Below are 57671 nucleotides of genomic sequence, written 5' to 3' on the forward strand. Positions count from 1 at the left end.
CTTGTCAACGCGGAGATTGGATAAATTGGATACTCTTCCTTAAGTTTTGTACGAAAAACAGCTAAATTTTCCTCTGCTTCAGGCATGTCCATTTTATTGGCCACAATAATTTGCGGGCGCTCAAGCAAGCGAAGATTATATCTTTCTAATTCTTGATTAATGGTCTGGAAATCCTCAAATGGATCTCTTCCTTCCATACCAGACATATCGATCACATGAACGATTACTCTCGTCCTCTCAATATGTCGAAGAAATTGATGGCCAAGCCCTACCCCTTGATGAGCCCCTTCTATCAACCCTGGCAAATCAGCCATAACAAAACTACGACCATCTTCAGTCTCTACAACACCTAGATTCGGAACGATGGTTGTGAAATGGTATTCTGCTATTTTAGGTTTAGCTGCTGAAACAACAGAAAGCAAGGTGGATTTCCCAACACTTGGAAAACCAACAAGTCCTACATCAGCAAGAATTTTCAGTTCAAGAACAACATCTCTTTCCTGTCCTGGTTCTCCATTTTCTGCCATTTCTGGAGCTGGGTTCGCCGGTGTAGCAAAGCGGACATTTCCTCTACCTCCACGTCCTCCTCTAGCCACTACAGCTTGCTGGTCATGTTCGACAAGGTCGGCAATCACTTCTTCCGTGATAAGATCCTTTACAACTGTTCCTGGTGGTACTTTGACAACTAAATCTTCGGCACCCTTTCCATGCTTACTTTTAGACATCCCGTGCTCACCTCGGGGTGCCTTGAAATGTCGTTGATAACGGAAATCCATGAGCGTACGTAATCCTTCATCTACCTGGAAGACAACATCTGCACCTTTTCCGCCATCTCCACCAGCTGGCCCGCCCATTGCTACATATTTTTCTCTGCGGAAGGCAACCATCCCATTGCCGCCATCTCCACCCTTCACATAAACCTTCACCTGATCGACAAACACAATGATCACTCCATTCCACTAAAAATAACGTTACAAATAAAATTCGTTTCACTTACTTCTTTAAGGTTAATGTGAATCTGTTTATCTTCATAATGTAATAACCATTTCTCTAAACTATTTAAATCCTTTAGCTTTCCTTCAAAATCAAAATGCAAGGAAAGGCTCTTTTCCAACGGTTCAATCGAAACATATAATTGATTCGAATATAATGGATGAAGAGCATCTGAGACTACTTGAAAAAAACTTTTCATCCAATCCGTCAATGTTACATCATTGATGGATCGGGCAGATAAATCATTGATGAACTCATATTCTATCTGGAATGTATGGCCTTCCCAGCCCCAATTATGAAGTAGTAACAATGTCGCAAATTCTGGCAAGCCTAATTTTGTTAATTTCGTTTCCTGTTGAGATTCTAAAACGATTTCTTCAATCACTCGTTCAGCTTCTTCTGTTTTTCCTAATGCAAGATAGCCTTTAATCAATTGAATCCGATTTAACCAATCATGGCGAGCGTGTTGTAATAAAGTAAGTGTTCCTTCTTTATCTTTCATCATTATATCCTTCCCAACATTCTTCAATCGTTTCTATTGTATAATAAAAAGAAGCGAATGAGTAGAAATAAAAAAGGCTCTAGCCATAGTTGGTTAGAGCCTTTCTGTGATTTGTCTTATGCTACTGGGTATACGCTGACTTTTTTCTTGTTGCGACCAACACGTTCAAAGCGAACCACACCATCTGTTTTGGCAAATAGTGTATCATCACTTCCACGGCCAACATTTTCCCCTGGATGAATTTTTGTTCCACGTTGACGGTATAAAATCGAGCCACCTGATACAAGTTGACCATCTGCTCGTTTCGCACCCAATCGTTTTGATTCTGAATCACGACCGTTTTTAGTAGAACCTACTCCTTTTTTCGAAGCAAAAAACTGAAGATCCAATCTTAGCATTTGATTCACCTCCATTTTAGAACGTTTCTTTTAAATCAATTTGATCTTTACAAATTCAGGATATTCTCTTTCAATTGTTTGTAAGGAAACAATCATTCCTTCTAATAATAATTGAACCTGCTTGTTCCCTTCTCCCCCCAAAGGCTGAGGAAGGGAACAGTTTAGGAAACCATCTTCTTCTATCGTGATCTCCGGTTCAATTGGAGTCAGGGCAATGACTGCATTTAAACTGCCAAAAGCGACAGCTGAAACACCTGCACAAACAATATCTTTCCCTTTATCGGCAAATTGAGCATGACCTTGCATTGTAAAGCCACTAATGTCACCATCAGCTGTATGGCTAATTCTAATTTGAATCATAGGAACATCTTCTCTTAAGCATTGATTTTTTCAATGACAAGTTTTGTGTAAGGCTGACGATGCCCTTGTTTTTTATGATAATTTTTCTTCGGCTTATACTTGAAAACAACAATTTTCTTTTGACGACCTTGTTTTTCAACTTTAGCTGTAACAGTAGCTCCCTCTACAAATGGGCTTCCTACTTTTACATCTTCGCCACCAACGAAAAGAATTTTGTCAAAAGTAAAGGAATCACCTTCAGTCGCATCTACCTTTTCAACGTAGATTACTTGTCCTTCTTCTACCTTTACTTGTTTTCCACCAGTTTCAATAATTGCGTACATAATCGCACCTCCTTATTAGACTAAGACTCGCCATTTGCAGGTGCTCTATTTTTAAAAAAATAGAAACTTTCATACCTGGTATGTGCGGTTGTAGCTCAGGCGCTACAAACTAACATAAAAATTTTAGCATATACAATGTTCAACTGTCAATAGCGGTTTAAGTATAAAAGATATACATGACAAAAATCCGTTAACTTGCATACATGAGATCGATTAAGCGTGCTCGTACTTTTTTCTCCGAAAAGTACGCATGGAGGAGTTCATTTTCATCCAATTGACATTCACGATCCGTTTTTCCATCAATATCAATTAAATGTTTATAGCCTCGTTTAAACTTGCTTAATATATCAAAAACATAATCCTCGCTATCAGCCTGTATTGTTTGTAATCGTGAAATGCTTTGTTGCTCTCCAAAATGGCGTTCCAACAAGAATCTCATTAAGAGATATTTTTGCTGTTTCCAATCTGTCCATAAACAAACATTTAAATACATTAAAATCACCCAAATGTTGATATGAAGAGGTGCTACCAAAAGAACAAGTAAATGGAACATCAATAAAATAACAAATGAAATAACTACAGACATTCGTACGGAATCAAGATAAGATTTATAAGTTGAGAGATATAAATGAACTAATTTCCCACCATCAAGTGGGCGTATTGGCAGAAGATTAAAGATCATAATCATCCAATTATAGTGGCTAATTTGCTGGGCATATTCTGCTGATATTAGTCCGCCCATATGAAGAAGAGGAATGATTCCAGCTATCCATAGGTGTTGAAGGGGCCCTCCGATAATCACACAAAACTCTTCAACGAGCCTTCGATTTCCATGCTCATCAACATCACAAAAACCCCCAAAGGGGAGGAGCATGACCTTTTTTATCTTCCAATTAAAAAATTGAGCAACAACAGCATGACCCATTTCATGAATAAAGACGATCAAGAAAAGGGCGAGTAACTCCCAAAAGTATCCAGTGAGCACACTTAGCCCAGCTATTCCCCACATTAATGGATGAATTCTTATTTTTGTAAAAAGGCGCCCATACTTATTCAAATTTCATCACCTGGATAGGATCGATAAATGTATCATGCTGTTTAATCGCAAAATAAAACTGCCCAGTTTCTCCATCTTCCCCTGAAGAAACAGTGCCAATCAGTTGTTCTGCCGTCACTTTTTCCATTGATTTGACAGAGATATGATCCAGCATACCATACCATGATTCAGAATAATCAGGATGCTGAATAATAACGGTATTGCCGATTCCCTCCTTCTTTCCGGCGAACGTGACCGTCCCTGATGACATTGCCTCCACCTTCGCTTCAGTTCCTGTCTCCATAATGATTCCCTGATGCTCCTCGGAGAAAGGTTCTAATATTTTTCCTGTTACAGGCATAGCTAGGTTTTCCTTCGGTTCCTCCTTGTTAGAATCTGATTGTGCAGGAAAAAGGGCCAATGGTTGTCCAAATTTTTCTTCATACCAATCTGCCACAACTGCGAATTGAAATTCACGTTCAAATGTTTTTTTTATCTCAGCCCTTGCCGCTTCCATCTTTGAAGAGGGTGATTGAAAAATAATCGCAACAAGCAGGACAAGAATGGCTGAAATAAAGATTTTCATAAAAAAGACTTCCTTTTTAAAAAGTGGATGCACCGATTCGTTAGGGTCTGATTCGAAAACAGAATTTTCCCCATCATCCTGTTGAAAAAATGTCTCTTCTAATTTCCGATCATGAGTAATGCCATATTGTTTCCTTCTTTTATTCATTTCTCTCCGAATTTGTTCCAATTTATGGCGGTCCATTCTCCCCCATCCCCCTTAGCCATTTTTACTACCATATGACTTGTCCAGAGCAAATATGCGATAAGTTGGGAAAAGTGCAAGCGCTTGATATAGGAAGAAGGGTTAAGTTAGCGGCGTCTGTCGCTTCGTTTGCACTGGTCTCCCCACGTCGCAACACTGATGAACTCCCATCCTGCGAGCCTCGAGCAGATGGCGCCTGGAGCTAGACACCAACCGTAAGGTAAACAGGTATCCACAAGCGACAATTTTATAGTTTCCTTCACAATACAAAAAACTTCCACACCAAAAGATGTGAAAGTTTCGTTGATAGATTTAGGATGAGCTACTAAATAACCTCTTCAATTTTACAAAAAAGCCTGTTTTTTCATCATCAAGTGATTGTAAGGGGACAGACTCTCCTAAAATTCGTCTGGCTATATTCCTATATGCAATGGAGGCTTTACTATTAGGGTTAAGCGCAATCGGCTCTCCTTGATTCGATGATTTTATCACTGCTGCATCATCTTGAACAATTCCCAGTAGATCAATTGATAAATGCTGGGCGATCTCATCAACATCTAGAACATCGCCATCCTTCATCATTTGACTACGGATTCGATTTATAATTAATTTTGGCGGTTCTAATGTGTCTTCCTTTTCTAATAAGCCGATAATCCGATCTGCATCACGGACAGCCGAAATTTCAGGTGTAGTGACTACAATTGCGCGGTCTGCACCAGCGACTGCATTTTTGTATCCTTGCTCAATTCCGGCTGGACAATCAATTAAAATATAATCATAATCTTGTTTCATATTGGAAATGAGCTGTTTCATTTGTTCAGGCGATACAGCAGTCTTATCACTTGTTTGTGCAGCTGGTAATAGATATAAACGATCATCAAATCTCTTATCCTTCACTAAGGCTTGATGCGGTTTACATTTTTCTTCCACAACATCAACAAGATCGTAAATAATGCGACTTTCCAATCCTAATACAACATCTAGGTTACGCAAGCCTATATCCGTATCAATTAAACATACCTTTTTCCCTTGCAGGGCAAGGGCTGTTCCAAGATTTGCGGAGGTAGTTGTTTTCCCAACTCCTCCTTTACCTGATGTAATCACAATCGCCTCACCCATTTTAACGTCCCCCTTTGAATCTTGTAATATTTGGTCTAATATGTTTCAAATTTTGCAATCTATCAATCATAATTTGCTGTGATTCATCTATGTAGGCACATTCCATTTGATGATGTCCTTCCTGATCATGATCATCAGGGGGACGTGTGATACAGTCAGCAATCCGTAATTGTGAAGGTGTCATAAAAGAAGCGACAATGACTGCTTCCTTTTTACCTGCGAAACCAGCGTGGGCAATTCCTTTGAGAGCGCCCATGATAAAAATATTCCCACCAGCTCGAACGGTCCCACCAGGGTTCACATCTCCTACAAGTAATAAATCACCTGCCACTTCCAAAACCTGTCCTGATCTGACAATTGTCGTAACAGAGGTAATCAGTTGTTCATCTATAATTCGCTGCGATTCTTCCTTTGTTAAAACATTACTCACAATGTCTTCCACTACAAGGTTTTTTTGATCGCGTATTCGTTCCTTCAATTCCTGCTGTTGCTCTTCCGTTAACAATCGATTTCCAGCGAGAATGCGTACAGAAATAAGCGGACTATCATTCTCTCGCCCCTGTAAATTCACTAACTTCTCGTCCAGCTCTTGTAATAATGCTTCATAAGAACAAGTATCATTTAATTGTAATGAAAGACCATCTTTCGTTCCTTTTATCATGACATTTTGTCTATTTTTCATATATAGCGGGCAAAGGAGACGTTCAATCGTTGACTGTGCCCTCTTATCTCCTTTCAACTACTAACTTCCATCGTCGGTTCATTTCCTATATTTTAACGCAAAGAACCAAAATCGTCATCTCTTGCTCATTCGACAAATCTTGAAAAAATCCTCTTTTTTAAGAAAAGCACAAGGCGTGCGGCTGCCTTGGACAAGCAAATGTTCCTGAACCTAGGAAGGGGCTTTTTCCCTTCATAGGCAGGGTTATTTAGCGGAACATCGGCTAAGGACGCCCCTTCCTGTGGCACGCCGATGGACTCGCATCCTGCGAGCCCCTAGGGGTTAGGCGCTGGCCGCCTTAACTCACCACGTCCTGTAGCACTCGCGGCACTAGTACATCCTGTACGTCGAAGCTAGACCTAACCTAGCCACCTTTAAACTTCTCTTATGAGAAAAGCGCAAGATTCTTATTCATGCAGTTCAATCTTTTTACGTTGCGTCAATAATTTTTTAAATGGAAAATAAATAATCAAGAAAAAGATCTGATTGACGATCAGTGTAGGCCATAGTCTTCGATTTAGAAATTCCTGAATCCCCATATTATGCTGGAGTACAAATACATTCAAACCATATACAACAAATTCAACTATTCCCACAGATAAAAGAGCAATAAAAAAGGTGGTAAAAATGTTCACTTGGACCACTTTAGCCATCTTAGAAGCTAAATAGACAACAATTGGGAGTAGAAATAAATAAACACCAATAATTTCCGTATAATACACATCGAATAAAAGACCAAAAATCGCTGCATAAATCAGGGTTCGGTTTCGCAGATAGAAAATCCCCATAACAATCAAGAGGACTAACAAAAAATGAGGGACCAATAAAATATCGTTTTTAATTGTTCCAGGTGGAGTTAGCTCAACAAAAACACTTTCACAATAAAAACATAAAGTTAAAAGAAGAGGAAGAATCAATCGTTGCATCATTCTTCCCCCTCATCTAAATCAGTTTGCTTCCCCATTGTGCGTGCGACAACCATCACATGTTCGAAATCATAAAATTGAGCTGATGGCTCAATATAAGCAATTTGGGTTAGACCAAAACGATCCATTTCTACTGATTTTACTTTTCCAATATCAAGTGTTTTGGGAAAGACCCCGCCAAGCCCAGAAGTAACTACATTTTGTCCTTCTTTTAATTTTTTATCAACTGGGATGTCCTTCATTAATAATAGCTTTTTGTCGGCATCATACCCATTGATCAACCCGAAGATCTCTTCTTTTCCTTGTATTTGAGCTGATACTCTATTTTGTGTGTTTTCTGATGTCAATAACTCAACTGTCGCCGTCATTTTAGAGACACTTATCACTTTTCCAACTAACCCTTTTGCAGTGATCACAGCCATCTCTGTATCCACACCGCTATTCGTTCCTCGATTAATAATAAATTTTTCGTCCCATCTTTCAGGGTTTCGGCTAATAACGGTTGATTGAATTGTTTCATATTCACGTAGATCATCTGTTTTCTCAAGGACATTCCTTAATTCCTTATTATCCTTTTTTAAATCAGCAATTTCCTTTTCTAACTTCGCTAAACCCTCTAATCGTGACTTTAGTTTCTTATTTTCAGTATATGTATTTTTTAAATCTTCTACATTCTCAAATAAATTGGCAATACCATGAGCAGGTCTAGCAACAATTGATTGACCAAAACCAACCACATCTTTAAAAAACTGCTCAGGTTTTGAAATATTATCCTTATCCCTCAAAGAAAAACCGATAAGCGAAACCAGGATAATAAGACTAACTAATAATATGATTAGACGTTTATTTAGAAAAAAATGGGGCATCCCATACACCTCTAACTTTCAAAGCGGAAATAACGTAGCTATAGTAAAAGAAGTTCAAAAAGTAAGACAGGCTCAAAAACGCAACGTTTTGTCCCTTCGCATGCACGTCGCAACGCCGTTCTAACTCATGTCCTTGTGGCCTAAAAGTAGAAGCGCCAGTAGCAAGAACCGGCGCATCTTCCTTATCGAGAATCCTTGGCTTTATTCTTAAATAGGTCAATATGCTCTAAAGCCTTTCCTGTTCCAATCGCAACACAATCAAGTGGCTCATCAGCAATTAACACAGGCATTTCCGTTTCTTTACTCATTACCTTGTCCAGGTTATGTAATAAAGCTCCTCCGCCTGTTAAAACAATTCCTCTATCCATAATATCTGCAGCTAATTCTGGCGGCGTTTTTTCCAATGTGTTCTTCACCGCATCCACAATAGCCGTTACTGTATCACTAAGCGCACCAGAAATCTCTTCAGCTGAAATCTCAATTGTCTTCGGTAAACCTGTAAGTAAATCACGACCTCTAATCTCCATTGGTGCAAGTCCTTCTACTTCTCCGGCTGAACCAATTTCTACTTTGATTGCTTCTGATGTACGATCCCCAATTAATAAATTATATTTTTTACGAATATAGGCGATAATCGATTCATCGAAATTGTCTCCAGCGGTACGTATCGACATGCTTGTAACAATTCCACCAAGAGAGATCACAGCGACCTCGGTTGTACCACCGCCAATATCGACAACCATACTTCCTGTTGGTTCCCACACTGGTAAATCAGCACCAATTGCTGCAGCAAAAGGCTCCTCGATTGGATAAGCATCACGTGCTCCTGCTTCTCTTGTTGCATCAAGAACGGCTCTTTGTTCTACAGCCGTAATACCAGATGGAACACAAACCATTACATACGGCTTTCCGCCCATTCCCTTCCCCTTAAGAGCTTGATTAATATAATACTTCATCATAGATGCAGTCGTTTCATAATCAGCAATGACGCCATCTTTCATTGGACGTAAGGCAATAATATTTCCCGGTGTACGACCAATCATATTTCTTGCATCATTTCCCACTGCAACAATTTTCCTTGTGTCCGTTTGTAATGCAACGACAGATGGCTCTCGTAATACAATTCCTTTGTCTTTTGCAAACACTAGGGTGTTAGCCGTTCCTAAATCGATCCCTAGATCTTTCGTACCTAATCCAAACATTGTATGTATCTCCCTTTCCCATGCCATATGCCTCGTACGACATCTTCCTACAATTCATTTGGCAAAATTCACGATTTTTCGTATTTTATACAGACTTGATCTACTTGTCTTACATAATTATTCAAAACGCCAGTATTATTATATCTTAACCTTTTTCAAAATAACAGTCTCACATATATCCTTTTTCTTTCATGCTGACATATTTTTTATCTCCGATTATCACATGATCCAATACTTCAATCCCTAGCATTTTCCCACATTCCGCTAAGCGTCTGGTTACTTCAATGTCTTCACGTGAAGGTGTTGGATCGCCTGATGGATGATTATGAAAGCAGATAACCGTGGCTGCCGCCCGTCGGAACGCTTCCTTAAACACTTCCCTAGGGTGAACGATAGACGCATTCAAACTCCCAATAAAAATTGTCTGTCGGTGCACCACTTGGTTTTTCGTATTCAAATATAGGACGACAAAATGTTCCTGCGTGAGAAAACGCATGTCATTCATTACATAATTGGCACCATCCTCAGGGCTCTTGATTACATAGCGATCATCATATGTTAAGTTGCTAATTCTTCGCCCTAGTTCAACAGCAGCCACTAGTTGAACAGCCTTCGCTTGTCCAATTCCCTTAATACTTACTAGTTCTTCAAAAGCTGCCTCCTTTAGCCACATGAGGCCATCGAATTTTGTTAAAAGACGATTAGCAAGTTGAAGGACCGATTCTGATTTTGTCCCTGTTCTTAAAAGAATTGCGATAATTTCTTGAGTAGATAAGCTTTGTGGACCTGCCTTAATCATACGCTCACGCGGACGGTCTGCGATAGGAAAATCTCTAATCATTAACGCCTTTTTCGTATCCAATATGCTCCTCCTTATTATTATAGATGTTTATGAATAAGGAACAAGTCTCTTTTCCATTAAAAGACGAAATAATCGGGAGATCGGTAGACCTACAACAGAATAATAATCCCCTTCAATCGATTTGACGAACAAGGAACCTAAACCCTGAATCCCATAAGCTCCTGCCTTATCAAATGGTTCACCACTATCTAAATATTTTTCAATCTCTTGATCAGTTAATGGCCAAAAATCAACAGCTGTTTTTTCATAAAAACGTTCTATCTGCTGTTCATTGATCAACGTAACACCTGTGTAAACAAAATGCCTCTTCCCCGAAAGGTTCCATAGCATTTGTTTCGCTTCTTTTCTATCAGTGGGTTTACCGAGGATTTTCTCGTTTGCAACAACAATCGTGTCTGCAGCAATAATAGTAGAAGAAGGAAATTGTTGAGCGGCTACATTCGCTTTGCGAGAGGATAATATCATGACCATCTCTTCTGGCGGGTAATTTCGACTAATAGATTCATCGACATTTGGTGAAAAAGTTGTAAATGGAATGTTTATTTTTTGAAGAAGTTCTTTTCTGCGGGGTGAAGTTGAAGCTAAGATGAGGTTCCTCATGTGGTTGTCCTACCTTTCTCAAGAATGGGAGATACATAGCCTTATCTTACCAAGAAAACAAGAAAGAAACAAGCAGGTAGAGACGCTAATTATATGAATATAAAACGACAATCAACGAGAGACTGCAATGTTGAGCTTAATAAAGCAGCCATTCACTAAGAGTGGCTGCTTAATTGGTAATAGATCGTAATGTAATTTAGTAAAGATTGTTGAACTTTTATTGCTTCCTCTTTGTTTTCTGAGGAGTTTTCGAGACCTTTTAAAGCAGCTTGTAATTGCTCTTGCAAATTTACCGCTTCCTTATTTTGGTATACTCCATCCTTATAGGAGTCTATCAGTTGTAAACCATTCTGCGAGACCTTCTCGTTTACATCCCCTCCCACTTCTCCTTTTACCGCTTCTCCAGCAACAGTTTTAAAGTAATTTACCTCTTTTAATAGCTGTTCTGCTTGTTCTTTGGTTGCTAGCTTGATCGAGCTTTCCTTTAGTGACAGCTCTTTGGCCAAAACATCTAAACCGCTTTCTTTTACATTTTTTTCCCACGATTCTACTTCTTGAAGTTCTCCTGCCACTCCTATAAATACATTATATTTTCCATCCATCTCTAAAATCGTTGTGGCATAGTTTTGATTGGTTAATTCCTTCGCTGCAGATTCAGCATTTTCCTTTGATGAATAAACACCCGCTTGTAAAACAGGGACCGCCATTGCTGGCAGTGTTGCTTCGTAACCCGCACCAGTTTTTTTCTCTTCTCCTGGCTTATCTTCTGCAGCAACTTGATTCTGTGCAGTTGTGGTTGCTTGTATATCTTCTCTTTTCATGATCTGCAAGAAGAAAGTCCCAAGCAATAATCCTACCGTGATAGCTAGTACAAAAGATATGATTGTCCTTTTAATCCCTAATGTAAATGGACCATTGCCGAATCTATGAATATTGGGACGTTTTTTCGATTCGGTATGATGATTCACTTTAAATTCTGGAATCTCTGGCTCCTCTTCATTTGGTAGAATCCATTCGAATTCCTCTTCATCGAGCATTTCTTCTGATGAGGCTGCGGATGTTTCTTCAGAAGCTGCTTGCCAATCATGCACAACCGTTTTTTCCTCAAAAGGGCGTTCTTTTCCATTTAATTTGATTTTAATTGTTGATTGTTGTCCATCTTCTTTTGCCATTCCTATTACCTCCCGCCCAGTTATTTTCCTCATGCTATCATACAACCAAAAAAAAAAGACGAAACTTTTGTCGTCTAGGAAAAAAAGGTTTTCGTCATTTTTTTTAATAGAGTTATTGAACATACTCTATTGGAATAGAGATTGATACCATGTTAGGATAGGCTGATGGTAAAAGTAGGTAATGAGGGTTCCCATTGCAATAAACGGACCAAAAGGAATGGGTTTTTTTCTTTCAAAAAACCCGCAAGCCATACCAATGATCCCAATTATCGCGCCAAGAATATTCGCAAAAAAGAAGGAAATAAGCATAAATTTCGTTCCAAGCGCAAGTCCTAGGACTGTATATAACTTAATATCGCCTCCCCCCATTCCCCCTTTTGATAGAATCGCAATAAGCATTAGTAGAATAAATGCGGCGGCTGCGCCTAGTAACGAATCCCACCACGGTTGCAGAGGTTGAATCATTCGTTCGACGATAAATAAGATGGCAAAAAAAGCGAGGATTTTATCGGGGATAAGCATGAACTTTATATCTGTAATAAAAATAATGACAAATAATGTAATTAGGGTCCATGCAATCACTAATTCAAATGTCCAACCAATCCTTGAATAGGCATAGACAAATAAAAGAGCTGTGGCTAATTCCATAATCGGGTAAAAAGGAGAAATCGGCTGCTTACATTGTTTGCACTTTCCCCGCTGAAGCAGAAATGACAGGACAGGAATTAACTCAAAAACTGTTAGTGTTTTTCCACATCCAGGGCAGGCTGACGGAGGCTTCACAATCGATTGTTTGGCAGGGACTCTCAATCCTACCACATTCAAAAATGATCCCAAGATAAGAGCATAAACAAAAATAATAATTTTCATTTTTCACCGCCTTTATCCCGCATTAACGGGCAGTAATCCCCCCACCTCAGCACTATAGAGAATACGGAGAAGCGTAGGTGGGGAGACACTACCCGTATCTGACTCCAGCGCCTAGCAAATTCGCGGTTTCTGCTTGCGATAAGTCAACCCTTTTGGCTCATCGTGTTTCCTTTAACTTGTCAGAAACATATAAATTTGTACGTCGCTAGACAGGCGCTTTCGCCTTTTGAGTAAAAGCCCGATTCGTTCAGGCAAACAAGATGCTGTTCACAAAGGCGTTACCACGTAGTGGACGTACAAGTGCAGGCGAAACTATCACTAGGGCGGCGCGGATTTAGCCTGTGATCCTCCGAATCAGTGAGGAATGAGGAAACAAGGTAAGTTTGCGACGACAATTACACTTCTGCATTAGCACATCCTCTACATCGAAAAATCCCCATTGATTGAAGTTTCACTTTATTTCTCTTTTGGAAGATCAATGGATGAACCAGTTTCCATTCTTAACTGAATCATTTCTTTCAAAAAAGGTTTTATTTCTGAGATAAAATATAGAGAACCAGTAATCGCTAAGATATCCGTCTCCTTTGCTGATAAAACCAATGTTCGGATCAGATTTTTCCAATCTTTATTACAGTGAGCTTTTGCATTACTTGATTTAGCTTGTAATTCTTCTACCGATGCCGCTCTTGGAAAATCAAACTCAGTTAAATAAAGATCAACATTCATCGAGTTAATGACTGTAAACATATCTGTTAAATCTTTATCTTTTAATGCCGTAAATACCAGCTTTATTTTTTCTTTTGGAAAATGCGTCTCCACTGCTAATTTGAAGGCTTGTACGCCCTGTACATTATGTGGGCCATCAATGAAGATCAGAGGACTGTCATTTAAGCGTTCCAGCCTTCCCGGCCAAAAGGCCTTTTGTAATCCAACTCGGAACTCAACATCTCGTATATTCAGCTGCCCTATAGATTGCAAATAGGTTAATGCTGCTAAAGCCGCTGCTGCGTTTTCTGTTTGATGCCGACCCAACAATGATACTTGTAAGTGATCATATGAGGCCCATTTCGATTGATAGCTAAATTGTTCTCCATGCTCAATGGGATGATATTCCTTTATAAGGAAATCCTTGCCTATTTGATAAAATGGAGCTTTTTGCTGTATAGCTTCTTGCTTTAACACAGATAAAACACGCTTATCTTGTGCCGTAGTAAATATAGGTATGTTTGATTTTATAATACCAGCCTTTTGGTAAGCAATTTCTTCAATTGTATTGCCCAAGATTTGCATATGGTCCATGCCAACATTTGTAATGACGGAAGCAACAGGGCGAATGACATTGGTGGAATCATATCTTCCCCCTAACCCTACTTCAAATAAAGCAACATCCACTCTTTGGATTTCACTAAAATAATAAAACGCCATCGTTGTGATCACTTCAAATTCTGTCGCAGGCCCTAGTTCCGTTTGTTCTATTTCCTCTGCAATTGGCTTGACTACATTCACTAATGCAGTGATTTCATTGTTATCAATTGGTTTTCCATTGATACTAATCCGCTCATTAAATTGTTCAATAAAAGGTGAGGTAAATGTCCCCACTGAGTATCCAGCTTCATTTAGGATCGAACGCATATAAGTAACAGTAGATCCCTTCCCGTTCGTCCCTCCTACATGGATCACACGAAGATTCTTCTCAGGATTTTCAAGACGGCTTAACATCCATTCCATACGTTTTATTCCTGGTTTTATCCCTAGTCGAAGCCGTGAATGGATCCAATTAAGTGCTTCTGTATATGTATGTATCAACTTCACACCTTCTGTTCTGTATAAAGAGGCTGAGACAAAAGTTTTTTACTCAAGACAAAACCGAACTGCCTATACCCCGCTTCGGAAATATACTTCGCTAAGGCAATACATTGTTCGTCTTTGGAGCTTAGCATTTCAGTTATGTCCCATCCTCTTATTTATTTACTTGCCAGAATTAACAAACTTTAGCCTATGAATAAAATCTAATTCTAAGTTTCATCGTCTAGTTCTAACGCCTAGCTCCGAGTATACCCGCATCCAATGGTAAGGCTACTAGTGTAGACGAAGCGACAGGACGCCGCTTTTGAGTCTGCCGCCAGGATGGCACCTTTTAGCCGTTCATCCTTATTAAAAGTTTGTACGTCGCTATACGGGCGCTTGCGCTTTTGTCCATCCAGCTCCAGGCGCCATCGGCTCGAGGTCAAATAACCTGAGCCAATGAAAGGGAAAAACGCCTTTCTTTGTCTCAGAACATTTGCTTGTCGCCGATAGGCAGGCACCTTCCGCTTTTGGTCTTACATTGCTTTTAATTCTGCGATTCTTTTTTCTACTGTTTGTTTTTTCTCTAGGTAATCTTTTTCTTTTGCTCTTTCTTCGTTGACTACTGCTTCTGGAGCTTTTGCAACAAATCTTTCATTCGCTAGTTTTTTTTGTACCCGTTCTACTTCTTTGTTCCATTTATCCCATTCTTTTTGCAAACGAGCAAGCTCTTCTTCGATGTTGATGAGACCTGCTAATGGTAAAAATAATTCTACTCCTGTCACCACAGCTGACATTGCCTTTTCTGGCATCTCTATAGTTGTGCCTATTTCCAGATTTTGTGGATTACAGAACTTTTCAATGTATTGTTTATTCGCTTCTAAAGCTTTTAAAACCTTCTCATCTTTTGCTTTTAACATAAGATTGATTTCTTTACTCATCGGTGTATTGACTTCTGCTCTGATATTACGAACCGAACGAATAATGTCCATCAGTAATTTCATTTCACTTGCTGCTTCTTGATCCATATATCGCTTATCAGCTTTAGGCCATTCACTGACTGTGATCGACATGCCACTATGAGGGAGATGTTGCCATATTTCCTCTGTAATAAAAGGCATAATTGGATGAAGAAGGCGTAGTGTCTGATCCAAAACATATGCTAGAACTGAGCGGGTCATTCTTTTCGCCGCTTCATCTTCACCGTATAAAGGAAGTTTTGCCATCTCAATATACCAGTCACAGAAATCATCCCAAATGAAGTTGTATAAGGCTCTACCAACTTCCCCAAATTCATACTTTTCAGCTAGTTTCGTAACTGCTTCAATGGTGTCGTTTAACCGCGTCAATATCCATTTATCCGCTACAGACTGCTCACCATTTAAATCAATTTCTTCATACGTCATTCCATCCATATTCATCAAGGCGAATCTGGAGGCATTCCAAATTTTATTGGCAAAATTCCAGATTGATTCAATTTTTTCCATGCTGAAACGTAAGTCTTGACCTGGTGAGCTGCCTGTTGCTAAAAAATAGCGAAGTGTGTCAGCACCATATTTGTCAATGATATCCATTGGATCGATCCCATTTCCAAGCGATTTACTCATCTTACGTCCGTCTTCAGCACGAATTAATCCATGAATTAAAACATCTTTAAAAGGACGTTGATCTGTAAATTTCTTCGCCTGGAAAATCATTCGCGATACCCAGAAGGAAATAATATCGTATCCTGTTACTAAACAATCAGTTGGATAATAATGTTTGAAGTCTTCCGCCTCTGTATCAGGCCAACCCATTGTGGAAAAAGGCCAGAGAGCGGAGCTAAACCATGTATCTAATACATCTTGTTCTTGTTCCCAGTTTTCTCCATCTGCCGGTGCTTCATGTCCTACATAAATTTCCCCTGTTTCTTTTTGATACCAGGCCGGTATTCTATGTCCCCACCACAGCTGACGAGAAATACACCAATCATGAATATTCTCCATCCAGTGCATATAGGTTTTTTCAAAACGCTCAGGAACAAAATGAACTTTTTCTTCACTTTGTTGAAGTTCGATCGCCTTTTCAGCTAATGGTTGCATTTTAACAAACCATTGTGTGGATAAATATGGCTCTACAACGGCACCACTGCGTTCTGAATGACCAACAGAATGAAGATGGTCTTCAATCTCAAATAGTACTCCAGCTGCTTGTAAATCTTTTACGATTTGTTTACGGCATTCAAAACGATCCATGCCTTGATATTTGCCAGCATTCTCATTCATTGTCCCATCTTCATTCATGACGAGTACACGCTCTAAATTATGGCGATTTCCAACTTCAAAGTCATTCGGATCATGAGCTGGTGTAATTTTAACAGCACCTGAACCAAACTCCATATCAACATAATGGTCAGCTACGATGGGAATTTCCCGCTCTACAATCGGAAGCTTCACTGTCTTTCCAATTAAATGCTGATAGCGCTCATCGCTTGGGTGGACCGCTACAGCTGTATCTCCAAGCATCGTTTCAGGTCTCGTTGTGGCAATCTCAATAAATCCTGAACCATCTGTAAGTGGATAGTTCATATGGTAAAAGGCTCCTTGAACATCTTTATGAATGACTTCAATATCAGATAAGGCTGTTTTTGTTGCTGGGTCCCAATTAATAATATATTCTCCTCGGTAAATGAGACCTTCTTTGTACAGCGTGACAAATACTTCATGAACTGCTTTAGATAGCCCCTCATCTAAAGTAAATCGCTCTTTCGAATAATCAAGGCCAAGCCCTAGTTTCGCCCATTGCTTGCGGATAAAATCGGCATATTCTTCTTTCCACTTCCAAGTTTCTGCTAAAAACTTCTCTCTTCCAAGATCATATCGGCTTTTTCCCTCTTCACGCAGCTTTTCCTCTACTTTCGCTTGTGTAGCAATCCCAGCATGATCCATTCCAGGTAACCATAGAACATCATACCCCTGCATTCTTTTCATCCGTGTTAAAATATCTTGTAAAGTTGTATCCCAAGCATGCCCCAAATGAAGTTTTCCCGTAACATTCGGGGGAGGGATTACGATCGTGTAAGATTCCTTATTTACATCATTTAGTGCTTCAAAAAACTTCCCTTCCACCCACCAGTCGTATCGTCCTTGTTCAATTTTCTGTGGTTCATATTTTGTCGACATCGTTATATTTTCCATTTGAATTCTCCTTTTCACAATTCACTAAGGCTGCTGACATCCTTTTTAAATACAAAAAGCCCCCTTCGTCAAAAGGACGAAGAGAGCAGATTCGCGGTACCACCTTTTTGCTTAAGCCCATTCTACACTATAAAGGCCTAGCACTTCATAAATTAACGACAATTTTGCCGGCCTTCACTATTAGGGAGATCCAAAAAGTCGGATACGAAATTTTTGTGGTTTGCTTTTCCTTAACTCGAGACAGCACACCGTAATTTCTTTGTTTTGTATCCTTTTATTTGAACAAGCACTAACTATCCAATTCATGAAAGCTGCTCAAGGGCGACCTTCCTTTAGGGCTACTTAGAAAATCTCACACCACTGATTTTCCTCTCTGTAAGTAACGATCCAAAGTACTCTTCCCTATCAAAGCATTTATACAATTTGATTTACTCTATAGTAGCGAATAAAGGGGGATGATGTCAATCATTTTTCATGTTCATTTGCATTTTAGGCTATTTCTAAAAAAATTACTCCTACATAGTTAATTTTAATTTACAGACGTTGATGGCAATTGCTGTGACCGCCGACATTAGTACTAAAATAGCATTCTTTTCATGCTTTTTGCCCATCCTCTTTCTACTTCTATTATTTATTCTCCCTAAGAAACGTTCCTACCCTCTTCATATACTCATTTTTGGGATACCCATTGTAAAGACCCATAGCCAATCGGACTGGATCACCAAAAAAGAATCGTTCATAATGAGTTTGTCTTGTTCCAAATGCACTCATGCATAAATCCCAGACTAGCCGAAATAACCTGACACGATCTTCAGCAGAAGAATTGGAGCCTTGTAAATAAGTATCAATATACTTACGAATAGGGGATTCAAAACTTTTTTCAGTTGGAAGTAAAATAAGTCCGCTTCCACCTAATAATTGCAGAATTTCAACCAAACGAGGATATATCCTTGGGTAATAGTGAATGGCAACTTGTAATGGTTTTGCATCTGGAATCATCGTTCCCCATTTATCCAATTCCGCGTTCACTTGTGAAGACAAATGAAGTCCTTTCATAATTTCAAGTGCTGCGATAATCTCACTCATTTTATCTTGTATATGCTGGTATTCTCCAATATTAATGGCTTCTACTACGGATTCTGCTAATCCTAATATAAATTCTGTTTTTACAATCATTCTCACAACTGCCTGAAACAGTAGCATCGTATTGAAATTAGCCTCTGAAAAAAATTGATGCGCAATATTTATATCCTTGTATAAAAAGACTTTTTCCCAAGGAACTAGAACATGATCAAATACGACGATCGAATCCATCTCTTCAAATAGTGATCCAAGAGGATAATTGAAAGAGGAGCCTTCATCGTTCACAAATGATTCTCGGCAGATGAACTTTAAACCTTGTGCATTTGAAGGGACTGTAAACCCATAGATATAAGCATCTTCAATAAAATTACCCCCAGCTGGTAAAACCAAGATTTCATCGGTTATCCCTCCTTGTGTTGCTAACAATCTAGCGCCTTGAATTATAATTCCTTCGCTGTTCTCACCAATGACCTTTGCCGCAATATTTGCTTCTGAATCTGAATCCTCTAAATAACTAATAGACCGGTTCACTTGAGGATTGATAAAGGTATGTGTAAAAGTAAGATCCTGATCCATCGCAGCTTCATAATTTTGGAGAATATGTTCACCCAATTTTTTATCCTTTGCACCAAAAAGCTGGTGGGCAGCAGCCAATACCATCATTCCGGTATTTACGTAATCAGGAGATCGGCCTAATAAGCCAAAATTCTTCTGAGCCCACAGCTCTGTTGCTCTTTGACGAAATAATAAATCATCCTTCGTTTTCGGTTGATGGTAGGAAAAACTTACCCTTTCTTCTGTTTTCGGAGAAATGAACGTAAACACATCTCTTAAAGCAGGATCATTTTGCATATCAAATAACTGGGCTTTGCTTTTCATGACTCCTCGAAAGGCAGGATGCTCTGACACCTTTCCCACTATTTTATTACCATCAACCCAGATATCACTTTTTAAATGATCGATTCTGTTGATAAAATCTTTACCAGAAATCGTCATAACAATCGCTCCTTCTTTAATCATCTGAAATGATTATGCAAGCTACTTAATTAAGAAATGTGAGGACAGATTGTTTGGTGGACTATTATGGAAGATTAGGCACAGAATAAAACACCTCTACATAAATTAAGGTAAAGTCATTAGATAGAAGGTGAGGATATGAAGAGAAAATTTAATACGTATGCTTTTCAAAATTCGATGAGAAATCTGAAGGCAATCTGTCGCCAACTCGTTATACCCATTTGTATTTTCCAAGGTATTCGCACACTTATTTTCCCGACTATTTTAGATGTTTTTCTGTTAATTATCTTAATTACAGCAGCATTTAGCTTACATTTTGAATGGATCTAAAAGCCCCTTCCACTCTTTACTCGGAAGGGGGCGCTGTATTCTGTTCTTTCTTTCGTTGCTCTCGCTCTTCCAATTTCATCACAACATACTCTGTATTTTTCATTCGCCAATACTGTCTCTGTAATTGTTGAACAAGCTTCATTTCATTCTTTTCTTTTTCACTAGCAAAGTATTGCTCAATGGTGGCGAAGACAGAGCTTGGATAAGCCAAATAGCTTAAAAACAAAAGCATTTCATCCGCAGTAAAGGGAAAATAACGGAAATAAGCATCTAACCATTCCATTCCGTGGTCAAATGCCTTAGGGCGCGTTTGGAAGGCGCGATCCAAGAAAGGCAATAAATCATGGATAGGGGAAGCAACTCCCGTTCGTTCAAAATTAGTAAAATATCCAATCCCATTATGGTCATAAAGAAAATGTTCATTCGATAATTTCCCGTGAATGACGACACTTCTAGCTGTGGTGTCTTCAGAAGTCGATTCATGCCACTCTTTTAACTTGTTAATGGCGTAACGTTGGCCCCCTGCAATTTCACTGTAGATCGTACAAAATAGAACTTGAAACGGTGACATATACATTTGCCTTTCACTTTGTTGGATAAATTTTTCTAATACATCTTGTTCTAGCTCCCATCGAGTACCCATCCGTTCAAAATGCTCTTCTCGCTCTTCTGCCCGAACAGGGACTTCGCGTACGGTTATCGAATGAAGCCGTGCTAATTCACGGAAAAGATCAAGATGCTTTTGTACATGTCCTTCTCTCTCTTTATTGTCCAACCATGGCATTAAGTAATAAAGGGAATTTCCTTGCAAAATAGCATAGCGACCATCTAAAGTTGGATAAATAGGGACAATACGATTATATCCTTGTTGGTATAATTGTTGAATATAGGATAAGAAATCTAATCCGTGTTTGGCAACCATTCGTTTTAAAGCAAATTCTCCTTTATCTGTATATACTTTAAAAACCTTTCCCTGCTTTTCCGCAAATCGTAATGTTAACCCATACAACTCTACTAAACTCTCTATTTTTTTTGATGGTTTATTATCCATAGCATCACCCATTTTACTCTCATTCCCTAAGCCTAACCTTAATTATTTCTCCACAATAGTTAGCAATCAGAAAAAGGGAGGACGACAGCTGTCATCCTCTACTTTCTTTTCAATGGATGAATTTTTGTGGGAATATACAATACCTGTCCCTCATGTACTTCATCACTTTCATTTAATTGATTTGCTCTTAATAATTGTTGCGTGGTGCAATTATATTGTTCTGCCAAATTTTCAATAGAATCACCTTGCTGGACTAAACGAACTCTCATTTTGCTAACAGATTCTTCCTCTTTTCTAGCAAAAAAATCAGCAAATGAAATCGATTGGTACTTATCTTTCTTTTTCTTTTTCTTGCTGCTCATCTCTTCCTTGGACTCCATGAGGCCACTTGATTCAACCGCTTGGGAAGATGATTCTTCAAAATAAATGGACGATGATTCTGGCTCCCGCTGCTCTTCCTCCTGAACGTTACTTTCCTCTTTAAACGCGTCCAATGTTAGCTTTGGTACTTGGCGAAACAAAGTTGAAAGTGTTTTTTCTACCTCTTGTAATTCATCCTCTTGTTCCGTCTGTTGCTCTTCAGGAGTGTCTACATCTGTTCTTGCATCCAAATCAGTTAAGCCACTTGGTGCTAAATTCCCCTCGTCCTCCTCCTCTGCTTTTATTTCTATCACCTGATTTGGATCACTCGCTTCTGGCGTTTTTTCATGCAGATTTGGAAGCTGATGCTGGAAGGGAGACAGATTCTCTTCTTTCTCATCATTATTTTCTTCGAGCTCAGGTAAAATTCTTGCTTCCACCTCAAACGATTCATATAACTCATTTTCATTTTCTGAGGAAGTTTTTAGTTCCTCAGTATCTTCTGTCTCTTGGAAGACCTCAATCGCAACTTCTTCTCTTTCTTCTTCCCTTTCTGCATCCTGATCATCATCTTCCTCAGGTAAAGTTTCGTCCGCTACCACCTGATTTAACTCTTGTCTGTCTTCTTCCTCCAATAACGGTTCAGTCGATTCGATCGATTCACTTGCTTCCTGTAATGAAGCAGCATCTAAGATCACTTCTTCCTTATCCTCATATAAGCCGTTAATATAAATATCTGCAAGTACTTGGAGGCGATTCTTTTCTGGTAAAGCATAATCGAATGAGTAAATCTCAATCTCCAATTCTCCAATATCGGCAATCCTTCTTTTCGGGATTGTGATATCAATAGGAAAGCGGTGAGAAAATTCACCAATTTCATTATTTCTGATTTCTACATTTTGTATATAATGCCTATTACTCTCTGGATCTTCCATCACCGTATCATTTCCAGGAGAATGATTATACTCTCCACTTAGTTCAAGGGTTCCTTTTAATACAACAAATTCTTCTTCATCCAGTATGTTAATAGTAGGATCCAATGAAATGGATAAAAGATCCTCAACTTCATGTCCTTTTTCAAACCAAACCGTTTCCTCCAATGGAAATTTAAGCGATGTTTGTTGGCGATCAGGCAAATTCATTCCTCCTTTCGTTCCAATGAAAATATTACTCCCTATACTCTATGACCGTTATTGGTTATTTATGAAAAAAGAAAAAGAATGGCGTTGAGTGCCATTCTTTTTCTTTAAAATGCGTGTTCAAAAAGGAAGAAGAAATTCGAAGTATCATTTTTACCAACCTTTTTGAACATCTTCTTTAATTTTTTAATTTTGCAAATGTCCGTTCCGCCGCATGTATTGTCATTTCAATATCCTCGTCAGAGTGAGCTGTAGAAAGAAAAATACCCTCGAATTGAGATGGTGGCAAAAAGACACCTTGATTAGCCATTTCTTTATAATAGGCTGCAAATAATTGCAGATCAGACGTCTTTGCCTTATCAAAATTATATACATCTTCATTCGTGAAAAAGAGACCAATCATCGAGCCAGCTCGGTTAATCGTATGGGGAATATGATGCTTTTCTGCGGCTGTTTTTAATCCCGCTTCTAACATATCCCCTTTTCGGACAAACTCCTGGTAGGATTCAGGTGTTAATTGAATGAGTGTTTCATAGCCGGCAGTCATGGCAATTGGATTTCCAGACAAAGTCCCAGCTTGGTAAATTGGTCCACTTGGAGCGACTTTTTCCATAATCTCAGCTTTACCACCAAAAGCTCCTACAGGCAGTCCCCCGCCTATTACCTTACCTAAACAAGTTAAATCAGGAAGAATACCGAAATACCCTTGAGCACAGTTATAACCTACTCGGAACCCAGTCATCACTTCATCAAAAATGAGAAGCGAACCATATTCATCCGTCAGCTCACGAAGTCCTTGTAAAAACCCAGGCTTAGGAGGGACTACTCCCATATTTCCGGCTACAGGTTCTACAATCACACCTGCTATATCTTCTCCAAATTGCTCAAATGCCGCTTGAACTCCTTCAAGATCATTATAAGCAACTGTTATTGTATTTTTAGCGATCCCTTCTGGAACGCCGGGACTATCAGGTAATCCAAGCGTAGCCACCCCTGAACCTGCTTTAATTAAGAGGGAATCACCATGACCATGGTAACATCCTTCAAACTTTAATATTTTATTACGACCAGTATATCCCCTTGCTACTCGTAATGCACTCATCGTCGCTTCTGTTCCCGATGAGACCATTCTGACCATTTCAATGGAAGGAACTCTTTCAATAACAAGCTCTGCTAACTTATTTTCCAAAATGGTTGGTGCACCAAAGCTCGTACCATTTTCTGCTGTTTTTTTCAAAGCCTCTATAACCCGCTCATTTGCATGACCAAGGATGAGTGGCCCCCATGAGAGCACATAATCAATATATTCATTGCCATCAATATCATGGATATGGGAGCCATTTCCTTTTTCCATAAAAATCGGGTCCATATCAACCGATTTAAATGCGCGGACTGGACTATTCACACCACCAGGCATCATATGTATGGCTTTTTCATATGCATTGCGAGAATTTTCATAAGAACGCATATCTTTTATAACCTCCAATTATGATTTATTTTTCCATTCTACTTAGTGTTAGACTTCGTCGCGTTGTCTAGCTACAGCGCCTAGCGATTGCAAATTTACATCTTCTTCCTACGATAAGTCAACTCGATTCACCTTTCAGGCTCATCGTGTTTCCTTTATCTCAGGCCAACAGAATGTTGGTCAGAACGGCGTTGCGCCAAGACGGCGCGTTCTTAGCCGTTCAACCTTATAATCCAAATTTGTACATCGCTGAACAAGGCGTTTTCGCATTTCATAACCAGCTGGCTACATCTTTAGCAAAGTATGTAATAATTAAATCAGCGCCAGCTCTTTTCATACTTGTTAATGATTCGAGCACGATTGCTTTCTCATCAATCCAGCCATTTGCAGCTGCAGCTTTCACCATAGAATACTCCCCACTGACATTATAGGCAACAATCGGCAAGTTACATTCATTTTTTACATCGCGAATGATATCCATATAGGAAAGTGCCGGCTTTACAATAAGAAAATCGGCTCCTTCTGCGATATCCGACTCTGCTTCCCTTAATGCTTCCAAACGGTTAGCAGGGTCCATTTGATAGGTTTTTCGATCCCCAAACTGTGGCGTACTGTTGGCCGCCTCTCGGAATGGACCATAGAAGGCAGAAGAGTATTTCACAGCATAGGACATAATTGGAATTTCTTTAAAACCAGCCTCATCCAACCCATGGCGTATGGAGCTTACAAAACCATCCATCATATTAGATGGAGCAATAATATCTGCGCCTGCTTGTGCTTGACTCACAGCAGTCTTGACTAAAAGCTCTAAGCTTTCATCATTAAGGACTTCTCCATCTTTTACTACTCCGCAATGCCCATGGTCTGTATACTCACAAAGACAAGTATCTGCAACAACGAGTAGTTCTGGATAATGCTTCTTCACTTCACGTGTTGCTTCTTGAACAATCCCATGATCATGGTAAGCCCCAGTCCCACATGCATCTTTCTCTACAGGAACGCCAAACAAGATGACCGCTTTAATCCCAAGCTGTACAATCTCGTCGAGCTCCTGCTTCATTAGATCAAGTGAGATTTGATAGATTCCTGGCATAGAGGAAATTTCCTGTTTCTGCTGCTCTCCTTCGACAATAAACAAAGGGTAGATAAAATCCTCTGATCTTAAATGGGTTTCACGAACTAACGCTCTCATATTTGCAGAGCTCCGCAAACGTCGATGTCGATCAAAATTCATGTATATCTTTCCTTTCCCGTTCTTGATAATAATTGTATATCTCTTGAAACAAATCATCCATCGTAAACTTTTCCGGACAAATTTGCACGCCGTACCCCTCATTTTCTATCACTTGTTTTGTCACTGTCCCAATGGTCGCAATAATCAATCGATTTATGTGTCGCGTGATTGGCTGTTTCACGATTTTCATAAAATGATTAAACGTGGAAGGACTAGTAAAAGTGACAACATCCAGAGTATCTTCTTTAATTAAATTCAGTAATTGGTCATTCTGCACAGTGGGATAAAATGTTTCATATATAATCCATTCATCTGCTAGAATCCCGCGACTTCGAAAACCTTCCGCAATCGTTCGCCTCGCCAAATTCCCCTTAGGAATAAGCACTTTTTTCGCTGAATATCCAGTTTGAAAGAACTCATGAACGAAATCCTCTGCCGTAAATATATGTGGCATAAAGCATGAATTGATATGATAGCGATCCAAAGCCTCTTTTGTCTTTTCTCCAACAACAGCAAACTGAATCGATTGACTTAGAACGGTAACGTCATCCACATGCTTTTTGACCTGCTCGAAAAAATAATGAACACCATTTTTACTAGTAAAAATAATCCAGTCATATTCTCTCAAATGGTGAAGATAATAAGATTGATTAGGATCTGTAAACCTACGAAAATCAATAAGGGGAATCATATGAGGAATTCCCCCAGCTGAAGCGACATCCAAACAAAACTGCTCTCCTTGCTCTCCACCCCTAGTAATTAAAACATGCTGTCCTTTTAAGGGCTTGTGCCTATGATTCATTGGCCAAATCTTCCCTTACTTGGTCAATTAGCTTCTTGGCTCCTTGATCACTTAACAGGGAAGCTGCCTTTTCTCCGAGCAATCTCGGCTCCATGCCTTTAAGTGTTTCTTTATAAATCTTTTTCCCATCTGGCGAAGCAACTAATGCCGTTAATTGAACTTGTTTTTCATCCACTAACTTCGCTAAACCTGCAATTGGCACTTGACAACTTCCCTCCATTTTATCGAGAAACGCTCTCTCCGCTTCCACAGTTTGGGCAGTTGTTTCACAAGTTAGCTCACTAAGAAGGCTAAGTAAATCTTCATCATTTTCGCGACACTCTATGCCTAATGCTCCTTGACCAATCGCAGGCAAACAGATTTCCGGTTCAAGATATTCTGTAATAATATCTTCATCCCATTCCATCCGTTTTAATCCAGCTGCAGCCAGGATAATCGCATCATAATCACCCGTTTTTAATTTCGATAAACGGGTTTCAATATTCCCCCGTATCCACTTAATTTCAAGATCAGGACGAATCGCCAAAATCTGCGCACTTCTTCTTAAACTACTAGTACCAATGATCGCGCCTGCCGGTAAATCCTGTAGTCGAATATGTTGATTGGAAATGAAGACATCCCTACAATCCTCTCGTTCGGGAACACTACCAATGATCAACCCATCGGGAAGAACGGCTGGCACATCCTTCATGCTATGAACAGCCATATCAATCTCTCCATTTAGGAGCGCTTGCTCGATTTCCTTGACGAACAGACCTTTCCCCCCCACCTTTGAAAGGGTAACATCTAAGATCCGATCTCCTTTTGTCGTTATTTCTTTAATTTCAAATTCAAAAGGAGCTCCTATCTTTTCTAATTGCTTTCGCACCCAATTGGTTTGCTTCAGGGCAAGATTACTTTTTCTCGACCCAATCACAATTTTTCTCACCAATATTTCCTCCTTTAAAAACAAATCTATTTTTTAATGATACCAAATATGAAAAGTAGAGATACGGCTAGCTAAGAAGAAATTAATTAAAAGAATTAAAAAGGCTGCACAATTCCATATGGCCAAGCGTTTCCCACTGATTTCTTTTTTTAATCGTAAAAACAGCCAAATTCCATAGATTACGATTACTAAAAAAGACCCAATAATCTTAGGATCGTACCAGTGAAACATTGGAAGCTTTATTAATGCCCATTGGAGGCCTAGGATCAAGCTTAATAATAGGATAGGAACTGCAATAACATTTAAAACATAAGACATCCGCTCTAATCTCTTTAAATCTCCTAAACGCCAAAGGGTTTTGAACCATTTTTTCTCTTTTAATAGTTTGTATTGCAATAAATATAATAGCGAAAACACAAAAGATAATGTAAAAGCTCCATAAGAAAAAATAGCCATGGTTATATGAATAAATAATAACTCTGAAATAAGTTGATCAGCCATTGCAGGCATTTGCCCTGGAGCAAACGCATGGATCGTCATAATCGTGAATCCAACAATATTTGTGAAAAAAATGGTGAAATCAACTTTAGAAATTTTATGAATTGTTAAAGATAATGTAATTAAGACCCATGAATAAAAATAAAGTCCCTCAAAAAGAGTAAGGATTGGAAACCTGCCTGTATAGAACATATAGAAAAACAAAAAAATTGTTTGTAATAACCAAACAATTGATAACAGGTAGAAGGCAAGCTGACTTGCCTTCCTGTTTTGCCCAATAAAATCAATAAAGTAAAATAATATCGATAAGGCATAAAGAACAATAATAAGTTCGGGTAATCTAACCATCATAATTGAAATCATTTGCATTCCCTCTTATGATTGAAAAAGGGGAGCTTTTTGACTAGCCGCTTCTTTTGTTTTCTGTTTTACTGTTGTTTCCTGTTTAGATTGATCTTCCCCCGTTTCCAATTGAAAGATTTGCTCAAATAGGGCTATTTTCTCTGCTGCTTGCGGCTCACTAGCCATTTCTTTAATTTGCGAAATAGGATCTTTTAATAACTGATTAATAATACTTTTTGTATGTTTATTTAAAACTTTTCTTTCTCTTTCTGATAAATCAGGCATTTTCCGTTCAATACTATTCATCGTTTCCGCTTGGATGGCAAGTGCTTTTTCTCGTAAAGAAGTAATTACAGGCACAACCCCAAGAGTATGAAGCCACTCATTGAAATCATTGATTTCTTCATGAATCATGATATCGATTTTGGCTGCCGCTAATTTGCGTTCTTCCAGATTTGCTTCGACGATTCCTTCCAGATCATCAATATCGTATAAAAATGCATCTTCAACTTCCGAAATCCCCGGATCTAAATCACGAGGAACCGCGATATCTAGAAGAAATAATGGTCTACCTTTTCTCATTTTTTCCATTTCAACCAGTATGTCTTTTTTAATGATATAGCCATTAGCACCAGTTGAACTAATGACAATGTCTGCTTCCATCACAGCGCACTGAAGTTCATTTAGTGACTTAGCTTGACCTGCAAACTTTTGAGCAAGTTCTTGGGATTTTTCAAACGTACGGTTGATAACTGTAACCTTTTTGGCGCCATTGGAATAAAGATTTTTAATGGCTAATTCTCCCATTTTTCCTGCCCCAATTACCAAAACATGTTTATCTTGTAAATCTCCAAAAATTTTCTTAGCTAACTCAACTGCAGCGTAACTAACAGAAACAGCATTAGCCCCTATATCTGTTTCGGAATGAGCCTTTTTCGCGAGGGCTATCGCTTGTTTCATGAGCTGATTGAAGACAGTCCCTGTTGTTTTATTTTCTTGAGCATTTAAAAAGCTATTGCGAATTTGCCCTAAAATTTGTGTCTCACCAATGACCATGGAATTTAGTCCACAGATGACCTTGAAAAGATGTTCTACCGCTAATTCTTTTTCATGAATGTATAGATAATCTCCAATCATTTCAAGATCCATATGAAACCAATTCGCTAAAAAAGACTTTATATAATATCGACCAGTATGAACCTGATCAACAACTGCATAGATTTCTGTGCGATTACATGTAGAAACAATGACATTCTCAAGAATACTTTTTTGTTGCTTTAAGGATGCCATTGCTATTGGCAGCTCTGATTCAGAAAACGCTAAACGCTCCCTAATTTCCACTGGAGCCGTTTTATGATTAAGCCCCACAACAATAATATGCATTTGATAAATGGCACCTCCAGTTTTAGTCCATATCTATATTATAACATGCTTAATTAGAAGAATTCTAAAAAGTTGTGAACACATATTGAAACCTGTGCTATATTTAGAGTAATCATTTAAATGCGTGTTTAAAAAGGATGATAAAAAGGACCCAGGCAGCTAAAGATGCTGACAACCTGTACGTCTAAAGGGCGAAACGGACTTGAGCGTATGTGGTAACTTTGACGTTCGACACAGGACGTGCCGGTATTTAGTCGAAGAACCGTTATCTCACAGTGTCCTTTTTACCGGAGGCCTGCAGGACGCAGGTCACAAAGGCGTTGCGACAGGATGTCGCGAATTTAGCCTTTGATCCTTTTGAACAATCTCTTTAAGGAAGTTGAGGAATTTTTATGAAAAAGCCACCATACCTTTTGTCAGGAATTATTCTATTTGGATTTGGTATTTATTTTCTTTTACAGTATTATCAGCTTTCCCTATTTCAAGGTTTTTACTCTTGGCCGACTCTCTTTGTGATTGTCGGAATCGCTTTTCTGGTAAATGGCTATGCCGGAAAAGATTACTCATTCATATTTCCCGGAGTTCTGTTAACTGGAATCGGACTTCATTTTCATATTACTCAGCATTTAGCTGTAACGATTGATATTTCTGGCATCTTTTTGTTGCTGATTTCAATCGGTTTATTCCTTACCTATGTAAAAACAGGGAATGGTTTATTCCAAGGGATTTTGTTTCTCGCTATTTCTTTATTATTACTGTTTTTTGACAAATTAAAAGAAGGGCTACTTAAAAATGGACAAAGTATTGCCTGGATTGACCAAGCATGGCCCTATCTTTTCATTGTTTTTGGTCTATACTTTTTATTTTTCCATAAAAGAAAATAACTTGGATAGAGGCTGGGACAAAATAAAAATGTAAATGCATTACCTTAGCGGAGGAAATATTCGTAGACTCCTGTGGGAAGTGAGAGCTCCAAAAGGTGAAGCTTGAGCGGACACTCGCTCGCGGAAAGCTAGGTATATTTCCGGAGCGAGTTATACGCACGCCAGTAGTTCATTTTTTTTTTGCAAAACCACTATTGTCCCAGCTTTCTATTCATTATCTTACAGCCATTTTTCTAATATATGCCATGCCTTTTCTTTTCCCATTCCTGTTTCTGCTGAAAATAAGACGATGTCATCTTCTATTTGTAATTTTAACGTTTCTTTTACAATTTTTTTGTGCTTTTCCCATTTTCCTTTAGGGATTTTATCCGCTTTTGTAGCGATGATCCCACATGGAATGTCATAATGTTTTAGAAAATCATACATTAAAACATCATCTTTCGTCGGTGGATGTCTTAAATCAATGATTAGCAATACCGTACATAATTCCTCTCTTGATGTGAGATAAGTCTCAATCATTTCTCCCCATGCTTCTCGTTCTTTTTTGGATACTTTTGCAAATCCATAGCCTGGAACATCAACAAAATAGAAGGTATCTTCAATTTTATAATAATTCAAGGTTTGCGTTTTTCCTGGTTTAGAAGAAGTACGTGCAAGACTTTTTCGGTTAATCATTTTATTTATAAAGGACGATTTCCCCACATTCGATCTTCCCGCCAGCGCAAATTCAGGTAATCCTTCATCAGGATACTGCGCTGGTTTGACGGCACTAATGATAAACTCTGCATTATTTACTTTCATTGTTTCTCCCCCGATAATGCAATTTTCAATACTTCATCTACATGGGAAACAGGAATAAAAGTAAGGTCTTGACGAACACTCTCTGGAATGTCCTCTATATCCTTCTCATTTTCCTTCGGCATAATAATCGTCGTAATCCCTGCCCGATGGGCGCCTAGTGATTTTTCCTTTAACCCGCCAATCGGTAAAACTCTTCCCCGTAATGTGATCTCTCCTGTCATGCCGATTTCCTTTTTGACAGGATTCTTTGTCAAAGCGGAAATAAGAGCTGTTGCAATGGTGATCCCAGCCGATGGCCCATCTTTGGGTACGGCTCCTTCTGGAACGTGGATATGAATATCTGTTGTCTCGTGAAAATCTTTTTCAAGATCGAATTCGGTTGCTTTCGACCTAACATAGCTAAAGGCTGCTTGTGCCGATTCCTTCATTACATCGCCTAATTTTCCCGTCAGAATTAACTTTCCTTTACCAGGAGACAAGGAAACTTCTATTTGTAAAGTATCCCCTCCTACTGAGGTATAGGCCAACCCGGTTGCTACACCTATCTGATCTTCAAGCTCAGCTTGTCCATAACTATATTTTTTCTTTCCAAGCAATTCTGTCAAATACTTTTCGGTTACGATCACTCTTTTCTTTTCACCGGAAGCGATTAATTTGGCCGCTTTTCTACAAATGGAGGCGAGCTGACGATCCAATTCACGAACTCCAGCTTCGCGGGTATAATAGCGAACCAGCATCTTAATCGCATCGTCTCTTAATTGAAGTTGAGCTTTTGTAAGACCATGATCTTCTATCTGTCTTGGCAATAGATGGTCTTTGGCAATATGAATTTTTTCCAATTCCGTATATCCTGCAATTGAAATAATTTCCATCCGATCTCGCAGTGGTCCTGGGACAGAAGCTAAATCATTGGCTGTCGCCAAAAACATTACCTTGGATAAATTATAGGGCTCTTCAATATAATGATCACTGAAATTACTATTTTGGGCAGGATCCAATACCTCTAACATTGCAGAAGAGGGATCTCCACGAAAATCATTGGACATTTTATCAATCTCATCTAGCAAAAACACTGGGTTAATCGTGCCCGCTTTTTTCATCCCTTGAATAATTCTCCCAGGCATAGCCCCCACATAGGTACGACGATGCCCACGAATTTCAGATTCGTCACGCACACCACCTAATGAGACACGAACAAAATTTCTTCCCATTGATTCTGCAATCGAACGTGCTAGGCTTGTTTTTCCTACTCCAGGTGGTCCAACAAGACATAGAATAGGACTTCGTAATGAATTAGTTAGTTGTTGTACCGCAAGATATTCTAGCACTCGTTCTTTTACCTTCTCTAATCCGTAGTGATCGCGTTCTAAGATCTTTTCAGCTTTATGAATGTTCAAATCATCTTTTGTAGCGTTTGACCATGGCAATGAAATTAACCAATCAATATAAGTGCGAATAACAGAACTTTCAGCAGAGGAAGTAGGAATTTTTTCATAACGATCTAACTCTTTTAATGCCATTTTTTCTACATTTTCTGGCATTTGCGCTTCACGGATTTTTTCAGCCAAATCTGCTATTTCTCCCGTTTTTCCTTCTTTATCGCCTAATTCTTTTTGGATAGCCTTCATCTGTTCACGCAAATAATATTCTTTTTGCGTGCGATCAATGGATTGCTTGACTCTTTGGCCAATTTTCTTTTCTAAATGTAAAACTTCTCTTTCATTGTGAATAATATTGATGACTTTTGTTAATCTTTCTTTTACGTCAATAATTTCCAAAATGCCCTGTTTATCTTGAATTTTCAAGGGCAAATGAGAGGCAATAATATCAGCCATCCGACCTGGCTCATCTATATCAGCCACTGTTGCAAAGGTTTCCGAAGAAATCTTCTTCGAAAGCTTAATATATTGTTCGAAATAATCTAGCATGGTCCTTTTTAACGCTTGAATTTCAACATCTTGATTTATAGCTTGTATATCATCATCATATCGTTCAAGATCCACAGCATAATAAGGACCTTGATCCTTTATATTTTTTATTTTGGCTCGACTCAATCCCTCTACCAGAACACGAATCGTTCCATTAGGCAACTTTAACATTTGCTTAACCTTAGTCAATGTACCTATCTCAAATAAGTCCCCGTCCTCTGGAGATTCAATTTCGATATCCTTTTGGGTTGTCAAAAAGATTAAATGATCATTTAGCATCGCCTGTTCTAAAGCTTGAACAGAGCGCTCTCTTCCCACATCAAGATGCAGGACCATTGTTGGAAAAACGAGCATTCCCCGCAATGGCAATAGAGGCACTAACGGCTCTATTTTTTTTGTCATATTTACTACCTCCGTGCTATTTTTTAGACAATGTAGAATGCCTAAAAGGATAAACGACTGAAGACCTACATCTTTATCCCTTGTGAAACTAGTACCGACTTATATTATTTTACTAGACGGATTTTCACTATTTCACTTATTCACATCGTCCAATTATTTCCTAAAGAATCTAAGAAAAGAGAAAGCGCCTTAAGTGCGTGTTCAAAAAGGAGGATAAAAAGGACCAAGAAGTTCGAGGCGGCGCAGCTTCGAGCAGCGGAATGTATGCATTTAGATACATGAGCAGCGAAGAAGCAAGCCAACGAAGAAATTCGCAGTGTCATTTTTACCGGACTTTTTGAACATCCTCTTTAAGGGCGCTATCCATTCTTTTATTTTCCTTATTCGTTCTGTGTCCATTTTAGCTTAAATGGTCATATGATGTCGAGAAACTGGCTCACAGGAAGTGAGTCCATCGGCGTTGCGACGCACAGGATGTGCTAGTGCAGGCGAGGCAACAGGATGTCGCTGCTTGAGCCTGCCGACAGGACGTCGCGCTTTTAGCCATTGTCCCGACTATCTTAGTTTAAACACTTTTTTTATTAGTCGCTGAAAAATCAGGTAAGATTCGATCATGCCCAGCCTTTTTAATTAAAGCCACTTCTAATGCTTCTTCTAGACGGCTAATGGGCATTACTGTGACCATTTCTATCTCTTTTAAATTGGATTGCATATTTTCGGCAGGTATAAGCACTGTTTTAGCGCCTGCAAGTTTTGCTGCTTTTACTTTAGAGTATACGCCGCCAACAGGTTTTATATCACCATGAATCCCTATTTCTCCTGTCATGGCAACTGTGTGTTCCACTGGTATTTTATAAATTGCTGAATATATTCCTACCGCTATTGCCACACCGGCGGAAGGACCGTCTGCTGGAATCCCCCCTGGAAAATTGACATGAATATCATACTGCTGAATGGGAACACCCATTGTTTTTAATACTGTTACTACATTTTCAATGGAGCCCCTTGCCATACTTTTTCTTTTGACGGTTTTTCCTTGACCGTTAATATTTTCTTCTTCAATAATACCTGTAATTTGTACTGTGCCTTTATCCGCTGGAAAGACCGTGACCTCAATATCTAATAGCATGCCGCTATTGGGGCCTGTTACTGCAAGTCCGTTCACAACTCCTGTTTTCGATTGTGATTGAATGGATTTTTCATGACGTGGGACAAGCTGACTTGAGCGAATGACCCACTCCATATCTGCATCTTGTATATATTCTCTATCCTCTATGATTGCTAAACCAGCAGAGGTTTGAATCATATTGACAGCTTCTCGTCCATTTCTAGCATAGGAAGATAATAAGGCAAGACCTTTTTCATCAATCGTAAAATTGATTTTATCTACTGCCTTGTTTGCAACAATTTCAATTTCCCCTTTTTCCAGTTCATGAAAGAATACTTCCATACATCTCGAACGAATAGCTGGTGGAATTTCGTTAGGCGTCCGTGTTGTGGCGCCAATTAAACGGAAATCTGCAGGAAGTCCTCGCTTAAAAATATCATGAATATGAGTAGGAATTTGATTATTTTCCGAACTATAATAGGCACTTTCGAAATGGACCTTTCGATCTTCTAATACTTTTAATAGCTTATTCATTTGGATCGGATGAAGCTCACCAATTTCATCAATGAATAAGACACCGCCATGAGCATTAGACACGGCACCTTGCTTTGGCTGTGGAATTCCAGCCTGCCCCATTGCACCAGCCCCCTGATAAATAGGGTCATGCACAGAACCAATTAAGGGATCCGCTATCCCTCTTTCATCGAACCTCGCTGTTGTGGCGTCTAGCTCAACAAATACTGAATCCGTCTGAAAGGGAGATCGTCGATTTTTCTTTGCTTCTTCTAAAACAAGCCTTGCAGCAGCTGTTTTTCCTACACCTGGCGGCCCATAAATAATAACATGCTGGGGATTTGGTCCACATAACGCTGCTTTTAACGCCTTAATCCCATCTTCTTGCCCTACAATATCTGAAAATTTCGCTGGCCTTACTCTTTCTGCTAAAGGCTCTGTTAACTTTATCCCTCGCATTTTTCTAAGATGTTCCATTTCCTTTTTTGATTCTTTATCAATGGTAACCTTTTGAGATCTTTGGTTCATCAATAGATTTAGAAAATACAATCCAATAATGATGCCAAAAAACAACTGAATCATAATAATAATCGCTGTCCAATTCATACATTACCCTCCCGAAGACACAAAATAACGTCTATCTTTTATCTATTAGTATCTCCGCTTCAAAGAGGAATAAACCATGATTTTCTAGTGATTTTATGGATTTTTAAGAATTTTAACCATAAAAAAACTAGGATTTTTTTGTTAAAAATCCTAGTTTTTTATTATAACTCGTTTGCTTTGACTTAAGCTGAGTTTTTTTCAGATCCCTTAATAACTGTTCCATCTTCAAGTACAAGCTTAGGTGGCTTATTTTGCAGAACAGAATCTTTCGTAATAATACATTTTTTTATATCTTCACGAGATGGCAGATCAAACATCACGTCTAACATTAGCATCTCAATAATTGATCGTAGACCACGAGCGCCTGTTTTCCTTTCAATCGCCTTTTTTGCAATTTCATGAAGGGCGTCATCTTCAAATTCAAGCTCAACTTCATCCATACCCAACATTTTTGTATACTGTTTGACAAGGGCATTTTTCGGTTGAGTTAGAATTTCAATTAACGCTTCTTCATCCAACTGTTCTAAGTTTGCGATGACAGGTAAGCGGCCGATAAATTCTGGAATCAATCCAAAACGAAGTAAATCTTCTGGAAGAATTTCGGATAAAAGTTCTTTCTTTTCTTCCTGACCTTTCACCTCTGCGCCAAAACCAATCACTTTTTGTCCGAGACGGCGCTTGATAATCTGTTCAACACCATCGAAAGCTCCACCACAAATAAACAATATATTCGTTGTATCAATCTGAATAAATTCTTGGTGTGGGTGCTTTCTTCCTCCTTGTGGCGGCACACTCGCTACAGTACCTTCTAATATTTTAAGTAAGGCTTGTTGTACACCTTCACCAGAAACATCTCTAGTGATTGAAGTGTTTTCCGATTTTCTAGCTACTTTATCGATCTCATCAATATAAATGATCCCACGCTCTGCTTTTTCCACATCATAATCAGCGGATTGGATTAATTTAAGTAGGATATTTTCCACATCTTCCCCAACATAACCCGCTTCCGTCAATGACGTTGCATCCGCAATTGCAAACGGTACGTTTAAAATCCTTGCCAAAGTCTGTGCAAGTAAGGTTTTACCGCTTCCAGTAGGACCTATCAAACATATATTACTCTTCGCAAGCTCGACATCATCGATTTTGCTATTGGCATTAATACGCTTATAATGGTTGTAAACGGCCACAGCTAAAGACTTTTTAGCTTGTTCTTGGCCAATTACATACTCATCTAAGATTTCTCTAATTTCGAGTGGCTTAGGGATATCTTTAAATTCTACTTCTTCTTCCGTCCCTAGTTCTTCCTCCACAATTTCTGTACATAGCTCAATGCATTCATCACATATATATACACCAGGTCCAGCCACTAATTTTCTCACTTGTTCTTGTGTTTTACCACAAAAAGAACATTTCAACTGACCTTTTTCCTCGTTAAATTTAAACATGATTTCACCCCTATAATAAGCTATATCCTTTCCATTTACCTTTCAAATTAACAAGCCATAGCTATGTATTGCATTGTACCATATTCCATGAAGCAATAACCATTATTCAAACTCATGCCGAACCAGTGTTGGCCATCAATCAATATGTATTCTTTTGGCAAAACAAGGCACGATTCCTATCTGTGCCTTGTTTCGCATTCTTATATCTTATGTGTATGTTTATGTTTTTTATGCATTTGTTTTGCTATTTTCAACTAGAACATCAATAGCTTTTTGCATTTTCAAATCTGCTTTTAGACTATTCATATTCGCACTCATGATCTTTTTAACTTCGTCTACTTCCATTTTGTACATTTCAGCCATTTTATCCATTTCTTTATCGACAGCTTCGTCATCTACTTCAAGATTTTCAGCTTTCGCAATGGCTTCTAAAGTAAGGGAAGTTTTCACGCGTTGTTCAGCATCTTCCTTCATTTGGCTACGAAGTTCCTCTTCGTTTTGGCCTGAGAATTGGAAATAAAGATCAAGATTCATTCCTTGCATTTGCAAGCGTTGTTCAAATTCTTGCATCATTTGATCCATTTCATTATTAACCATAGCTTCTGGTACATCGATTTCGGCATTTTCTGCTGCTTTTTCAACTAAACTATTACGTAGTTGTTGTTCAGCTGCATTTTTCTTTTCATCAGTAAGTCTCTTTTTGATGTTGGCTTTAAGTTCTTCTAATGTTTCTCCTTCTTCGTCAACGTCTTTAGCAAATTCATCGTCAAGCTCAGGAAGTTCCTTTGCTTTAATTTCATGAAGCTTAACCTTGAATGTAGCTTCCTTTCCAGCTAATTCTGCTGCATGATATTCTTCAGGAAATGAAACTTGAACCTCTTTCTCTTCTCCTGATTTTACCCCAATAAGTTGTTCTTCAAACCCAGGAATAAAAGATCCTGAACCGATTTCTAGAGAGTAGTTGTCAGATTGGCCACCTTCAAATGGTTCTCCATCAACGAATCCTTCAAAATCGATAACAACTGTATCACCATCACTAGCTGCACCATCTTCTTTGACAACAAGCTCTGCTTGACGTTCTTGAAGAGTCTTTACTTCTGCTTCTACATCATCATCTGATACAGTATCATCAAGTATTTCCGCTTCAAGACCTTTGTATTCGCCTAATTTTACTTCTGGCTTTACAGTAACTGTTGCAGTGAAAATTAATTCTTTTCCTTTTTCCATTTGTTCGATGTCGATCTCAGGACGATCAACTGGTTCAATTTCTGCTTCTTCTACGGCCTTAGCATAAGACTCAGGAAGAATGAAATCAAGTGCGTCTTGGAATAAACTTTCTACTCCAAAACGTTTTTCAAATAATGGACGTGGAACCTTTCCTTTACGGAATCCAGGTATATTAATATCCTTCGATACTTTTTTAAAAGCCTGGTCCAAACCTTCATTAACAGTTTTCACATCTACTTCAACTGTTAATACACCTTTATTACCTTCAAGCTTTTCCCATTTTGCTGCCATTTTAATACCTCCAACAATATATACTCAGTTGTTTTACTGCTTATTTTTGCGGTTACTCGCTTCACTATGTATGTTCCGCTATATTATACTCAATCCAGCATAACCATTACATTATAACATAGGATACATACGTTTCAACTATTGGGGTGAAACAATCGCCGAAGAAATTTCCTCCAATTTCACGATAAAGGTGAATATAGTCCCTAACTCCGCTTCTTGCACACTATGAAATTCCGCTAGTTTTTCAAGATTCCAATTTTCCCCATATAGTTCATATCCCATTGCCCGATAGGCGGCTGTCCAGACAGATGGGTTAGTTGGCTCCCATTCGAATGGATAAAGACAAAGGGAATGCCGTTCTATCATATCAAGAATTTGTTCTAGTAATACAGGGTTATGATCTCTTAATTGGCTTTCCATTTGATTTTTTACTAAATGGAAGAAAGGGAATTCCTCAGCGGAAGGGATGTCCATTGGATTCAATGTTTCTTTTTTTCCGAGTTTTTCCACTAAGATGGATTGATCAATTTTATTCTCCTTAAAAAGTGAAAGGATGGCTGTTTTGATAAACGGATGAACTTTTTCAACAGAGAGCATTTCTATTAACGAATCCAAATATGGATGAATATTTTTATCCTTTAACATACCTAGGCCAATTAACTGATCTTGCGGGCTTTGTTCTTGATGAAGAAAAGGGATATCATCTTTAGGAGAATTCTCCATCACCTGGTTTCTAACAGCTTTTTCACTCAATTTTAGTAATTGTAAAAAGTGTTCCGCTTTTTCAGGAGGAATTTCATTTTCTTCAAATAACGGCTTTAGAGTCGCAACGACCTGTTTATAATCGTTTAATTGAATCAAAATCATCAGATAAATATCAAGAACATCATAGAAACTTCCAATACCGCTTTTCAAAAGTTCCTCAGCCATTCGCTTAGAGTCATCATAATTTCCATTTTCATATAAAGCCGCAAGATAAGCTGCTGAAATATGCGGATCAGTTGAATCCATTTGATAGGCCTGTTTGAGAAAATCAACTGCTTCTTGAAAATGATGAGATTCCAAGCTAGATATACCTTTTTCATAATAACGATCCTTCAGTCCAGGAAAAGGAATGATAATGGCCGAATCACGATCGTTTTGGTCTTTTTTCATGATAGAACCGCCCATCATTTAGGTTAGAAATCAGTGTAACAAATCATTTCTAAGAAAACAAATAGCTAGCTTTTTTCCTAATAATCATAAGGTTTTTTTATTAATGCAGAGGAACGAGTTAAAACTACGATCTGGCAATAGTCAGCCGGATAGAGCAGCAGCCTTCTAAGCTGTGGGTCGAGGGTTCGAATCCCTCCTGGGACATTTTTAGCAAAGCCATTCTATAAATTGATTGCGAGGAAGTTGTGGCTTTTAATGCATAAAGCATGCGAATCAACAAAAAAACAACATATACTGGTCATATTTTCTTTTTAATTCCTTTATTACTGACCTATCACCATGTTATTACTCACGGCAAGCAGGCTCATTATCTATAATCTTCGTGATTAGATCTTTCAGCAGGTTTCTATTTTAGCAAAAAAATAGGAGAAAAGAAATTATTCTCTCCTCCCTACTTTTTAATTGTCGCTCGCCACATCTTTACCTTCCTGTATTTGCGGAATACTGTAACCCTAGTTTCCTATTCCTGTACTAGAAGATGCAGATCTATTTATTTATTCATCTTTCTATATAAATTCGATATTTTTGTCTATCCATATACCACGTTAGTATCTCTAACAAGGGGGGTATCACCGAAAATCAGCTTTGATCCTTTATTCTCTTATTCTGATTCTTTCGCTTCTTGTATCTTAGTCTCTGATTCCTCTGCAATCACGCGCAAATATTCATTACGATCCATACCTGATTCGGCATATCTACGTGGGTCAAGATCGACATATTGATCCCATTGACTAATCTGTTCAGGTGTTGGTGCAGGCGGATGTTCAAAAATGGTTGCTACATTCGCGTCATTAGCGAAATCATAATCTTGGAAAAATTCATTGAGCACCTCTTCATTTGTCGTTGAGGGACCAATCCCTTGACGTGATGCGAATAGTTGATATTCGTCTTCCGTAAAATACGTGAGTACTTCGAATGCCGCATCCTTCTTCTCGCTATGTGGGTTAATACTCAAAGGAATCAATCCTGTATCTGGACGATGGCTAACTGCCGGTCCTCCATCCCATACAGGAATTGGGGCAACCGCTGTATTCAGCGATTCATCATCCTTCCACCAATTTAATCCCTGTACGAATTTAACGAGCATCGCTGTCGTTTGTTCCTCAGGGAAGCGTTCTCTATCAAAATGTTCCCCATCTGAGTCTCCTTGCATGGCAATAATCTGATCCAATAGCTCAAAATATTTAGTGAATTCAGGTTGGTCCAATAATAATTCGCCTGTTTCAGGATCAGTTTTATTGACTGATAGTTGCATCAACGGCGCTTCCACCTTATCTAAATCTAAGCCACGATAAAAAACACCATTCCGTTCACCTGTTAGTCTTTTTCCCAACTCTAAAGCCTCAGTCCATGTCATATTATTAGATGGATAGTCTTCACCAAATAAATCAAAAATATCTTTATTGTAGAATAAAACATAATTATTAACCTCATAAGGTAAACCTAACAGGCGTTTCTCCTTATCCTTCGACCGAATTGTATCTAAATAAACAGGATTGATATGGCTTAAATCGTATGAGTGTTTTTCTACTAATTCATCTAAATCATAATCAAGTTCAAGATATTCCAAATTTTCTTGTGAAACTTCAAAGAAAATATCTGGGCTCTCACCGCTTGCAAATACTTCCTCTAAGTCTTCGCGGCCAGACCCAGACTGGAAGTGCTCTAATGTGATATGGGGAAGTGCCGCCTCAACAGGCTCCTTAAAACGTTCATTAAACATTTCTTCATCCCAGTGAACAAGAACAGAAAGCGTCACCGGTTCCTTCTCCTCATCATTTTCAGTGACATCTTTTTCATTATTTACATCAGTACTTGCTCTTTCTGAAGAATCCTTAGAACATGAAACCAACAATAGGCTTAGGCAACCGAATAACAGGAAAACAAACACCGTTTTTGTAATCGCTTTCAAATCTTCCCCTCCAAAAAATGAAATATCAGCTTTTAAACGTTCCAAAGACACGACCATGATTAACTAGACCCTACCTATCCGTTCTCGAAAAGAGATCCTATTTCTGAACCACTCCCTATCCATTTACTACCTTCCTACATACGACAAATACTTTTTCCTAATTTTCTTACAATTAAAAAGATAACACATAGATGTTATGTCAAATATAACCAGTAATATTATGTATGTCAAGGACTAATATGTGGTGAATTTTCTAGGAAACAATAGACTATATACCTTTTAAAAGATGATATAATGATATGGCTTTATGAGTTATAAAGAACAAGTCCTAAGAAAAACTCCGCCGTCTCAAAGAACAGCTAAAGGCGAGACGATAATCGCCACGCCGAGTGTAACAAGTCATTTCAAAGAAATCAAATAGGTTGAATCTAGAAGCTGAAAATCACCGAAGGGATGCCTTCGAACTATTACAAAGCTTGTTACAAGATTGAGACGCACATGATTGTATTGCTCTCTCTAGTTTAGTTGCGACTAGGTCATTTTTTCCTTTTCACTAAAAATCCCAATAATATATAAATCATTCCGATACATAAAATAGATAATTCATTTTTGACCCCAAGTGATCCAAGAGAAATAATAAAGGCTAGTACACAACCAATTCCAAGCGCTAAACATAGTCCAATATAAATATAATACCATGCTTTATGATTAAGCCTGAAAGGACCATATCCAGTGACGATACCAAGAATAAATAAAAGCAGGAATACAAAGATTATTAGAGATGGAGAATAATCATTTCCTGTATTAAATGCTTTTGATAAACCCATACCTATAAACGAAAGTATGCTAAATCCTACTGCTATTAAGATTGTCATCATTCCGACGATAGCACCTAAAATCTTTGTATATGTATATTCTTCCACTCGGTCATCTCTTGTACTTGCTTCATATTAGAGCAGTACGGCATTTTAGTTTTTTCCTGACTCCGTTCTGCTTGACCATGACTCATTCATAAATCCACCAATAGGGTTTAGTACATGGTTACAGAGTGTATATAATATGTCTTCCTTGGTGCCTTTTGCTTTTAAACAATTTCCCACCAAAGAGTTCATGTGCGGATCTCTTTTTTCTAATTCCTCAAGTTGATACTTGGTTTTGGTGCCCCACCAATTTCTAATTATAAAGTGAACCTCAACACACACCTGTATGATATGGAACGAAAGCCAGTTACGATTATTTTCTTCAGTGCTAGCACAATAGTCATTCCACAAATCAGTTATTCGCACTCTCAACTTTCTGATTTCATCCTTCGTAGCTGGATTTGGCCCCATATTATAGTATTTTATAGCTAGTTTCTTTAAATTGATCCATCGTTCTGATTCTCCCCATAAACACTGGCCTTTCGCTAACATTGTTGTAATCGTATCAATATTGTTTTTCCTTTCGTAATTTTGAATAACGGCCTCATACCAAGACCATGAAGAAATCATTAATTGAAATTCACGTTTCTTATAAACATGACTTTCCCGTTGAAACTCAGAAAAATCTCCTATAAAACATAAGTCTATATCACTTCGTTCAGTTGCTTTTCCAACAGCATATGAGCCACATAAAATTATAACATTTAAGGCTTTTCTTTTGGGTATTTCTTGTTCTATGAATTCTTGAATCAAATCTTCAACAGAAGTATTCATTTATCTTATCTCCTAGGAAAATAGAAATTCCACACACCGCTTCTTTCTATAAGTATTGACAATTAAATAATTCCATATATTTGGCAGATTCCCTTCTTTTTCTAAGAAGATGCAGCTGTAATTTTTTATCATTCTTGCTATAAAATCTTAAATCTCGGTCTGAACAGGAGAATTTTCCTGTTTTTTCAAAAAAAAAAACGAAACATTTTTAATTTGTAGTCGTCATAATACTACATGAAAAATAAAAAGAAAATGTTAGTTATTTGATCTGTACGTATGTCAAAGTGATATGTTTTATTTGTCTTGGCCCTAGAGCTGAACACAATGAAGTGAAAAGTTTTTAATAATGCATGAGAGGATCAAATAAAATGAGCTATTATGCTAAACTAACCGATGAATATGAAAGACGTAAGCATCGTTTGATTTTCACTAACGAAGAAGTTCTCCGTATCTTGAAAGAAAAGTTTAATGCAAAGGAAATTTCAAAGGAGAAAATACTAGACTTGGAGGGAAGTGATCAAGTAAATCATAATTACGTATTTGCCGCTTTTAGTATTACAGATCCTACAACCTTAGATACCCTATTCACCCCTGAAGAAAAAGAAGAATACCGAGAAGAAATTGAAGATAACAGAAAGCATCCGTTTGATTGGTCCAATGTTACTCCAGGTGAAGAAGAGTTTGTACAATGGGGGTTAGAAGGACGACGTATAACATTAGTATTGGAATCTAAAGATAACCAGTATGTAAATGGGTGGGATATGCGTGCCGATAGTATAAAACTTAATTGCTATCTAAATATTCTTACTTATGGTTCTTGTCATGAACTAAATAAGAAAAAAGGTAGAATAGACAAAGAATTATTCCATGCCTATCTAAATGATCTAAATAAATTGGGATTTTTTAGTTAGAAAAGCGTCTTGATCAGCTTGAAAGTAATGTTCCAAGACAGGAAAAGATCCGGTTTTAACTTGTATGATGGAAGTTTTATTGTAGAGACAATCTCATTTAGTTTATTTTCCTCTTTACATATTGTTTTGAATCGGACATATTTATAAAATAAGATATCCTTTTTAATATATATGATGTGCATATAAAACAAGGAGGCGTTCATTATGAATTTGACCACAATTCAACAGTCTGTATTTCTCGCGCTAAACACTGAATGGCAAACACCGAAACAAATAGCTGATCAGGTTCAAAAAGAAGATTTATCTATCGTAAATCAAGCCATTATAGATTTAATGCATGAAGGTTTGGTTCAGACTAATCCTGTAGTGCTGGGCACATACAGACTAACTACAGATGGTTCTATTGCCAAGTCTAATCTGCGAGGGGAGTAATTCCTCCCCTGCTTGTTCAGAATATGTATTAACTGCTTTTATTTTAAAATCCACCCGTTTTATAAACTCCACTAATCTTGTGTCATATTCTATATCTACTATCCTCTGATCGGAATCCCATGTTTATTTAAATGGCTGGTATCGGTCTTTTCGTAAAAGATGCAAGCCATCCCTTTACCTCCACCCTTTCTATGTGTCATTTGATTGAAAACTGAAGCAAAACCGAAACAAATGAATAATATTCCTTCTAATTCCTCATAATAAATTTTGAGGTGAATTGATATGGAGATTTTCAACAAAATAACTAACAAAATATCTGACTGGAACGCTGTTCAAACTGAGAAGAAGATAAATACCAATCGTGACAAGGGGACCTGCCCAGACTGTTCTGGAAGAGGTTTTTTTATCACAAATGCATATATTGATCCTACTTGTCCTAGTTGCAATGGTACCGGCTCATTTTCAGATTGGGCAGAAACTACTCAGCAACAGTTTGAATAATCGCAATTGGTTTAAACTCCGACATTAATTAAAGGAGTGACATTTTGATCATTATATTAGCTGCTTCGATTATCTTCCCAACTCTTATGCTTTATCTAAAAAATAAGAGTAAGACCATCCAAATCGTTTTTAATGCTATCGCTCTTCTATCAGCAGTTATCTTTGGGGATATTGCTGCACTAGCAATTCGTCAAATCCTCATTGATAACACTGTGTTTATGACAGCGATTCATAGCGTTTTTCTAAACCCTCTTTTTTTGATAACTGGAGGTTATATTGGGTTGTTTGCTATTTACAGATTATTGATCTTAACATTGAGTGCAAGATAGTAATTAGAAAACACTTATTTTCAAACACATAACAAAACATTTGGCTCCTTATAGCTGTACCCTGCTATAACTCCTATACCTCTTAGCTGGCCCGTGACGATAAATAATCCATCCCCATCACAAAGCTTACAAGAGGTTATCATTCCCCCTTCTTCGAAACGGCTATGTTTCTAACCAATATCAATTAATGAGAAGAACATTTCCTCCTTTATCCAGAACATGTCACATACAGCATATGAAAGCATTAGAATTAAAATCGATTCATGTTGAATACGGATGAATAAATTCCAATAAAACTCCTTCTTTCTAATACTCTCAGCTACAGGAAGAATTTCCTTACATTTAAACAAAAATAAAAATAGCCCTAATCAGGACTAATAAAAATAATATCTATCTTCTGGTTCGTATTCCTCTAATTCGTCGTCATCTACGTTTTCTAATTCCCGAGGTAATTCATAAATTGGCTCTTCTTCTTTAAATAGATTAAAAATTCTTTTTAACATTGAAGCACCTCTCCCTCTCGAATTCGCCTTACACTTATAATATATCCCCATATTGTTAGTTCTGGATGAAAGGTAGGTAAATTTTTTGTAAATATATATTTGAAGAATCTTTAATCAATCTGCGAAAATCTTTTTTATACCTTAATGTGATGAAGAGAAAAATTTTTTCAGAAAAAGTGTTGACTTCACCTTAATCACTCTATATAATAAAGAATGTCTTTTACAAAATGTCCCAGTAGCTCAGCAGGATAGAGCAACAGCCTTCTAAGCTGTGGGTCGGGGGTTCGAATCCCTCCTGGGACGTCATTTCCAATACGTTGGACCCTTTATGTATCAAAGGGTCCAACGTTTTTTATTTTAAAAAACTGGTTGAAAATATGGTCAGAAGAATGTCATTGGGGTTGGATTGGGGTTGGATTGATTTTTTTGGCTATTTTGCGGGCTTATTAATATAAACTAATTACACATGCCCCGTCATTTTTGATGGGGTTTTTATTATGCTCCCTTCCTAACTTTTCCTCCTGATAATATGTTTTCTAACTTAAAAGTACGGAATTGGCGTTTTGTATAGCAATAAGCTTTCACGCTGTTTTTAGTAATAGCCAACACCTTTATGGTTCGTTGGCTTATTTGATTGTCCTGGTCAATATAAATGATCTGTATAGGAGTTTTATTGTCACATGCTCTTTTCAAAAGGCTATTCATGATCTCAACCTCCAAACGTTTGTTTTTATATATTAAATAAGAACGTGCGATCTATTTCAAATTGATTAACAAACATTTGTTCTGGTATAATAATTTCAAATAGGAGGATGATTTAAATGCTAATACCAGAACATGAGGAACCCACGATCGAAAAGGCTATATTCTTGCCACTACTTATAAAGATTTTAAATCATGATCTGAAAGCTATTGCGCAAAGCCAAATTAAATTAAAAGAGCCTTACTATAGATATGTGGAAAAAGTAATGCACGCTATCCAACAGGATTCATACAAAAATAAAAAGTATATGAGGGATAATAACATCAAGATATATTGTTTAAGTCATACAAAGTACGAGGTAATATACAAAGGTTATGGGCATGTACGAACATACGCCAAACATGTGCTCAAAACCCGAAGTAAGGAACTCCTAGAGGATTATATGCTTAACAGAAAAAGCAGGCACCCGTCCGAATGGTGAGTTGCTTATTTTTAAATTCCAAGAAAAAACATCTAATGAAGGAAGTTGAACAAATTGGAAAAGAACAAACAGACCGAAGCGAATAAAAAATGGCAGGAGAAAAATAAGGAGAAAGCCAAATATTTAAGTGATCGATCGAGAGCTAGAAGCTTTATTAGGAATCGAGCTGAATTGGAGGATATTGAAGAATTTTTCCAGCTGCTTAAAGATCGTGAGGAAGTGTTAAAAAGTGAAAATCAAAATAGGGATGAGGAAACCCAGTCTAAAAAAAAAGAGTAAGCGCACGGACTAGTATTAAAAGACAAGTGGTTCACCGTGCTGGAATTAAAATGCCGCGGGGATATGGTTGGGTGAGAGACCCGAAGAAGTATGCTTACAATAAGGTGTACAATAAAACTACATTCGATATATTTAAGCTGTTAAGAAAACTATTCAAGTAAAAGGTCCTGTTTGTTTCCGCAGGGCTTTTTATGTGTTCTTTATTCAAGTGGAAAATTGTGGAGTAATCAAGCGTATTAAAAGAACGCTTAGTTTTAGAGGTTATATTAATTTTAATACTAATTTTTCCCGTTTATTGGTATCACTTTTATAGTAAAATTAAATTATTATCGACTTTTTATGCTATAATCCTATTAACATTATAAGTTATTATGCGGAGGGTTAAATGATATATATTTATTGTGACGAAAGCTGTCATTTAGAAAATGATAATAGTAATGTTATGGTTCTTGGAAGTTTGCAAGTTGACTCTAACAAAAAACAATCTTATTTTAATGAAATTCGCGAAATTAAAAACCGGCATAGTATGAGTACTTGGAACGAAATAAAGTGGGCAAAAGTATCAAATTCTAAAATAGAATTCTATTATGACGTTATAGATTGGTTTTTTAATAACGAAGTATATTTTAGGGGACTTGTAGCGCAAAATAAAAAAGAACTCGATCATGGAAAGTATTCCATGGGAGATTATGACTTATGGTATTATAAAATGTATTTTAGGCTTATTGATCCTTTGCTAGAGTGGGGAAAGGAATATAGAATTTTTATTGATATTAAAGATACACGTGGCGGTAAAAGGGTAAAAAAACTGCATGAAGTTTTATGCAATAATATGTATGATTTTAATGAATCTGTCTTAAAGGATATTCAACAAATCAACTCACACCAATCAGAATTACTCCAAGTATGCGACTTAATTATCGGAGCACTATCATATTATCATCGGGGATTATATGTGAAACACAAAGACAATGCTAAAAACAAAATCATAACCCATATAATAGAAACATATAAAGTTAACTTTGATTTTAGTTCATATAAAAGCGAAAAAAAATTTAACTTGTTCATTTGGAATCCTGAGGGGGTTAGATGAAATGAGTCTAACTAAACCTTTGTTACTTCAACATGGTTCAGTAGAAGAAAACTTTGCCTACACTTATCATATTTTTGACAAGGCTTTTATGCAACAAAAAAGTCGTCCTAGATTCGAAGGTAAATTTATTTATTTTGAAATATCAAAAATTGCAAATGGTATTACTTATCCTTATCCGGAAAAATTAATGCATATCGCTTCTTTGACCGAGAAAAGGGAACACACTATATTCCCATGCACAAATGATATTTCAAATATCGAATGTTTAAATAAATGTACACTAGCAAAAGCTCACACTTGGTTTATTCCTTTAAAAAGAAATGAATGTTTATATCGAATGGCGAGGATACATTGGATACCCGAAATAATAAAACTCGCTAACAGGAAAGATTTACGTGTAAAGATTTGGATAGAGAAAAAAAGAGACAAGAGGAATAAAGTGGTTGAAAAAACTTTCTTGCGTTATCAAGAGGGAATAGTTGATTATTTAATCATTTTAAAAAACAAATTAGATAAAGGATCACTTACATATTATATATTCGAAACTGCTTTCCCAGTTTTTTTAATACGATCCAAAAGCCAATATGATAAAAAATATGAGGAATACACCCAAACACTCCAAACAAACTAAAAAGCCGGAGCCATTATATGGCTTCAGCATTCTCCTTCTACATCTAGGTAGATGAGCTATTAGCTATAATATACCATAAATGTGATTTTTAAAACACTTTTTTGAAAAAATATGTTACATTTTTTTGTGGATTTATTGAAACAAAATAAAACCTGGATTTTCATTCTAGATTTCTTTGCATTATTGCCGGTAAAAAATAATGTACTTTTTGATGTTAATTTCGCCCCCACAAGCGTGAGGGCTATTTTTTTATTATCCACGCATTTTCTTAAGTAACTATGTTAGTTTTAATATACTTAGTAAATATGTGACGCACTAGTGGTCCCATAACAATAATCTGTAGAGGTAATGCCATAATGAAATTCTTACCAAAAATGGCAAAATAATCTGCAAGTACTGATTTAGAAGTAAAACCACTATGAATATAAGTTGATACTAATCCATAAATAGACATAAAAAACGCCATTCCTAGAACCATACAGCTTGATATGGCTAGAACTGTATAGATTTTTTTGCTTGTATTTGCAGTCAATTTAAATGCCAATTTTTTAGCATTAGGACCTACTATAAACATATCAAGTATAAAAGCAACGGCAAATCCAATTAAAAAATCAAATAACCCTTCTATAAAAGTTATTTTCCCGATTGATCCATTAAGGTATAAATTATATATAGTCATAACTAATACCATCAAAAAACACATTATTAATCCAAATTGTAAATTTTCCTTCTTGCTAGTTGGCAATGCCATCATCCCTTCCTATTTTTACTGCCTATATAGTATAGGGATAGTCAGAGCCTCCTCGTAAGTGAACATTATGTGAACAAAGGTTTTGGATGATTCACTCATTATAAGCCTTAACCCACAAAAGAGGGCTATTTTATAGAAAGAAAAAGCAACCCACCATATAAGTGAGTCGCTTTCCTAGGCGATCGACGCCCGATTGGTTTAATTATATCATACTTGCTTACCAAACTTACCCGTAATGTAGCCTAACTTCCCCTTAAACTCCACTTCCCAGTATCCGGTGTCGCTATTTTTACCTCGAACGGATCCATTAAGTGGTAATGTAGCACCTAGCTTAACAGTTCCTAAATTCTTGGCTTTTTTGCGGTCTGGTGAGTCCATAACGATGGCAGCATTACTCACACCTACGATTTTTAACTTGCCGTGTTTACCCCCACCCGATGGTTTAGGCTTACTTGCAGGCTTAGACGCTGCCTTTTTAGGCGCAAGCTTACCATAAGTCTTTTTCCCTGCTACGCCATCTACAACAAGCCCATAATAAGACTGAAACCTCTTGACCGCATCCTCTGTTTTGGCACCATAATAGCCATCAATCCCGTTATTTTTAGCGCCTTTTTCTGGATAAAATGGAGGATTGTTATTGGCCAGTTTAGTTTGTAAATCTTTTACGGCTGGTCCACAATCGCCTTTTTCCAACACTTGACCTGTCCACTTGCCATTTTTAGTGGTCCATTTTTGGGTCGGTTTAGATGGTTTTGGTTTAGGTGCCGGTTTATTAGCAGGTGGTTTGCTAACCGTCCCCCCAACCTTGCTAATGAGATTAGGTTTTTTGCCAGCTTGTAATTGCGATAAAGATAGACCTCCAGTCATTTCTAGATGAGGATAGTCAACAAAGCCTGTCCAGTCTCCGCCCCAAGAAAATCCTAATGATTTAGCAATAGCTGCCACTCTGCGCCAATTAGCATTAACGGTCCACACGGCTTTTGTGCCGGATTCGTTAGTCAAAAAGTAATCAACTGCCAAGCCATAATTGTGGAGGGATTGACCAGGCTTAGCATTTGTGACGATGTTTCCGGGAGTGGTCCGGCCTTGATTGTATAGTCGTTGCTGTTCTGCGTTAGAGCGATACCCTGCGCTAATTTGTACGTTGATCCCTTCCTTATAGGCCCGCTTGATCACTTCCAATGTTGTCTCCTTAACAACTGCGTGGACAGCTCCCATGTTTTTGGTGGACCTGTCGATTAGTGTTTGTAATGCTACTCTAGCCATTATTTTTCCTCCTTTAAATTTTGTCTTAAATCATTCAAGTATTCATCTGCTTGCTTTGCTTCGTCCGTAATCGAGTTGTTCTTCCAGGCTGTCCAAATAGTAACGCCAACCGTCAACACAACAGATACACCTTCATAAATGTTCGATTCATCAAATGGCAAAATTTCAAACTCAAAAAAAGAAATGCTTACCTGGTTGATAAGCACTAAAAATAAAACAATGATCCTTGTCCAAGTAGCTTTTGTAATGTTTTTTGCAGTGTTTTTCATGGTTAAAATTCCTCCTTTTTTTGTTGAATTAAAAAAGACCCCTCAATGAGGTGTCTTACTTCGTATTACCGTCGCGCTTTTAACTAGTTCAAACGATTTTTCACTTGAATAAATGTGGGGCAATTGCAAAAATGCCGCTAATCAGTACACTTACGGCACCGATGACAGCTACAATAATCGTTGCATTTGCTTTTTTCACATCTGCTTGAGATTTTGTTGATACACCTAACTCGGTCAATGCGATATCATGATCACTTAATTTCCGATACAATTTCCCATTTGTTTTTCTTTGTTCAGCAGTGAACTCGTCCAATGATTTTGCCATTCTATCTGTATTTTTGGCTGTTTGTTTCGATGACTCCACGAGTGGAAGTACGATTTTATTGAGATAATCAACTTTGCCGTCAACCTCTTCGATTTTACTAGTAACATCGCGCTTCAATTCTTGTTGAGACTGAAACATTTCTAATCTTGTGACGAGCCGAGTCTCCTGCTTCTCCATAACCCGATTCCCCCTACCGCAGCAATGATTAGATTTGTGCATGCTATTAACGAATATCTTAATGGGATCATCAAGTTCACAGCCCCTTGTGTACTGGCAGATGCATACAAGCCGAGTATCAAGGCCCCTAATATCCCTCCTACCAACATTGATAAATGACGTAATTTCCCAGTTTGAAATGAAGAAACAAATAAAAGTGTAGCAGCAACTAGCATAAACAAACCATATGCATCAAAAGACATTAACTCTAACATCCTCCCATATGTTGGAGAATTAGAATCTGCAGGCGCTGTAATAAAAAACAGCCCGGTGATAGTCAGGTAAGTTGCAGCAATTATCATCAACATATTAGCCAGAAAAATGTACTCGCCGTATTTTTTAAACATTTTCTTTTCCTCCATATCCTCTTTACAAGGCATTATTTACCCCCCTCCCGATTTCTATCTAAAATACAAAAAAGAGCCCCTAAGGACTCTTCTTAATAAATTCTCTAATTTCTTCCATTGTTATTCCTAGCTTAATAGCTTCTTTAATAAGTTCTGCCCATTCCTCATCTAGTTTTTCAATAATTCCTCCCCCCTTGATACTATTTTACCAAGGTCTAGGAGGCTTTTGAGTGCGATTACTGCACAATTTCTCTACGGCGCAATAGTTATCCAAAATAAAAAAGCCTTACTCGGCTTCCATCTCTTCCTCTTGTTCTTCTTGATGTTCTTTTTGGTGTTCCTCAATCACTCTTTCTTCAATCGCTGCTATCATACCTTCTTCGTCGGAATGGTAAGGCAATTTTTCAGGTTTAAATCGGTACATTTTCTCCTCACCATCAACCACAGCTGTAACAACTCTTCCGAAGTAATGTTCCTCTACAGCTCTTGAGGGTTGACCGATTGTAGGATTCTTAAATTGGATTGTAGAGCTCTTAATAATGATATTCATAATCTACATGACCTCCGATATCTCTTTGATTTCTTCAACTTCAAATACGTAAGTTTCCCCTGTCCAAGACTCACCGTTTTCTCTCTCTACTCCTTTAATACTCCAATCCTGTATGTCTTGATGTTCATCATTACGGGTCCCGATGACTAATACTTTATATTCTCCTGCAGTTTCACAAGTTACCTTCAATTCTCCGTTCTCTACGACACCGTAAGCTCTCCCAAAGTGCAGATGTGGACTTACATATACATCAACATTTTTATTGAGGTATTGAAAATATTCGGGAAGCAACATTTTTGTTGTCTCATTATCTTTAACTGCTTCAACCGTGAAACGATATAAGTTATCTCCTGCCGTAGGACTCTCCACAGCTGAATGTCTTAACCTGTGAGTATCCTTTTTATCTGGGTGAGGATGAGGAATCTCAAAGTTCTTAGTTCCTGAGACAGTAAAAGAGCCAGGAACTAACCATTTATTTGAGGTGTTGGATTCTGATCCCCCTAGAGTACCCTCATTGGAATTCAGGGGGGCTGAATATGCTCCTATTGCAGTTGAAAAGTTACTGGACGCATTTGCCCCTCTACCTAAACTCACGGAAGCATTTCCACTGGCTTTAGCATTCTCTCCTAGGGATACAGCTCCGTTCCCTGAGCCACTGGAATTTTCTCCTAGAACTACTCTATCAAGTGATAACGCTGGAGTTTCTACTAATGCTCTCCATGAATGCCATTTATTACTACCAAAGTATCTTATATAGGTATATCCCCTAACAATACCTGAGGTTTCTGGAATCGAGACAATTTGAGTCATAAAATCCCCGTTCCTCATTACCAGTAGAGACATATTATTGCTCGATCCAGGAGCATTTGAACTTGAGTCTCCATTAGCCAGAGTATAGACCCCTGGGGTTGTATACCCATCTAAACTTCTACTAGCTGATGGTTTATTCGGATCATAAGTAAATACCCTATCGGCAACTGCTAGCTCTACAAAATCTGACCAATCAGTTTCTTGATAGGGGAGGTACCTAAATCTTATCTTCCCACCTCCATTTGATGAGGTTGTTCCATAGGGAGTAAGGAATTGAATTGTTGATCCTCCCTTAGTTTGAGAAGTTTCATAGGGCTTAATAGTAGTAACAGCTCCATAAACAGGCCATGAACCCTGAGGTTCTCCAGTTCCAACAAATAAAGTACTGATTCCCAACGGATAGCTAGTATAAGGATCACTTACTTTTCGAGTATAAGCTTTAATCACATTGATCTGTTCAGAACTAACTCCGTGAGGATTATTTTTATTGTTAACGTGCGTATCAAATTCCGTTTTAGGAGCCTGCTTCACATTGTCCACATTACCTAAGCCAACCTGAGATTTAGTTACTTCATGCGGATTGGATTTACTAGTAGTGTGAGCATCTATCTCCGATTTCTTAGCTGCCTTTTCTAACTTATCCCAGTTATCATTAAGCATGGTTTCAATATTAAAAGTATCTTTACCATCGACAGCTGGATCCTTTTTCAATAAATCAAATCTTTCGGTATTACTTGCCATTATACTCTTACACCTCCAGCGAAGTTGTCTAATTCTACTTGCTCTAGTTCCTCAAGCGTAAGCCTGCTCACCTCCTCAATTAGGACATAACTGAAGTAGAACTTAATCGTTAGGTGTGCTGGTATGATTTCCAGCAAGGCTTCTCTTACGTCATCTAAATTAGAAGGAACTCCAAGATTAGAAGTAAATTTAATTCCAATCTCATACTCAGCATAATTCTCAAGAACCTCGATCTGTCCCCCATACCATGCCTCTGATACAGCTTTGATCAAATCCTTAGTAACTGTACCAATTCCTATCTTCTTGGCCTTTATAGAGGACCTCCGTTCGCTTGTGGGTTTACCTGTTCCATTAGGTAAGCCGTATTCCTCCTCCCAGATCTCAAGAGACCAAGTGGACATATCTATATAAGTCTGATCCAATAAATCACTTAATTGATCGATAGTTTTATCCAGCTGCTTCCCACTAGCACCAAATATAGCGATGTACTGAGAGGAAGCCCTCAGCTCAACTGGAATGGACTCAAGCATTTCATCTTGTGAGTTCACTGAAGGTCACCTCTCCTACTATGCCTATCTGATCTTCTTTTAGGTCAATGTTTGCTTCATCTCCATTGAGCTTTAGATTCTGCCAGTCTACTACTCCAGGTAAACCTAAAAGTAAAGTGGCTACTCGAGAGTATCTCACAGAGCCTGAGATGTAATCATCTCCCTCTCTGATAACTAAGCTCTCTTGAGAAAACGATCTTAGTAGCTGAGCAAATTCAGTTCTAAATTCCTCTTCTACTGCTTCAAGTGTCTGGCCATCTCTTAAATCTAGCTCAGCAGTTACATTGATGGGAAACTCTGTCACAGGTTCAACAGTATGATTTACACCTACTGGTTTAATTTCTTCGATGTATTCCCAGACTTCTTGAGTCTTTTCCTGACTGGTTGCTCTCCCATCAGTCCCCACTAAAAGAATTTTTAAAGTACCAGGTCCATCCCACAAGGGGAAAATCCTAGCTGAGCCTATTCCTGTCACATCGCGAGCCCATTGGATGTAATTATAGGCATTTCCGCTAGTTACTGGCTTAGTGATCCTATCTTGATACCTTAAGAAGTAGTCCTCATCTGATTCTTGGTCTGAACCCGGACTAATAATCTTGCCCAGAACTGCTGTTTCAAGTCCTGGAATATTATCCACAGGGAGGAGGTTAGTTCCTGATGGAGGTATGTTCCCCTCTTCTCCACTTGCCTCACATTCAGCACTTACAGTTGTTCCAGTGGATGTTGTTCTAAAATATAGTCCTTCTCCGTAAAATCTTGTTCCTAATGGTACTGAAACATTTAATGTTACTTCTCGGATAGCCGCTTCAGCTGCTCTCCTTTTAAGCCCGGACTCCTCTATACGATAATCCAAGTACATATCCTCGCTAGTAGAAGCAAAGGTTAGTTCCAGGATCCGGTCCATTTGGATGTATATGTCATAAAGTTTCTTGGCCATGGGAGCTAAAGCGTTATATATAATGGATCCCTCTCGCCTATCTAGATCAGGAGAAATGGTAGAGAGTAATTCCTCTAAAATTGCATCGTATTCTTTCTCAAATCTAATCACATTACCACCTCCTGATCTATCTCTATAATTTCACCAAGGGAATCAACTTTAAATTTAACATGAGCAGTATCACCCTTGAATTGAATCTCAAACTCATAAACATCTTCAATACGATCATCGAAGATAAGTGCCTCTGTGGTTAGCCTTTCAATCTCAGACCGTAAGAACTCTAAAGTTACCTCATCTTCATCAGAGCTCTTTATTAGTTCCCATACTTCACTCCCAAATTGATCGGAGTATATGGGATACTGGAATCGGGGTGTTCTGATAGCAAGGGCAATAAACTGTTTCACTGCTTCAACACCTGTAATCAGCTCGCGGCTAATATGGCCAGTATCTATGTCTAGCTTATAAGTTTGATAGCCTTCCTCCATCCGATCTTCCTCATTACTTTTCTCTGCTTCGGAGAAGTCAATTTCTGGCTCTAGCATCAACTCACCACCTCTTTGCTTTTCCCATGATTAAGAATGCTTGTCCGCCTTGAAGAGAAGCTACCATGACAGTATCTCCAGCTTTGACATCGCTGGAACTATCTAAAGCAATAATTAAATCTTTAGGAATTATCAGCTTAGGATTGCTTCTGAGTCGAATTTGAATGTTAGGGGGTGAGGAAGACACAGTAGCTTCAAAGATTTTGACAGGTTTACTATGTTCCATTGCATCCAATGCGATTTGTTTTATAAGCTGGTTCATTCCTATCTCTCCTATTCATCCGTTAACGTTAGTTCCAGTGACATAAGATGGTCCTTTCCTTTAAAGGTGTGGAAGTCATAGTCCACATAATACATACGATTGATTCCTAGTTCACCTTCTTTTATATGGACCATTCCCCCACTAATTACCTCAGGGATTCCTAATCCCTCAATGGAGTAATCCACCTTTACTTTTCCTTTATCTTTCAGAATCTTATTAGCTCTCGTCTGCAGTTGGGCTTGATTGAGATCCTCAGTAGTACGTTCATAGTGCTGAAGAATCCCAAATCGCTTTTGTAATGTTCCGTTGTTAGCCGTAGCGATGAGAGTCTTTTTCCCTTCACCCGACTCCAATTTCACCCGGTTAGCTGTATCCTCTATACTGGTATCATAAGAATAATTTATAAGGTTAACTCCATCCTCAATGACCCACAAACTAGTTTGTTCGACACGCCGAAATAACTGGATCTTCCCCTTATCTGATCTAACATAGAATCTCTCAGTCGAGTTTTTATGTGTGTCCTGCATTCCCTCCAGAATCATATCGTAGAGAGATACATCATCATAAACCTTATTAGGGATCACATATCGAGTATCTATAAGACTACCGGTTGGTATTCCGAAATCGCTACAGATTCTCTTTGTGATCCCTGTTAGTGTTATATTTTTAAAAACATAAGAGTCATAGTTTTTCAAAAGGTACGCCAATTGATCATAGGCCGTAATTTGAAACGATCCCTTCTTAGATCTCCCAGTGCTAAAAATTACCCCTCGAAAGAGCTCTACGCCATTCCATTTGAAGTATATCCCTTCACCTTCAGTTTGCTTAACTGTCTGGTGTTGCCCTTCTGACAGTGAGATGAAGGAGATTTTTACAGTTCTAGCAGCTCGGTATTTCTTCCCA

General features: G+C 38.1%; 59 protein-coding genes, 1 tRNA gene, 1 pseudogene and 2 other annotated features (2 of these 63 cut by a window edge). Of the genes and pseudogenes, 10 read left to right on the forward strand and 51 right to left on the reverse strand.

What is annotated here, in order from left to right; genetic code table 11:
* The 19 genes from obgE to hpaB all read right to left on the reverse strand — a co-directional run.
* Positions 1–941 carry the 5' portion of a GTPase ObgE gene (obgE, locus tag KI375_RS07590; RefSeq protein ID WP_212972900.1) on the reverse strand. 352 nt of this gene lie to the left of the window's left edge, so 941 of the gene's 1293 nt are visible here — the first part of the coding sequence; it begins with the start codon at positions 939–941; the stop codon falls past the left edge of the window.
* A 5-nt stretch (positions 942–946) separates the two neighbouring features.
* Positions 947–1498 carry a Spo0B C-terminal domain-containing protein gene (locus KI375_RS07595; protein ID WP_212972901.1) on the reverse strand — a complete coding sequence of 184 codons (552 nt, stop codon included), beginning with the start codon at positions 1496–1498 and terminating at the stop codon, positions 947–949.
* Positions 1499–1611: 113 nt separating this feature from the next.
* Positions 1612–1893 (reverse strand): 50S ribosomal protein L27, encoded by a 282-nt coding sequence (gene rpmA, locus KI375_RS07600; RefSeq protein WP_212972902.1) that lies wholly within the window; start codon positions 1891–1893, stop codon positions 1612–1614.
* Between the two features lie 30 nt (positions 1894–1923).
* Positions 1924–2253 (reverse strand): ribosomal-processing cysteine protease Prp, encoded by a 330-nt coding sequence (locus KI375_RS07605; RefSeq protein ID WP_212972903.1) that lies wholly within the window; start codon positions 2251–2253, stop codon positions 1924–1926.
* 14 nt (positions 2254–2267) lie between these two features.
* Positions 2268–2576 (reverse strand): 50S ribosomal protein L21, encoded by a 309-nt coding sequence (rplU, locus tag KI375_RS07610; RefSeq protein ID WP_207451591.1) that lies wholly within the window; start codon positions 2574–2576, stop codon positions 2268–2270.
* Between the two features lie 13 nt (positions 2577–2589).
* Positions 2590–2676, reverse strand: a sequence feature (ribosomal protein L21 leader region).
* Positions 2677–2766: 90 nt separating this feature from the next.
* Entirely contained in the window at positions 2767–3633 is an 867-nt protein-coding gene (locus KI375_RS07615; RefSeq protein ID WP_212972904.1) for a site-2 protease family protein, read from the reverse strand.
* On the reverse strand, positions 3626–4381 hold the full coding sequence (locus tag KI375_RS07620) for a M23 family metallopeptidase (protein ID WP_212972905.1): 756 nt from the start codon (positions 4379–4381) through the stop codon (positions 3626–3628). The genes KI375_RS07615 and KI375_RS07620 overlap by 8 nt, the downstream gene beginning before the upstream one ends.
* A 312-nt stretch (positions 4382–4693) precedes the next feature.
* The gene (gene minD, locus KI375_RS07625; protein ID WP_212972906.1) at positions 4694–5500 is read right to left on the reverse strand and encodes a septum site-determining protein MinD; all 807 of its coding nucleotides are present in this window, start codon (positions 5498–5500) and stop codon (positions 4694–4696) included.
* Position 5501: 1 nt separating this feature from the next.
* Positions 5502–6182: a septum site-determining protein MinC gene (minC, locus tag KI375_RS07630; RefSeq protein ID WP_212973168.1), complete on the reverse strand. Its 681-nt coding sequence runs from the start codon at positions 6180–6182 to the stop codon at positions 5502–5504.
* 446 nt (positions 6183–6628) lie between these two features.
* On the reverse strand, positions 6629–7147 hold the full coding sequence (gene mreD, locus KI375_RS07635; protein ID WP_212972907.1) for a rod shape-determining protein MreD: 519 nt from the start codon (positions 7145–7147) through the stop codon (positions 6629–6631).
* Positions 7147–8013, reverse strand: coding sequence for a rod shape-determining protein MreC (gene mreC / locus KI375_RS07640; protein WP_212972908.1), 867 nt, complete (start codon positions 8011–8013; stop codon positions 7147–7149). The genes mreD and mreC overlap by 1 nt, the downstream gene beginning before the upstream one ends.
* Positions 8014–8195: 182 nt before the next feature.
* On the reverse strand, positions 8196–9215 hold the full coding sequence (locus KI375_RS07645) for a rod shape-determining protein (protein ID WP_212972909.1): 1020 nt from the start codon (positions 9213–9215) through the stop codon (positions 8196–8198).
* A gap of 169 nt (positions 9216–9384) precedes the next feature.
* Positions 9385–10056, reverse strand: coding sequence for a RadC family protein (gene radC / locus KI375_RS07650; RefSeq protein ID WP_212973169.1), 672 nt, complete (start codon positions 10054–10056; stop codon positions 9385–9387).
* A 48-nt stretch (positions 10057–10104) separates the two neighbouring features.
* The gene (locus KI375_RS07655; RefSeq protein WP_212972910.1) at positions 10105–10677 is read right to left on the reverse strand and encodes a Maf family protein; all 573 of its coding nucleotides are present in this window, start codon (positions 10675–10677) and stop codon (positions 10105–10107) included.
* Positions 10678–10832: 155 nt separating this feature from the next.
* Positions 10833–11849 carry an SPOR domain-containing protein gene (locus tag KI375_RS07660; RefSeq protein WP_212972911.1) on the reverse strand — a complete coding sequence of 339 codons (1017 nt, stop codon included), beginning with the start codon at positions 11847–11849 and terminating at the stop codon, positions 10833–10835.
* Between the two features lie 126 nt (positions 11850–11975).
* The gene (locus tag KI375_RS07665) at positions 11976–12719 is read right to left on the reverse strand and encodes a prepilin peptidase (RefSeq protein WP_212972912.1); all 744 of its coding nucleotides are present in this window, start codon (positions 12717–12719) and stop codon (positions 11976–11978) included.
* A gap of 456 nt (positions 12720–13175) precedes the next feature.
* Complete coding sequence (locus KI375_RS07670; RefSeq protein WP_212972913.1) at positions 13176–14525, reverse strand: bifunctional folylpolyglutamate synthase/dihydrofolate synthase; 1350 nt, start codon at positions 14523–14525, stop codon at positions 13176–13178.
* A 515-nt stretch (positions 14526–15040) separates the two neighbouring features.
* Positions 15041–17680: a valine--tRNA ligase gene (locus KI375_RS07675; RefSeq protein WP_212972914.1), complete on the reverse strand. Its 2640-nt coding sequence runs from the start codon at positions 17678–17680 to the stop codon at positions 15041–15043.
* A gap of 69 nt (positions 17681–17749) precedes the next feature.
* Positions 17750–18098 (reverse strand) — a binding site (T-box leader).
* A gap of 209 nt (positions 18099–18307) precedes the next feature.
* A complete protein-coding gene (gene hpaB, locus KI375_RS07680; protein WP_244852408.1) occupies positions 18308–19759 on the reverse strand; it encodes a 4-hydroxyphenylacetate 3-monooxygenase, oxygenase component in 1452 nt (483 codons plus the stop codon).
* Positions 19760–19957: 198 nt separating this feature from the next.
* Between hpaB and KI375_RS07685 the strand changes: the two genes are divergently transcribed.
* Positions 19958–20110, forward strand: coding sequence for a hypothetical protein (locus KI375_RS07685; protein WP_374706821.1), 153 nt, complete (start codon positions 19958–19960; stop codon positions 20108–20110).
* Between the two features lie 16 nt (positions 20111–20126).
* Here the strand turns inward: KI375_RS07685 and ysxE are convergent, their stop codons facing one another.
* The 8 genes from ysxE to hemA all read right to left on the reverse strand — a co-directional run bounded on the left by ysxE (position 20127) and on the right by hemA (position 29315).
* On the reverse strand, positions 20127–21173 hold the full coding sequence (gene ysxE / locus KI375_RS07690; protein WP_244852410.1) for a spore coat protein YsxE: 1047 nt from the start codon (positions 21171–21173) through the stop codon (positions 20127–20129).
* Positions 21174–21259: 86 nt separating this feature from the next.
* Positions 21260–22657, reverse strand: a complete 1398-nt coding sequence (locus tag KI375_RS07695; protein ID WP_212972917.1) for a LysM peptidoglycan-binding domain-containing protein — start codon at positions 22655–22657, stop codon at positions 21260–21262.
* A 181-nt stretch (positions 22658–22838) separates the two neighbouring features.
* The gene (hemL, locus tag KI375_RS07700; protein WP_212972918.1) at positions 22839–24128 is read right to left on the reverse strand and encodes a glutamate-1-semialdehyde 2,1-aminomutase; all 1290 of its coding nucleotides are present in this window, start codon (positions 24126–24128) and stop codon (positions 22839–22841) included.
* Between the two features lie 271 nt (positions 24129–24399).
* Complete coding sequence (gene hemB / locus KI375_RS07705; RefSeq protein WP_212972919.1) at positions 24400–25362, reverse strand: porphobilinogen synthase; 963 nt, start codon at positions 25360–25362, stop codon at positions 24400–24402.
* A complete protein-coding gene (locus KI375_RS07710) occupies positions 25352–26164 on the reverse strand; it encodes a uroporphyrinogen-III synthase (RefSeq protein ID WP_212972920.1) in 813 nt (270 codons plus the stop codon). The genes hemB and KI375_RS07710 overlap by 11 nt, the downstream gene beginning before the upstream one ends.
* Positions 26154–27092 carry a hydroxymethylbilane synthase gene (hemC, locus tag KI375_RS07715; protein WP_212972921.1) on the reverse strand — a complete coding sequence of 313 codons (939 nt, stop codon included), beginning with the start codon at positions 27090–27092 and terminating at the stop codon, positions 26154–26156. The genes KI375_RS07710 and hemC overlap by 11 nt, the downstream gene beginning before the upstream one ends.
* 33 nt (positions 27093–27125) lie before the next feature.
* Positions 27126–27953: a cytochrome c biogenesis protein gene (locus tag KI375_RS07720; RefSeq protein ID WP_212972922.1), complete on the reverse strand. Its 828-nt coding sequence runs from the start codon at positions 27951–27953 to the stop codon at positions 27126–27128.
* Between the two features lie 12 nt (positions 27954–27965).
* Complete coding sequence (gene hemA / locus KI375_RS07725; protein ID WP_212972923.1) at positions 27966–29315, reverse strand: glutamyl-tRNA reductase; 1350 nt, start codon at positions 29313–29315, stop codon at positions 27966–27968.
* 392 nt (positions 29316–29707) lie between these two features.
* Between hemA and KI375_RS07730 the strand changes: the two genes are divergently transcribed.
* Complete coding sequence (locus KI375_RS07730) at positions 29708–30199, forward strand: LiaI-LiaF-like domain-containing protein (RefSeq protein ID WP_212972924.1); 492 nt, start codon at positions 29708–29710, stop codon at positions 30197–30199.
* 219 nt (positions 30200–30418) lie between these two features.
* On the opposite strand, the gene yihA is transcribed toward KI375_RS07730, so the two are convergent.
* From yihA to KI375_RS07775, 9 genes are all read right to left on the reverse strand, one after another.
* Positions 30419–31000, reverse strand: coding sequence for a ribosome biogenesis GTP-binding protein YihA/YsxC (yihA, locus tag KI375_RS07735; protein ID WP_212972925.1), 582 nt, complete (start codon positions 30998–31000; stop codon positions 30419–30421).
* Complete coding sequence (gene lon, locus KI375_RS07740) at positions 30997–33330, reverse strand: endopeptidase La (RefSeq protein ID WP_212972926.1); 2334 nt, start codon at positions 33328–33330, stop codon at positions 30997–30999. The genes yihA and lon overlap by 4 nt, the downstream gene beginning before the upstream one ends.
* 565 nt (positions 33331–33895) lie before the next feature.
* On the reverse strand, positions 33896–35557 hold the full coding sequence (lonB, locus tag KI375_RS07745; RefSeq protein ID WP_212972927.1) for an ATP-dependent protease LonB: 1662 nt from the start codon (positions 35555–35557) through the stop codon (positions 33896–33898).
* Positions 35558–35739: 182 nt separating this feature from the next.
* Positions 35740–37002, reverse strand: coding sequence for an ATP-dependent protease ATP-binding subunit ClpX (gene clpX, locus KI375_RS07750; protein ID WP_212972928.1), 1263 nt, complete (start codon positions 37000–37002; stop codon positions 35740–35742).
* A gap of 228 nt (positions 37003–37230) precedes the next feature.
* Positions 37231–38520 (reverse strand): trigger factor, encoded by a 1290-nt coding sequence (gene tig / locus KI375_RS07755; RefSeq protein WP_212972929.1) that lies wholly within the window; start codon positions 38518–38520, stop codon positions 37231–37233.
* 138 nt (positions 38521–38658) lie between these two features.
* Positions 38659–39675, reverse strand: a complete 1017-nt coding sequence (locus KI375_RS07760; protein WP_212972930.1) for a tetratricopeptide repeat protein — start codon at positions 39673–39675, stop codon at positions 38659–38661.
* A gap of 661 nt (positions 39676–40336) precedes the next feature.
* Positions 40337–41647: an ABC transporter substrate-binding protein gene (locus KI375_RS07765; protein WP_212972931.1), complete on the reverse strand. Its 1311-nt coding sequence runs from the start codon at positions 41645–41647 to the stop codon at positions 40337–40339.
* A gap of 536 nt (positions 41648–42183) precedes the next feature.
* Entirely contained in the window at positions 42184–42570 is a 387-nt protein-coding gene (locus tag KI375_RS07770) for a hypothetical protein (protein WP_212972932.1), read from the reverse strand.
* Between the two features lie 45 nt (positions 42571–42615).
* Entirely contained in the window at positions 42616–43341 is a 726-nt protein-coding gene (locus KI375_RS07775) for a nucleotidyltransferase domain-containing protein (RefSeq protein ID WP_212972933.1), read from the reverse strand.
* Between the two features lie 368 nt (positions 43342–43709).
* Here KI375_RS07775 and KI375_RS07780 point away from each other — a divergent pair, with 368 nt between their 5' ends.
* The 3 genes from KI375_RS07780 to KI375_RS07790 all read left to right on the forward strand — a co-directional run bounded on the left by KI375_RS07780 (position 43710) and on the right by KI375_RS07790 (position 45514).
* Positions 43710–44252 (forward strand): hypothetical protein, encoded by a 543-nt coding sequence (locus KI375_RS07780; RefSeq protein WP_212972934.1) that lies wholly within the window; start codon positions 43710–43712, stop codon positions 44250–44252.
* Positions 44253–44456: 204 nt separating this feature from the next.
* Positions 44457–44684 (forward strand): hypothetical protein, encoded by a 228-nt coding sequence (locus tag KI375_RS07785; RefSeq protein WP_212972935.1) that lies wholly within the window; start codon positions 44457–44459, stop codon positions 44682–44684.
* 545 nt (positions 44685–45229) lie between these two features.
* Complete coding sequence (locus KI375_RS07790) at positions 45230–45514, forward strand: transposase (protein ID WP_244852412.1); 285 nt, start codon at positions 45230–45232, stop codon at positions 45512–45514.
* A 374-nt stretch (positions 45515–45888) separates the two neighbouring features.
* Here KI375_RS07790 and KI375_RS27640 read toward each other — a convergent pair whose 3' ends face one another.
* On the reverse strand, positions 45889–46017 hold the full coding sequence (locus tag KI375_RS27640) for a hypothetical protein (protein ID WP_280528630.1): 129 nt from the start codon (positions 46015–46017) through the stop codon (positions 45889–45891).
* A gap of 229 nt (positions 46018–46246) precedes the next feature.
* Here KI375_RS27640 and KI375_RS07795 point away from each other — a divergent pair.
* Positions 46247–46320 (forward strand) — tRNA-Arg (locus KI375_RS07795).
* A gap of 192 nt (positions 46321–46512) precedes the next feature.
* Here the strand turns inward: KI375_RS07795 and KI375_RS07800 are convergent.
* A complete protein-coding gene (locus tag KI375_RS07800; RefSeq protein ID WP_212972936.1) occupies positions 46513–46722 on the reverse strand; it encodes a hypothetical protein in 210 nt (69 codons plus the stop codon).
* A gap of 116 nt (positions 46723–46838) precedes the next feature.
* Here KI375_RS07800 and KI375_RS07805 point away from each other — a divergent pair, with 116 nt between their 5' ends.
* The 4 genes and pseudogenes from KI375_RS07805 (at position 46839) to KI375_RS07820 (ending at position 49204) form a co-directional block, all read left to right on the forward strand.
* A complete protein-coding gene (locus KI375_RS07805; protein WP_212972937.1) occupies positions 46839–47201 on the forward strand; it encodes a YhjD family protein in 363 nt (120 codons plus the stop codon).
* Between the two features lie 235 nt (positions 47202–47436).
* A pseudogene (locus tag KI375_RS27800) lies at positions 47437–47641 on the forward strand (hypothetical protein).
* A gap of 224 nt (positions 47642–47865) precedes the next feature.
* Positions 47866–48573, forward strand: a complete 708-nt coding sequence (locus tag KI375_RS07815; RefSeq protein WP_212972938.1) for a DUF3800 domain-containing protein — start codon at positions 47866–47868, stop codon at positions 48571–48573.
* Position 48574: 1 nt separating this feature from the next.
* A complete protein-coding gene (locus KI375_RS07820; RefSeq protein WP_212972939.1) occupies positions 48575–49204 on the forward strand; it encodes a hypothetical protein in 630 nt (209 codons plus the stop codon).
* Positions 49205–49472: 268 nt separating this feature from the next.
* On the opposite strand, the gene KI375_RS07825 is transcribed toward KI375_RS07820, so the two are convergent.
* From KI375_RS07825 to KI375_RS07885, 13 genes are all read right to left on the reverse strand, one after another.
* Positions 49473–49949, reverse strand: coding sequence for a DUF2798 domain-containing protein (locus KI375_RS07825; RefSeq protein ID WP_212973172.1), 477 nt, complete (start codon positions 49947–49949; stop codon positions 49473–49475).
* A gap of 213 nt (positions 49950–50162) precedes the next feature.
* Positions 50163–51221 (reverse strand): M15 family metallopeptidase, encoded by a 1059-nt coding sequence (locus KI375_RS27645; RefSeq protein WP_280528631.1) that lies wholly within the window; start codon positions 51219–51221, stop codon positions 50163–50165.
* On the reverse strand, positions 51221–51490 hold the full coding sequence (locus KI375_RS07835) for a phage holin (RefSeq protein ID WP_212972940.1): 270 nt from the start codon (positions 51488–51490) through the stop codon (positions 51221–51223). Before KI375_RS07835 ends, KI375_RS27645 begins: the two co-directional genes overlap by 1 nt.
* Positions 51491–51590: 100 nt before the next feature.
* On the reverse strand, positions 51591–51992 hold the full coding sequence (locus KI375_RS07840; protein ID WP_212972941.1) for a hypothetical protein: 402 nt from the start codon (positions 51990–51992) through the stop codon (positions 51591–51593).
* Entirely contained in the window at positions 51956–52411 is a 456-nt protein-coding gene (locus tag KI375_RS07845) for a hypothetical protein (RefSeq protein WP_212972942.1), read from the reverse strand. Before KI375_RS07845 ends, KI375_RS07840 begins: the two co-directional genes overlap by 37 nt.
* Positions 52412–52457: 46 nt before the next feature.
* Positions 52458–52577: an anti-repressor SinI family protein gene (locus tag KI375_RS27650; protein WP_306419799.1), complete on the reverse strand. Its 120-nt coding sequence runs from the start codon at positions 52575–52577 to the stop codon at positions 52458–52460.
* An 87-nt stretch (positions 52578–52664) separates the two neighbouring features.
* On the reverse strand, positions 52665–52928 hold the full coding sequence (locus KI375_RS07855) for a hypothetical protein (protein WP_212972943.1): 264 nt from the start codon (positions 52926–52928) through the stop codon (positions 52665–52667).
* Between the two features lie 3 nt (positions 52929–52931).
* Positions 52932–54479, reverse strand: coding sequence for a hypothetical protein (locus tag KI375_RS07860; RefSeq protein WP_212972944.1), 1548 nt, complete (start codon positions 54477–54479; stop codon positions 52932–52934).
* Entirely contained in the window at positions 54479–55027 is a 549-nt protein-coding gene (locus KI375_RS07865; protein WP_212972945.1) for a putative phage tail protein, read from the reverse strand. Before KI375_RS07865 ends, KI375_RS07860 begins: the two co-directional genes overlap by 1 nt.
* Positions 55011–56075 carry a baseplate J/gp47 family protein gene (locus tag KI375_RS07870; protein ID WP_212972946.1) on the reverse strand — a complete coding sequence of 355 codons (1065 nt, stop codon included), beginning with the start codon at positions 56073–56075 and terminating at the stop codon, positions 55011–55013. Before KI375_RS07870 ends, KI375_RS07865 begins: the two co-directional genes overlap by 17 nt.
* The gene (locus KI375_RS07875; RefSeq protein ID WP_212972947.1) at positions 56072–56506 is read right to left on the reverse strand and encodes a DUF2634 domain-containing protein; all 435 of its coding nucleotides are present in this window, start codon (positions 56504–56506) and stop codon (positions 56072–56074) included. The genes KI375_RS07870 and KI375_RS07875 overlap by 4 nt, the downstream gene beginning before the upstream one ends.
* A gap of 4 nt (positions 56507–56510) precedes the next feature.
* Positions 56511–56768, reverse strand: coding sequence for a DUF2577 family protein (locus KI375_RS07880; RefSeq protein ID WP_212972948.1), 258 nt, complete (start codon positions 56766–56768; stop codon positions 56511–56513).
* An 11-nt stretch (positions 56769–56779) separates the two neighbouring features.
* On the reverse strand, positions 56780–57671 hold the 3' portion of the coding sequence (locus KI375_RS07885; RefSeq protein WP_212972949.1) for an XkdQ/YqbQ family protein. The gene runs 74 nt beyond the window's last position; the window shows 892 of its 966 coding nt (coding positions 75–966); its start codon lies beyond the right edge, outside the window; its stop codon occupies positions 56780–56782.

Source organism: Bacillus sp. J14TS2 (assembly GCF_018333015.1).
In the GTDB taxonomy this organism is placed as follows: domain Bacteria; phylum Bacillota; class Bacilli; order Bacillales; family Bacillaceae_C; genus Lederbergia.

Coding starts and splice junctions, on each gene's coding strand:
- KI375_RS07595 (WP_212972901.1), bottom strand. CDS start 1,498: ATGATGAAAGATAAAGAAGGAACACTTACTTTATTACAACACGCTCGC.
- rpmA (WP_212972902.1), bottom strand. CDS start 1,893: ATGCTAAGATTGGATCTTCAGTTTTTTGCTTCGAAAAAAGGAGTAGGT.
- KI375_RS07605 (WP_212972903.1), bottom strand. CDS start 2,253: ATGATTCAAATTAGAATTAGCCATACAGCTGATGGTGACATTAGTGGC.
- rplU (WP_207451591.1), bottom strand. CDS start 2,576: ATGTACGCAATTATTGAAACTGGTGGAAAACAAGTAAAGGTAGAAGAA.
- KI375_RS07620 (WP_212972905.1), bottom strand. CDS start 4,381: ATGGACCGCCATAAATTGGAACAAATTCGGAGAGAAATGAATAAAAGA.
- minD (WP_212972906.1), bottom strand. CDS start 5,500: ATGGGTGAGGCGATTGTGATTACATCAGGTAAAGGAGGAGTTGGGAAA.
- minC (WP_212973168.1), bottom strand. CDS start 6,182: ATGAAAAATAGACAAAATGTCATGATAAAAGGAACGAAAGATGGTCTT.
- mreD (WP_212972907.1), bottom strand. CDS start 7,147: ATGCAACGATTGATTCTTCCTCTTCTTTTAACTTTATGTTTTTATTGT.
- mreC (WP_212972908.1), bottom strand. CDS start 8,013: ATGCCCCATTTTTTTCTAAATAAACGTCTAATCATATTATTAGTTAGT.
- KI375_RS07645 (WP_212972909.1), bottom strand. CDS start 9,215: ATGTTTGGATTAGGTACGAAAGATCTAGGGATCGATTTAGGAACGGCT.
- radC (WP_212973169.1), bottom strand. CDS start 10,056: ATGATTAGAGATTTTCCTATCGCAGACCGTCCGCGTGAGCGTATGATT.
- KI375_RS07655 (WP_212972910.1), bottom strand. CDS start 10,677: ATGAGGAACCTCATCTTAGCTTCAACTTCACCCCGCAGAAAAGAACTT.
- KI375_RS07660 (WP_212972911.1), bottom strand. CDS start 11,849: ATGGCAAAAGAAGATGGACAACAATCAACAATTAAAATCAAATTAAAT.
- KI375_RS07665 (WP_212972912.1), bottom strand. CDS start 12,719: ATGAAAATTATTATTTTTGTTTATGCTCTTATCTTGGGATCATTTTTG.
- KI375_RS07675 (WP_212972914.1), bottom strand. CDS start 17,680: ATGGAAAATATAACGATGTCGACAAAATATGAACCACAGAAAATTGAA.
- hpaB (WP_244852408.1), bottom strand. CDS start 19,759: ATGACGATTTCTGGTAAAGATTTTATCAACAGAATCGATCATTTAAAA.
- KI375_RS07685 (WP_374706821.1), top strand. CDS start 19,958: ATGAGAAATCTGAAGGCAATCTGTCGCCAACTCGTTATACCCATTTGT.
- ysxE (WP_244852410.1), bottom strand. CDS start 21,173: ATGGGTGATGCTATGGATAATAAACCATCAAAAAAAATAGAGAGTTTA.
- hemL (WP_212972918.1), bottom strand. CDS start 24,128: ATGCGTTCTTATGAAAATTCTCGCAATGCATATGAAAAAGCCATACAT.
- hemB (WP_212972919.1), bottom strand. CDS start 25,362: ATGAATTTTGATCGACATCGACGTTTGCGGAGCTCTGCAAATATGAGA.
- KI375_RS07710 (WP_212972920.1), bottom strand. CDS start 26,164: ATGAATCATAGGCACAAGCCCTTAAAAGGACAGCATGTTTTAATTACT.
- KI375_RS07720 (WP_212972922.1), bottom strand. CDS start 27,953: ATGATTTCAATTATGATGGTTAGATTACCCGAACTTATTATTGTTCTT.
- hemA (WP_212972923.1), bottom strand. CDS start 29,315: ATGCATATTATTGTTGTGGGGCTTAATCATAAAACGGCTCCAGTGGAA.
- KI375_RS07730 (WP_212972924.1), top strand. CDS start 29,708: ATGAAAAAGCCACCATACCTTTTGTCAGGAATTATTCTATTTGGATTT.
- yihA (WP_212972925.1), bottom strand. CDS start 31,000: ATGAAAGTAAATAATGCAGAGTTTATCATTAGTGCCGTCAAACCAGCG.
- lon (WP_212972926.1), bottom strand. CDS start 33,330: ATGACAAAAAAAATAGAGCCGTTAGTGCCTCTATTGCCATTGCGGGGA.
- lonB (WP_212972927.1), bottom strand. CDS start 35,557: ATGAATTGGACAGCGATTATTATTATGATTCAGTTGTTTTTTGGCATC.
- clpX (WP_212972928.1), bottom strand. CDS start 37,002: ATGTTTAAATTTAACGAGGAAAAAGGTCAGTTGAAATGTTCTTTTTGT.
- tig (WP_212972929.1), bottom strand. CDS start 38,520: ATGGCAGCAAAATGGGAAAAGCTTGAAGGTAATAAAGGTGTATTAACA.
- KI375_RS07760 (WP_212972930.1), bottom strand. CDS start 39,675: ATGAAAAAAGACCAAAACGATCGTGATTCGGCCATTATCATTCCTTTT.
- KI375_RS07775 (WP_212972933.1), bottom strand. CDS start 43,341: ATGAATACTTCTGTTGAAGATTTGATTCAAGAATTCATAGAACAAGAA.
- KI375_RS07780 (WP_212972934.1), top strand. CDS start 43,710: ATGAGCTATTATGCTAAACTAACCGATGAATATGAAAGACGTAAGCAT.
- KI375_RS07785 (WP_212972935.1), top strand. CDS start 44,457: ATGAATTTGACCACAATTCAACAGTCTGTATTTCTCGCGCTAAACACT.
- KI375_RS27640 (WP_280528630.1), bottom strand. CDS start 46,017: ATGTTAAAAAGAATTTTTAATCTATTTAAAGAAGAAGAGCCAATTTAT.
- KI375_RS07800 (WP_212972936.1), bottom strand. CDS start 46,722: ATGAATAGCCTTTTGAAAAGAGCATGTGACAATAAAACTCCTATACAG.
- KI375_RS07805 (WP_212972937.1), top strand. CDS start 46,839: ATGCTAATACCAGAACATGAGGAACCCACGATCGAAAAGGCTATATTC.
- KI375_RS07815 (WP_212972938.1), top strand. CDS start 47,866: ATGATATATATTTATTGTGACGAAAGCTGTCATTTAGAAAATGATAAT.
- KI375_RS07820 (WP_212972939.1), top strand. CDS start 48,575: ATGAGTCTAACTAAACCTTTGTTACTTCAACATGGTTCAGTAGAAGAA.
- KI375_RS27645 (WP_280528631.1), bottom strand. CDS start 51,221: ATGGCTAGAGTAGCATTACAAACACTAATCGACAGGTCCACCAAAAAC.
- KI375_RS07835 (WP_212972940.1), bottom strand. CDS start 51,490: ATGAAAAACACTGCAAAAAACATTACAAAAGCTACTTGGACAAGGATC.
- KI375_RS07840 (WP_212972941.1), bottom strand. CDS start 51,992: ATGGAGAAGCAGGAGACTCGGCTCGTCACAAGATTAGAAATGTTTCAG.
- KI375_RS07845 (WP_212972942.1), bottom strand. CDS start 52,411: ATGCCTTGTAAAGAGGATATGGAGGAAAAGAAAATGTTTAAAAAATAC.
- KI375_RS07855 (WP_212972943.1), bottom strand. CDS start 52,928: ATGAATATCATTATTAAGAGCTCTACAATCCAATTTAAGAATCCTACA.
- KI375_RS07860 (WP_212972944.1), bottom strand. CDS start 54,479: ATGGCAAGTAATACCGAAAGATTTGATTTATTGAAAAAGGATCCAGCT.
- KI375_RS07875 (WP_212972947.1), bottom strand. CDS start 56,506: ATGCTAGAGCCAGAAATTGACTTCTCCGAAGCAGAGAAAAGTAATGAG.
- KI375_RS07880 (WP_212972948.1), bottom strand. CDS start 56,768: ATGAACCAGCTTATAAAACAAATCGCATTGGATGCAATGGAACATAGT.